Below are 49,339 nucleotides of genomic sequence, written 5' to 3'. Positions count from 1 at the left end.
CGCGGCGCTGGCCACGCGCGGCCGGGGCGGCCCGGCGCCCGGGCGCGGGGCGTTCCTCCAGGAGGTCGCCGCGCACCTCCCGGACAGCGAGGTGCGCTCGGGCGTCCGGATCGCGGCCCGGATGCCCGCCCACACCTCGGTCCGCCATGCCGCGGAGGTCCTGGGATCCGGCTACCGGATGTCCGGGCCCGACACCGTCCCGTTCGCGCTGTGGTGTGCGGCGGGCCACCTGGACGACCTGGAGGAGGGCCTGTGGTGCACGGTCGCGGGACGCGGTGACATCGACACCACCTGCGCCGTCGCGGGAGGCGTGATCGCCGCCCGTACCGGTGTCGCCGCCCTCCCCCCGGCCTGGCACGCGGCACGCGAACCGCTGCCGGAGTGGGCGGCGCTCAGCGCCTGACCGCGCGCAGCACCACGAACTTCGGGTCGCCGGCCACCGTCTCGCAGTTGCCGAACACGCGGCGCAGGGTGGCGTGGTGGCCCAGATGGCGGTTGGCGACCACCCAGAGCTCGCCGCCCGGGCGCAGGGCATGCCTGGCTCCGCGGAACATGCTGCGGGCGGTCGCGTCGGTGGTTGCCTGGTGGGAGTGGAACGGCGGGTTGTTGAGGACGAGGTCCGCGCTCCCGGGCTCGGCACCGGCCAGACCGTCCCCGACGACGAAGCGGGCCCGGGCGTCCGGCCCGGTGTTGGCACGGAAGGTCGCCTCGGCCGATGCCACGGCCTGGTGGGACTCGTCGATGAAGGTGAGGGTGGCGTCGGGGTTGGCGAGGGCGGCGGCGAGGCCGACGACGCCGTTGCCGCAGCCGAGGTCCACGACGCGGTCGGGGCCCGTGCGGTCCGGCAGGTGCTTGAGGAAGAAGCGGGTGCCGATGTCGAGCCGGTCGGCGCAGAAGATGCCGGCGTGGTTGGTGACGGTGCGCCCGGCGGCCGCCCCGGCGTCCGGGGGCAGCTCGTAGCGCAGCGGCCAGGGGCTGGGGGTGCGGGGCAGGGCGGGGTCCGGGGTGCAGTGGATGAGCCGGGCCTTGCGGACCGCGAGGGAGGTGCGGGTCGGGCCGATGACGCGTTCGAACAGGTTGAGCGTGGAGGTGTGGATCTCCTTGACCATGCCGGTGCCGACGACGACGGTGCCGGCGTGCACGGCGGGCGCGATGCGGTGGAGCTGGTCCTCCAGGAACGCGAGGCTCTTCGGGACGCGGACGAGGAGCACGTCCACGCGGTCCGGGGGGGTGTCGCGCGGGGAGAGCAGGCGCACCGCGTCGGCGGGCAGCCCGTTCCGTTCCAGGTTCGCCGCGGTCGCCCGCTGCCCGAGGTAGGAGTCGCTGATCTGTACGGGGCGGTGCGCGGCCAGGGCCGTGCTCAGGGCGCCCCAGCGGTCGCCGATGACGACGACGTTCCCCGGGACGTCGACCGCCTCCTCCAGGTGCTGGAGGAGGTAGGCGTCGGCCGCGTCCCAGGCACGGAACGGGTCGCGGGGGTCCTCGGGGAAGCGGGCGAGGTCGTAATCCGCCTCTGACGTCGTCAAACGGTTCATGGTGCGTTCAGGCTAACCGAGCGGCGCCCGGCGCCCGCACCTGCCGAGGGCGCGACGGCCGTGACCGCCGCGCCGTACCGCTGTCTACGGCAGTCGCTTGTCGATGGCCGCCCGGCCCTCCCTGGCCAGGGTGCGTTCCGCCCACTCCAAGTTCGCCGGGGTCAGGTCCCGCCCGGACGCGAGCACCAGGTCCTCGGCGGACGGATTGTCGGTGGCGCCGGTGTGCAAGAGGTCGTCCGGAGTGAGGCTCCGGGTGCTGGATACGGAATCGGGCTCGTCGCTCATGCCGCCTCCTTGTCCTTCCCGTCATTCTCGCCCGCCGCCGGTGCTCCCGCATCCGAGACCGGGACGGGATTCCGGAACGGGCTCCGGGCCCTCACTTGACCTGCACATGATAGATACGCGGGGTTCACACATCGTAACGGTCCGCATGGGACGCTCCCGCGTACACATAGCGGACACGACCACCGCGGAGCCGCCCCCCACCCCGTGACGGCGCCGCGGTGCGCGTATTCCCGGAGAGGACACCCCACATGTCCCGTCGTCACCTTCCCGCGCGCCGCGCACTGCCCGCCGCGCTCGCCGCCCTCGCGGTGTTCACCGGCACGGCAGCCGCCGCGCCCGCCCCGACGCCACCGCCCACCGCCGCCTCCCCGCTCGGCGCGCTGGACGACACCTACTACGAGGACGCGGCCGGCAAGACCGGCGCCGCACTGAAGAGCGCCCTGCACACGATCATCAGCGACCAGAGCAAGCTCACCTACAGCCAGGTCTGGGACGCCCTGAAGGACACCGACGAGGATCCCGCCAACCCCTCGAACGTCATCGAGCTGTACACCGGCCGCTCCGAGCCCAAGAGCGACAACGGCGGCAACCCCGGCCAGTGGAACCGCGAGCACGTCTGGGCCAAGTCCCACGGCGACTTCGGCACGGCCACCGGCCCCGGCACCGACATCCACCATCTGCGCCCGTCCGACGTCCAGGTCAACTCCACGCGCGGCAACAAGGACTTCGACAACGGCGGTACCGAACTGGGCGACGCCCCGGGCAACTACACCGACGCCGACTCCTTCGAACCGCGCGACGCCGTCAAGGGCGACGTGGCCCGGATGATCCTCTACATGGCCGTGCGCTACGAGGGCGACGACGCGTTCCCCGACCTGGAGCCCAACAACAGCGTGTCCAACGGTTCCTCACCGCACATCGGCCGGCTCTCCGTACTGAAGGCATGGAGCGAGCAGGACCCGCCGGACTCCTTCGAGAAGCGGCGCAACGACGTCATATACGAGGACTACCAGCACAACCGGAACCCGTTCGTGGACCACCCCGAGTGGGTGGAGGCCATCTGGTGACGGTCCCGCGCCCCTGACCCGGGCCGTCGGCCGTCAGCTCCGTTGCGCCTGGGCGATCCGGGGCACCGACTTGACGCCGGCGGCCTTGCGGCTGTCGGCGTGCCGGCTGACGGTCCGGTCCGTCGGCGCGTCCGGGAAGCCGAGCACCACGGAGTCCAGCACCTTGCCCGACGTGTCGACGAACTCGACGCGCACGGCGAAGAACGCCTCCTCGCCGCTCCGGTTGGTCACCCGCACCAGGGCACTGCGGAACTGCTCCCCGGGCGCCACCGGGGTGCCGCTGACGGAGACGTCGTCCATCGCGTTGCCCTTGCCGTCGACGCCCTTGAGGGTCGCCACCGCCTTCTGCCGGGTGCGCTCGGCGTCGGCGGACACGGAGGCGGCGAACTCGTCCTGGGTGCGCCCGCTACGGGTCGGGCCCGGGCTCGCCGTGGGTTCGGCGGAGATCGTGCGGGTGCTGCTGGCCGTACCCGCCGACGAGGTGTCGGAGTCGCCGCACGCGGCCGCTCCGGCGACGAGTGCCGCGACGAGTGCGGCAGGGGTCAGGCCGCGGATGACGCGGCCTGGGGAGGGGCGCCGCGCGGGGCCGGTCCGGTTCACAAACGCTCCGTCCACTGGGCGGGCACGGGGAAGAAGCTCTTTCCGCACCCGGGATGACCAACTCGCTCATATTAGGATCAAAAGGTATGAATTGACTCGTTGATTCACCCGCTCCGCACGCAGTGCGCGTAATTCCCCGGGAGGGAACTGATGGACACGGACGCCCTGACCGCCGGCCTGCTGCGGGAGCTCCGCCGGACCCGGCCCTATCCGGCCCTGTCCCTGACCATGCCGACCCACCGGCACGCCCCGGACAACGCCCAGGACGCCGTCCGGCTGCGCAACCTGCTGTCCGAGGCGCACAACCGGCTGGAAAGCGATCCGGAGGTCAGCCGGGAGGCGTGCGCCGCGATCAAGCAGCAGCTCGACCGGGCGGCCGGCGAACTCGACCAGCGCCGGGCCCTGGACGCGCTCGTGCTCCTCGCCACGGCCGACGAGTACCAGATCTGGCGGCTGCCGCGTACCGCGCCCGAACGGGTGGTGCTGAGCGACAGCTACCTCACCCGCAACCTGGTCGCCGCGAAGGCGCAGGCGCGCCCCTTCTGGGCGCTCACCGTGGCCGCCGACCACGCCGCCCTCTTCAGCGGCACCACCGAGTCCGCCCAGGAGTCCCACGCAGGCGGCTTCCCGCTGACGGCACCGCGCGAGGAGTTCAACCCGCAGCGCATGGAGCGGACCGGCGACACGCCGTCCAACTTCGCCAGCGAGGACACCCGCAACTTCCTGCGCACCGTGGACGAGAAGCTGCGTGCCGTCCTGGCCACCGACCCCCGCCCGCTGTACCTGGTCGGCATCGCGCCGGCGCTCGCCCTGTTCGACGAGGTCGGCGAGAGCGCGAAGGACGCGGTCGGCCGGGTCACCAAGGGCGCCCCGGCCGACAACGCGCCCCGCGACCTGCTCACCGAGCTGCGTCCGGCCCTGGACACCCGGCGCGCACACTTCGCGAAGGAGATCGACGGGCGGCTGGACGCGGCGCGCGGCCGCAAGGCGTTCGCCGGCGGGCTCGACGAGGTGTGGGCCGCGGTGCGCGAGGGCCGCGCCGGTCTGGTGGCGGTGGAGGAGCACTTCCAGCAGACGGTACGGGTCGACCAGGAGCACCTGAAGCCGGTGACCGACGACGTGGTGGATCCGTCCGACGCGAGCGTCCGCGAGGACATCGTGGACGAACTGGTGGAAGCCGCGCTGGACAGCGGCGCGGAGGTGTTCTTCGTCGCGGACGACTGGCTCAAGGGGCACGGCCGGATCGCGGCCGAACTGCGCTTCTGATCCCGCGGGGCGTACGGCGAGGGCCCGGACGGAGATTCCCGTCCGGGCCCTCGCCGTACGCCTTTCGGGGCGGTCAGCCCTCCCAGGACCAGTCGGCCACCTCGGGCAGGTCGGTGCCGTGTTCGCGGATCCAGGCGTGGTGGCGGGTGCGGGCGTCCGCCATCTCCTGACGCACCGCCACGGCGCGTACGCCCAGGCCGGGGACCCGGTCGATGACGTCCATGACCAGCCGGTAGCGGTCCAGGTCGTTGCGGACGACCATGTCGAAGGGCGTGGTGGTCGTGCCCTCCTCCTTGTAGCCCCGCACATGCAGGTCGCCGTGGCCGGCGCGGCGGTAGGCCAGCCGGTGGATCAGCCACGGGTAGCCGTGGTACGCGAAGATGACCGGCTTGCCCCGGGTGAACAGCGCGTCGTACTCGGAGTCCGTCATGCCGTGCGGGTGCTCCGCGTTGGGCATGAGGCGGGCCATGTCGACCACGTTGACCACCCGTACCGCCAGTTCCGGCAGATGGCGCCGGAGCAGCTGCGCGGCGGCCAGGGTCTCCAGCGTAGGCACGTCACCGGCGCAGGCGAGGACGACGTCGGGCTCGCGGCTGCCGTCCTCCGTGCCCGCCCACTCCCAGAGGCCCGCGCCGCGCGCGCAGTGCACGCGGGCCTGGTCGAGGGTGAGCCAGTCGAAGCCGGGCTGCTTGCCGGCCACGATGACGTTCACGTAGTCCCGGCTGCGCAGGGCGTGGTCGGCCACGGAGAGCAGGGTGTTGGCGTCGGGCGGCAGGTAGACGCGTACGACTTCGGGGCTCTTGTTGAGGATGTGGTCCACGAACCCGGGGTCCTGGTGCGAGAAGCCGTTGTGGTCCTGGCGCCAGACGTGCGAGGTGAGCAGGTAGTTCAGCGAGGCGATGGGGCGGCGCCAGGCGAGCCGGCGGGAGGTGCGCAGCCACTTGATGTGCTGGTTGACCATCGAGTCCACGATGTGCGCGAACGCCTCGTAGCAGGAGAACAGCCCGTGCCGGCCGGTCAGCAGATAGCCCTCCAGCCAGCCCTGGCACAGGTGCTCGGACAGGACCTCCATGACCCGGCCGTCCCGGGCGAGGTGCTCGTCGGTGGGGAGGGTGCGGGCCTGCCACGCCTTGCCGCTGGCCTCGTAGACGGCGTCGAGCCGGTTGGAGGCCGTCTCGTCGGGTCCCACGAGCCGGAAGTCCCTGCGGTCCGCCGTCGCCGCCATCACCGCTTCGAGGAGGCCGCCCAGTACGCGGGTGGGCTCGCGGAGCGTGGTGCCGGGCCGGTCCACGGGGACGGCGTATCCGTCGAGGTCCGGGACGGGCAGGTCGCGCAGGAGCAGGCCGCCGTTGGCGTACGGGGTGGCGCCGAGGCGGGCGGCGCCCTCGGGGACGCAGGCCAGTACCTGTCCGGTCGGGCGGCCCTCGGCGTCGAAGAGCTCGTCCGGCCGGTAGGACCGCATCCACGCCTCCAGCCGGCGCAGGTGGTCCGGGTTGTCGCGGACGCCGGACAGCGGGACCTGGTGGGCGCGCCAGGTGCCTTCGACGGGCAGCCCGTCGACCTCGGCGGGCCCGGTCCAGCCCTTCGGGGTGCGCAGCACGATCATCGGCCAGCATGGGCGGTCGGTGTCGCCGCCAGAGCGGGCAGCGTCCTGGATCTCCGCGATGCGGTCGGCGGCGCGGTCCATGGCGAGGGCCATCGCCCGGTGGACCGCGCGCGGCTCGTCGCCCTCCACGTAGAGGGGGTCGTGTCCGTAGCCGCGCAGCAGGGCGTCGAGCTCGGTCTGCGGGAGGCGGGCGAGGACCGTGGGGTTGGCGATCTTGTAGCCGTTGAGGTGGAGCACCGGCAGGACGGCCCCGTCGTGGACCGGGTCCAGGAACTTGTTGGCGTGCCAGGACCCGGCGAGCGGTCCGGTCTCCGCCTCGCCGTCACCGATGACGCAGGTGACGAGGAGCTCGGGGTGGTCGAGGGCGGCGCCGTAGGCGTGCGCGAGGGAGTAGCCGAGTTCGCCGCCCTCGTGGATGGAGCCGGGGGTCTCGGGGGCGACATGGCTGGGGACGCCGCCGGGGAACGAGAACTGCTTGAAGAGCCGCCTCATTCCCTCGGCGTCCCTGCCGACATCCGGGTACGCCTCCGAGTAGCTGCCTTCCAGCCAGGATCCGGCGAGGACGGCGGGCCCGCCGTGGCCGGGCCCCCAGACGCACAGCGCGGACGTGCCGCGCGCGCTGATGAGGCGGTTGAGGTGGGTGTACACGAGGTTGAGCCCGGGCGAGGTGCCCCAGTGGCCGAGCAGCCGGGGTTTGATGTGCTCCGGGGCGAGCGGCCGGGTCAGCAGGGGGTTGTCCATCAGGTAGATCTGCCCGACGGCCAGGTAGTTGGCGGCCCGCCAGTGCGCGTCCAGCGCGTCGAGTTCCCGGTCGGACGGGCCGGGCGGCGGTGGGGCGTCGCTCATGGTGACCTCTCAGCGGGGCTGGTTCGGGGCATCGCGCGTACGGTCACCGGGGCTCGGAGCCGTACCAGACGGTGGTGGCGTTGCAGAACTCGCGGAGGCCGTGGCCGGCGAGCTCACGCCCGTAGCCCGAGCGCTTCACCCCGCCGAAGGGCAGCGCGGGGTGGGAGGCGGTCATGCCGTTGAAGAAGACGCCGCCGGCCTGGAGGTCCCGGACGCAGCGGTCGGCCTCGGCGGCGTCGCGGGTCCACACGTTGGAACTGAGGCCGAAGGAGGTGTCGTTGGCGACCTCGACGGCCTCGTCCAGGCTGTCCACCCGGTAGAGGGTGGCGACCGGGCCGAAGGTCTCCTCGTGGTGGACGCGCATCTCGGGTGTGATGCCGGCGAGGACGGTGGGCGCGTAGAACCAGCCGTTCTCCAGCCCGCCGCCCAGTCCCTCGGGGCGTCCGCCGCCGCACAGCGCCTCGGCGCCCCGGTCCACCGCGTCGTCCACCAGCTCCTCCAGGTCCGCGCGGCCCTGCTCCATGGCGATCGGCCCGACGTCGGTGGACTCGTCGAGCGGGTCACCGACGGTCAGCTCGCGCATGCCGACGGTGAAGCGCTCGGCGAACTCCTCGTACACCTCGGTGTGCACGATGAACCGCTTGGCGGCGATGCACGACTGGCCGTTGTTCTGCGCGCGGGCGGTGACGGCGGTGCGGGCGGCCTTGGCGACGTCCGCCGAGGGCAGCACCAGGTAGGGGTCGCTGCCGCCGAGTTCCAGGACGGTGTGCTTGATCTCGTCACCGGCGATGGAGGCGACGGAGCGGCCCGCCGGTTCGCTGCCGGTGAGCGTCGCGGCGGCCACCCGGCGGTCGCGCAGGATGCCCTCGACGGCCTTGGACCCCACGAGGAGGGTCTGGAAGCAGCCGGCCGGGAAGCCGGCGCGGCGGAAGAGGTCGCCGAGGTACAGCGCGGTCTGCGGCACGTTCGACGCGTGCTTCAGCAGGCCCGTGTTGCCGGCCATCAGGGCGGGGGCGGCGAAGCGGACGACCTGCCACAGCGGGAAGTTCCACGGCATCACGGCGAGGACCGGGCCGAGCGGCCGGTAGCGGACGTACGCGCGCACCGCGCCGGAGTCCTCCACGTCGGCGGCGGCGGGGTGCTCGTCGGCGAGCAGTTCCTCGGCCCGTGCGGCGTACCAGCGCATCGCCTTGGCGCACTTGGCGGCCTCGGCACGGGCCGCCGTGACGGGCTTGCCCATCTCCAGGGTCATGGTGCGCGCGATGTCCTGCCGGTCCTCGTCCAGGAGGTCGGCGGCCCGGTCGAGCAGCCGGGCCCGTTCGGCGAACGTGGTGGTGCGGTAATCGCGGAAGGCGGCGTCGGCCGCGGCGATCCGCCTCTCGATCTCGTCGTCCGCCAGCGCGTCGAACGTCCTGAGCGTCTCGCCGTTCGCGGGGTTGACCGTCGCGATGGGCATGACTGTGGCCTCCTTGCCTCGGTACTTCGACCGTGCCGCGCGGCGGGCCCGCCCGCAACGCGGGCCGTGACGCGGCACCGCCCCCGCCACCGCATACCCGGCCGGCGCGGATCATGCATGCTCGGGACATGCGATCCGCGCCGGCCGGGGGCTGCGGCGGCGGGGGCCTACGCCTCAGACGAGCGCCGGGGCGGCGTCGGGGACGGTCTCGTCGATGCCGGCCGCGACGGGGACGGTCTCGTCGGCGGCGGCCGGAACCGGCTCGGGGATCTCCGCGACCGCGGCCGGCGGGCGGCGGGACTCGCGGACGCCGGGCAGCGGCGGCAGCGGCACCAGCTCGATGTGCTGCGGCTCCTGGGCGTACCGGGTGAACCAGACGACCTTGCCGTCGGCGGTCCGGCAGGTGCCCCAGCTGTCGCTGAGGGCCATGACCCGGCTCAGGCCGCCGCCCTCGTGGAGCAGCCGCGGCATCTCGGAGCCGTTGTCGGCGACGGAGACCGTGAGGTGCCGTCCGGACCAGCGGAGTTCGACGACGCAGCGGTTGTCGTCACCGACATGCCGTTGGACATTGGTCAGCAGCTCCTCCACGGCACGGCACACGGGCCGTACGTGGAGTTCGAGACTCCAGTGGCGCAGGTGGGCCGCGACTATGCGTCGCAGCTGGTCCACACGGTCTGCGGAAACCTGGAGTTCGACCAGATAGTGCCGGTCGAGTGGAACGGTCATCGTCGAGGCTCCTCACATCGAGGCCCACGACTTCGCCTCGTTGAACCAACGACCCCCGAATACGAAGAGTGAGCAGATGTCTCTTCTGGGTCACTCAACAGGGTGACCCGGCTGGGCCGGTCGCGCAACATATCGGGCCGCGCACCCCGGGTGACCGGCGCATTCGCCCGGTCGGGGGGGGTACGCGGCCGGGGGTCAGGCCAGACGGGTGAGCACCCGGTCGGGCGTGAGGGGCAGGGTACGCACGCGGGCTCCGGTCGCGTGCCGGAAGGCGTTCCCGACGGCCGCGGCGGCGCCGACGATGCCGATCTCGCCGATGCCCTTGCTGCCCATGGGGTTGAGGTGGGGGTCGTCCTCCTCGATCCAGTGCGCGTCCACGGCGGCCACGTCGGCGCAGACGGGGACGTGGTACGAGGCGAGGTCGCACTCGGTGAAGTCGCCGTACACCGGGTCCAGGGTGGAGCCCTCCGTCAGGGCCATCCCGATGCCCATGGTCATGCCGCCGACGAACTGGGAGCGCGCGGTACGGGCGTTGAGGATGCGGCCGGCCGCGAAGACGCCGAGCATGCGGCGCACCCGCACCTCTCCGGTGCGCGTGTCGACGGCGACCTCGGCGAAGTGCGCCCCGAAGGCGTGGCGGGCGTACGGGGACTTCTCGGCGGTCTCCTCGGTGGTGTCGGCGGTGACGGTCATCCCGTCGGCGGGCAGCGGCCCGGTGCGCGCGGCGAGCCGTTCCGCGAGCGTGGAGGCGGCCTTGTGCACGGCCCAGCCCCAGGAGGCGGTGCCGGACGAGCCGCCGGCCAGCGGGGCGTCGGGCAGGTCGCTGTCGCCGATGTCGATGGCCACGTCGTCCAGGGGCGCGCCCAGCGCCTCGGCGGCGATCTGCGCGAGGACGGTGCGGGCGCCGGTGCCGATGTCCGTGGCGTTGACGGCGACGCGGTAGGTGCCGTCGGGCGCGGCGTGCGCGGTGGCGTGGCTGGCGCTCGCGTACACGGGATACGTGGCCGAGGCGACGCCCGTGCCGAGCAGCAGGGCGCCCTCGCGGCGGACGCCGGGGGCCGGGTCGCGTCCGGCCCAGCCGAAGCGTTCGGCGCCCTCGCGCAGGCAGGCGGCCAGGCCGCGGCTGCTGAAGGGCTTGCCGGAGTCGGGTTCGTCGGCCGGGTCGTTGCGCAGCCGCAGCTCGACGGGGTCGACGCCGAGTTCCGCCGCGAGTTCATCCATGGCGGATTCGAGGGCGTACATGCCGGGGCACTCGCCCGGGGCGCGCATCCACGACGGGCTGGGCACGTTCAGGGCGGTGACCCGGTGCGTGGTGCGGCTGTGCGCGGAGCCGTACATGACGCGGGCGGGTACGGCGGCCTGCTCCACGAACTCCTTGACCTTCGAGGTGTGGGTGGTGATCTCCTGGGCGACCGAGGTGAGCCTGCCGTCGGCATCGGCGCCGAGCCTGACGCGCTGCACGGTGGGCGCCCGGTGCCCGACGAGCGCGGGCATCTGCCGCCTGGGCAGGGCGAGTTCGACGGGGTGGCCGGTGTGCAGGGCGGCCATCGCGGCGAGCACGGCCTGCGGGCGCGGGGTGCCCTTGGAACCGAAGCCGCCGCCGACGTGCTCGGAGACGGCGGTGACCCGGTCGGTCCCGATCCCGAAGGCGGCGGCGAGGCTGTCGCGCACCTTGGTGGCGCCCTGGCTGGAGTCGTGGACGGTGAGGTGCCCCGCGGGCGACCAGTGGGCGGTCGAGGCGTGCGGCTCCATGGGGTGGTTGTGCAGGGGCTCCAGGGTGTACGTGACGTCGACGCGTACGGGCGACGCCTCGAAGGCCCCGTCGAAGTCACCGCGCTCCCGGACTGCGGGGTAGCCGCCGTTGGCCTGTTCCGGGGTGTAGAGGCCGGGGTGGTCCTCGGTGAGCAGGACGTCGTGCGGGGTGGTCTCGTACGTGATGTGGAGGGCGTCGGCTCCGGCCCGGGCGCTCGCGAGGCTGTCGGCGACGACGAGCGCGACGGGCCAGCCCCGGTGGGGCACCCGGTCGTCCTGGAGGACGGCGAGGATGGGGTCGTCCGGCTCGGCCAGGCGCGGCGCGTTGTCGTGGGTGAGGACGGAGTGGACGCCGGGGTGGGCGAGGGCGTCGACGGTGCGGACGGCCGTGACCCGGCCGGACGGCACGGTGGCGGGCACCGGCCAGGCGTACAGGCAGCCGGGCAGGCCGCGTTCGGCGGCGTAGCGCGCGGCGCCGGTCACCTTGGCGCGGCCCTCGCGGCGGACGGCGGGCGCGCCGAGCGGCTGGCGGGCGTGGCTCATGGCGGGATCCTCGGCTCTTCAGGTGCGGGCGGTGAGTTCGGCGAGGGCGTCGACGGCCAGGTGCCGGGCGAGGCGGACCTTGAACGCGTTGTCGCGCAGCGGGCGGGCCTCGGCCAGTTCGGCGTCGGCGGCCCGGAGGAACGTGGCGTCGGTGGCGGGTGCGCCGCGCAGGATCTCCTCGGCGGCGCGGGCCCGCCAGGGGCGGTGGGCGAGTCCGCCGAACGCCAGGGCCGCGTGCTCGACGTGCCCGTCGCGTACGCGCAGCACGGCGGCGACGGAGGCGAGGGCGAAGGCGTAGGAGGCGCGGTCACGGGCCTTGCGGTAGAGGCAGACCGTGCCGTCGGCCAGGGGTGGCAGCAGCACTTCGGTGATGAGCTCGCCCGGCCGGACGACCGTGTCGGCGTCGGGGTTGTCGCCGGGCAGCCGGTGGAAGTCGGTCACCGCGACGGTCCGTTCGCCCTCCGGCCCGTGCAGCACCACGTCCGCGTCGAGCGCGGCGAGGGCCACGGCCATGTCGGAGGGGTGCGTGGCGACGCATTCCTCGGAGTGCCCGATGACGGCGAGGTCGCGGTGGTTGCCCTCGACGGCGGGGCAGCCGGTGCCGGGTTCGCGCTTGTTGCAGGGCTTGGACGTGTCCTGGAAGTACGGGCAGCGGGTGCGCTGGAGGAGGTTGCCGCCGGTGGTCGCGATGTTCCGGAGCTGCCCGGACGCGCCGGCCAGCAGCGCCTGCGAGAGAGCGGGGTAGCGGGTGCGCACGGCGGGGTGGGCGGCCAGGTCGCTGTTGCGGACGGTGGCGCCGATGCGCAGGCCCCCGTCGGCGGCGTCCGTGACCTGGTCGAGCGGCAGCCGGCTGACGTCGACCAGCATGCCGGGGGTCTCCACCCCGAGTTTCATCAGGTCGACCAGGTTGGTGCCGCCGCCGAGGAACTTGGCGCCCGGGTGGGCGGCGCAGGCGCGTACCGCGTCGGTGACGGTCTCGGCGCGCAGGTAGGCGAAGGGTTTCACGACGCCACGTCCTCGATGGCCTCGACGATCCGCGGGTAGGCGCCGCACCGGCAGAGGTTGCCGCTCATCCGCTCCCGGATCTCCTCCGGGCCGAGCCGGGCGGGGGCGGCGACCGGGGCGTCGTGCGGGGTGACGTGCGAGGGGTGGCCGTCGCCGGCCTCGGCGAGGACGCCGGCGGCGGAGCAGAGCTGGCCCGGTGTGCAGTAGCCGCACTGGAACGCGTCACGCTCCAGGAACGCCTCCTGGAGCGGGTGCAGCCGCTCGCCGTCCGCCAGGCCCTCGACCGTGGTGATGCGCGAGCCGTCGTGGGCGACGGCCAGCAGGAGGCAGCTGTTGGCGCGGCGGCCGTCCACGAGGACGGTGCAGGCGCCGCACTGGCCGTGGTCGCAGCCCTTCTTCGCCCCGGTGAGGTCCAGGTGGTGGCGCAGCGCGTCCAGGAGGGTGGTGCGGTGATCGAGGGTGAGGGTGCGCTCGGTGCCGTTGATGTGCAGGGTCAGGGTGGCGGAGGGGAGGTCGCCGGGCGCCGGCGATTCGGCGGCGCCGCCCTCCCACGAACTGGTCGGGTCCACGCGCGACACCTTTCGACGAAGTCACTTTTGTCCGATTTCTACCAGATGCGGGCGGCGCCTCGGCCCCCTCGCACCCCCGCACGGGGCGTTCGGCCTACTTGTTCTCCAGGCGCAGGCGCACCTCCTCCTCCTGGTCGCCCGACACCGTGCCCACCACCCGGACGGCGAAGGCGTCGGCCAGTCCGCCCCGGAGCCGGTCCACGGCGTGGTAGCCGCCCTGCACGTCGAGCGTGACGGGAGCGCCGAGCGCCACGGCCCCCGAGACCACCCGGGCCTCGGACACGTCGACGGTGGCCGCCCACGCGGTGGGGCGCCTGCCGGCGGACTCGTGGGGTACGTCGTCCGAGGAGCGGTCGGTGGTGAAGGCTGCCCTCAGCACGTCGAAGACGGTGCGCGCGTCGTCCTCGGGGCACTCGCTGAGGACGACCGACACCTCCTGGTCGTGGTGGTCCTCCGTGGTCTGTCGCTTGTCCGGTGCGCTGTTCACCGCGGCTCCTTCCGTAGGGGCGTTGCCGTACTGTCCAGGCTGACCCCGCACACGGTCGGCTGCGACAGGAACGGCCCGGACTGCCCCGCGTGCCCGGTGCGGCGGGGGCTCACACAGCTCGAAACATTTTCGGCGCTCATATCCACTTAAAACATGAATTCGATCGCCGTCCCGAGTGACGCCTGTGTCCTGGGGTATGCGGCAAGCATGGACGTTTCGGATGGAGCCCTGAATTCCCTGGCGGTCACCCTCGCGGACGGACGCGGCGCGACCGGCGTCGTGCTCGGCGTGATCGGCGTGCTTCTGGTGATCATGCTGCTCGGCGCCTTCCTGCTGGGCAAGCGACGGCACGACCAGGAGCTGCCCCCGCCCCGGCCGGACGAGCAGCCGGTCGGCCCCGGCCACCGCAGCCACGAGGAGAAGCCGGACGTCCACGGTGACGACCGCTTCCCGGCGGACGGCCGGGGCCTGTCCCCCTACGAGCTCGGCGAGCACGGCAACGAGCCGATCCGCCACGAGGACGACGACAAGCGCGACTGACCGGCCCGCTGCCGGGATCCGGGGGCGGGTGGCGGAGTCGCGTTTGCGGGAGCGGCCGCGCCCGGCGAGGCTGGGTGACGGTACCGAAGCCCGTCGGCACATCTGCCGCATCCCCCATGAAGGCAGTGGCACCATGACCCCAAGCACCTCCGGTACGGCGCCCGCGCGCGCGGCCCTGACCGGGTCCGCCGCTCCCTGCTGGGTCAATCTCATGACCCGCGATCTGAAGTCCGCCCAGGAGTTCTACGGCCCGGTGATGGGCTGGAGTTTCCGCCCGGGCAGGCTCGGCGACGAATTCTCGGTGGCCCGGCGCGGCGATGTGCCGGTCGCCGGCATCGGGGCCGTGGCCACCGCCTTCCGGGTCGCGGTGGCCTGGACGCCCTACTTCGCCGTCCGCGACGCCGATGTGGCGGCCTCCCGCATCCGGGAGCGCAGCGGCACGGTCGCGGTGGGTCCGCTGACACTCGGCAAGGGGCGCGGCGCGCTGGCCGCCGACCGGGACGGCGCCGGGTTCGGCATCTGGGAGCGGACCGCGCCGGCGACGTCGCCGCCCGCCCCGGACGACTACGCGCACGCCTGGCTGCGGCTGCGCACCCGGAGTGCCTTCGAGGCCGCGATCTTCTACGGCGAGGTGCTGGACTGGGCGAGCGGGCAGCCGGGGGCCTGTGAGGTGTCGTACGCGAAGGACGAGGTGATCGTCCAGTGCGGGGGCCGCCAGCTGGCCCGGATCAGCTCCGGCGCGGTCGAGGCCGCCCCCGATCCGCTGGTCCGCCCGCACTGGCAGGTCAACTTCCCGGTGGACGACGTGGCCCTCGCCGTGGAGCGGGCGCGCGGGCACGGGGGCTCCCTGGTGGAGGAGCTGACGGGCTCCGAGGGCCGGGAGGCCACGCTCCTGGATCCGGACGGCGGGCTCTTCACCGTCACGGACGTCCACGGCGCGTCGGACACCGACGCGGCCTGACGGGCCCGGCTCAGACGACCGGCAGCAGCAGCTCGGGCCGGTCCCACATCACGGCGGGCGGCGCGGCCCGTACGGTGCCGGTCCGCTCCGCGCCCACGGCCAGGTAGAAGCCCTCCGCCGGCGGATGCGAGACGACGCGGACGCCGGGCAGCCCCCGCGCCTCCGCCTCCGCCCGCAGGTGGCCGATCAGCAGCCGCCCGGTGCCGGCGCCCTGGGCGTCGTCCGCGACGAAGAGCAGGTCCAGCTCGGGCGGGTCCAGGACGAGCGCGTAGAAGCCGAGCACCCGGTCCGTCGCCTCCCGCACGGCCACGAAGACCTCATGGGCCTCGATGTAGTCCGGCCCCACCCGGTACCCGGCGACCATCGGCGCGTAGGGGCCCTCGTAGGCGCGCGAGGACCGGACCAGCCGGGTGAGGCGCTTGGCGTCCCGCGCGGTCGCCCGCCTGACACGGACCGGGCCGCCGGATGCCCGGCGGCCCGTCGGCGTCACGCTTGATCTCATGGGGCCGAGTATGACGCACTCCCCCCGGGGGGGCGGCCCGGGCCGCTTCAGGAGGCGGCGCGTGCGGTGCGCCACTGCGCCACCAGGGCGTCCACGTCGAACGGGCGCAGGTTCAGCAGGGGTCCCGGCGGGGGCCTGCGGACGGCCTCGCGGATCTTGTCGTTCACCTCGGTCAGCGCCCGGCGCACCTCGGCCTCCGTCCGGATCTCCGGCAGGCGGGCGACGACGTCCTCGGCCTCCTTGCGCAGCGCCAGCGCCGGCGGAAGCACCGACACCCCTTCGCGCTGCATCTTGGACTTGATCCACCAGGCTTCGTCGTACGGGGCGCTCAGCGCCTCGATCGGCTTGCCGAACCCGGGCAGTTTCGAGACGTCGCCCTTCCGTTCGGACTCCCGGATCTGCTGGTCCACCCATGATTCGAAGCTGACACCCGCGGGTTTGCGCTCGGTCACCGTGTTCCCCTCTCGGAGTACGCCTGCTGCGGCGTCTCCCACCCTATCGAGGGGCCTCCGGGGCCCGTCGGCCGCGGATGTCCGAGCCGGCTCGTCTCGAACGCGTTCGCCGGGGTACACGAGCGTCACGCCCGGCCGGAAGGCATGCCGGGCAACGAACCCGAAGGGGTGGTGGGAGTGGAACACAGCGACCCGCGGACCGACTACCGCCGGGGGTGGTGGCGATGACGACCCTCGTGATCATCCTCGCGGTCGTCGTGGTGGTGGCCGCCGGAGCGTTCCTCGTCTTCGGCCGGAAGAACGGCGGCCACGGCCTGCGGCGGCGTTTCGGACCGGAGTACGAGCGTGCCGTGGCCCGGCACAACGGCGACACCAAGGCCGCCGAGCACGAACTGAACGAACGGCTGAAGCGGCACGGCTCGCTGGACGAGCGTGCGCTGACGGCCGAGGAGCGGGAGCGCTACCTCGCGCGCTGGGCGCAGGTCCAGGACCGGTTCGTCGACGCGCCGCAGCAGGCGGTGGCCGAGGCGGACACGCTCCTCGCGGAGCTGGCCCGGGACATGGGCTTCCCCGACGGCAAGGACTTCGACGAGCAGAGCGACGCGCTCTCGGTCCACCACGCCAAGCACGTCCACGGCTACCGGCGCGTGCACGCCGCCCGGCGCGGCGAGGGCGACACCGAGCAGCTGCGGACCGCGCTGGTCGAGGCCCGCGGCCTCTTCGACGTCCTCGTATCGAACGGCACGGACCGCCCGGTCCACCGGGACGAGCACCATCACGCGGAAGGAAGTGGCACGGCATGACCAAGGACACCGACCCCACCCCGCGGCCCACGGCCGCGCCCACGAGCCGTCCGGACACCGGGGCCCGGGCCGCCGGAACAGCCGCCCCGCACTTCTCCGACGACATCTCGGCCCGCCCGCCCCGGACGGCGCCCTCCGCTCCCCCGGCCGCCGCGCCCGTCCCGCTGTCCCAGAAGGACCTGGGGCACAAGGACGCGGACGGTACGGGGCGGCCGGACACCCCGGCCCGTCCGACGGACGCGGACCGGGACACCGACACGCGGACCTTCCGTACGACGGCCCCGCACACCCCGGACCGTGACGGCCGGGCGCACGCCGCGCACGACGGGGGCGACCGCCTCCTCCCGGCCGGCGACCAGGACAGGCTGGCCCACCGGCTGCACCAGGCGGTGACCGACTTCGTGGAGAGCCCGCACCGGGCGGTGGAAGAGGCCGAGTCCACGTTCGACGCGGTGGTCGCCGGCCTCACCGACGCGCTCAAGGAGCGCCGCAGCGCCCTGCACGTCGGCGAACGGGACGGCGGCGACCCCGGTGCCCGCACCGAGGAGCTGCGGATCACGCTCCAGCACTACCGCGACCTGACGGAACGCCTCCTGAAGGTATGACACGAGCTCGGAGAGCGAAGGCTGCCCCGGCACCGGGAGTGCCGGGGCAGCGGGCTGTGCGGGGGGCGGCCGACTACTCGCCGGTGTAGACGACCAGTTCGCCGCGCAGGCGTCGCAACGTGGGCCCCGGGACGCGCAGGCAGTCCCGTACGTATCCGTCCAGGCCGCCCCAGCGCTCGTCCATGGCGGCCAGGGCCGTGTCGAGGTAGCGGGAGCGTACCTCGGTGATCGCCGAGGCGATCTCCGGGTCGCCGCCCGCGTCGAGGAAGCCCTGCACGTACGGACGTCCGACGATCCGCAGCACCGGGTTCACCGCGAGGAACTCCTGCCGCACCACATCGCGCGAGGCGCCCAGGATCAGGAGCAGCAGGGCCGCCCCCCAGCCGGCGCGGTCCTTGCCGGTGGCGCAGTGGAAGAGCACCGGCCGCGCGGCGGGGTCGGCGGCCGTGTCGATGAAGGCCCGGTACGCGGCCGCGGCCCCCGGGGAGAGCACGAGTCGCCGGTACGTCCGGGCGACCGCTTCCTCGGCCTTGCCGCTGCCCAGCAGCCGCTCGGCCTCGACGGGGTCGGCGAGCAGCGCGCGAAACCGCGCGGGCGTCACGCCCGGGTTGTCACCCAGCACGTCGGCGACGAAGAGCCGGGCCCCGGGCGGCAGGGCGTCGGGGGCGGAGCCCCGCTCGTCGGCGGTCCGCAGGTCGACGACCGTACGGATGCCGAGCGCGGCCACGGCCGCGGCGTCCACCGGGTCCAGTCCGCCGAGCCGGCCGGAGCGCAGCACCGTGCCCGGCCGGACCTGGCGGCCCGGACCCAGCGTGATGCCGCCGAGATCGCGCAAATTGAGGGCGGAGACGGTCGGGACGGCCCTGACGGTGTGCACGATGGATTTCCTCTTCTCCCGGCACGCATCCGAAATGATTTCGGCCTGGCCGGATCAACGTCGCATGATGTCGTCACATCGACAAAGTAAAACGCCGGAGATCATCGATCGGCCGCGCGGGCAGGCGGGAGCCACGCGAAGCGGTCTCCCCGCGGGCGCCCCGCGCCCCCTGTTCTCACCCGGCCAGCAGGCGCGCCTTCTGGGCCTCGAATTCGGCCTCCGTCAGAATGCCCTGCTGCTTCAGCGCGGCCAGCCGCTCCAGCTGCCCGATCGTGTCCTCACCGGGCGCGGCCGGCCGCGGAGCGGGCGGAGGCGGCTGCTGGGCGGCGTACTGCTCCGCCTCCTGCTGCGCGAACCTGGTCTGCTGGCGCTGCTGGACCCGCCCGGAGACGGCGGACGCGGTGCCGGCGACGACGGCCGTACGCGCGGCGGCCCCGATGAGGCCGGGTCCACGACGGTTCATTCCGGGGCCTCGGAAGATCGGCATGGCGTGTTCCCCTTCCGGTGCGGGCGTCAGCCGGCGTGGCCGGCGGCGGAGGCGGCGGCTTCCGCGACCGCGGCTGGAATCCGTTCGTGGGCGATGACCTGCCCGCCCGAGGCCCGGACCGCCTCGGTCAGCGGGACGGCCCACAGGTCCTCCCACACGATCAGGGCGGCGGAGCTCCCCGGCGGCACGCGCTCGCCGAGCAGCCGGATGTCCTCACTGCTCAGCATGCCGCTGACCTCGCCCTCGACCGGTTCGAAGGAGACCAGGTCCTCGGGGTCCAGATCATCCAGCTCGACGGCCTGGACGGTGCCGTCCTCGGCCCTCTGCACGAAGGTCAGATCGAGGATGCGCACCGCCTTCGAGGCGACCGCGTCGGCCAGCGCCGGCGCGATGGCGCCGGTGAACCGGCTGCCGGGAAAAGCGACGACGAGGTATTCCACTGGTCCCACGGCCACGGGCGCGTCCTCTCCGCATGAATGGTTCGTGAGCAGCATAACTTTGGGCAATCACTGACGCACCATGGCAAAACAGCACACAACGGCAGGAGCGGCTACGCGACAGTAAGTAAAGGATCAAGTGCGCTGAGGGAGGGCAAGGTCACAGGCCGACGCACTGCTCCTCGCCGGGGAGCTGTCCTAGCATCTGGGCCATGACGGTCCAGCCTGCTGACGGGCTTCCGCTGGCCGCCGGATTCCCCGACCCCGCCCATGAGCAGTGGCAGAGCCTTGTCGAAGGCGTGCTGCGCAAATCGGGCAAGGACGTGTCGGGACCGGCCGCCGAGGAAGCACTGTCCACCACGGTGGAGGACGGGCTCATCACCCGGCCCCTCTACACCCCGCGCGACGACGCGCCCGATGCCGGTCTCCCGGGCTTCGCCCCGTTCACCCGCGGCGGCAAGCCCGAAGGGGGTACGGCGGGCGGCTGGGGCGTACGGCAACGGCACGCGTTCGCCGATCCCGCCCGGCTCAACGAGGCCGTGCTCGCGGACCTGGAGAACGGCGTCACCTCGCTGTGGCTGGCCGTCGGCGGCACCGGCGGCGTGCCGGTCCCCGGTCTCGAGCGGGCACTCGACGGCGTCCTGCTCGACCTGGCGCCCATCGTCCTGGACGCGGGCGCGGAACTGGACGCCGCGGCGGCCGAATTGCTGCGGCTGTACGCGGAGCGCGGTGTCCCGGCCGGGCGGGTACGGGGCAGTCTCGGCGCCGATCCGCTGGGACGCGCCGCGCGCGAGGGCGCCGAGCCCGACCTGGCGGAGGCCGTCCGCTGGGCGCTGCGGTGCGCCGAGGAGTTCCCCGGGCTGCGCGCGGTCGTCGTGGACGCGATGCCGTACCACGAGGCGGGCGGTTCGGCGGCCCAGGAGCTGGGCGCCTCGCTGGCCACGGGCGTCGCCTATCTCCGGGCGCTGACCGGGGCCGGGCTCGGCGTCGAAGCGGCGTGCGCGCAGCTGGAGTTCCGGTACGCGGCGACCGCCGACCAGTTCCTGACCATCGCGAAGATGCGGGCGGCGCGCCGGCTGTGGGCGCGGGTCGCCGAGGTCTGCGGAGCCCCGGGCGCCGGGGCGCAGCGGCAGCACGCGGTGACGTCGCCGGTCATGATGACGCGGCGCGATCCGTGGGTGAACATGCTGCGGACCACCCTCGCCGGCCTCGGCGCGGGCGTCGGCGGGGCCGACGCGGTGACCGTGCTGCCGTTCGATCACGCGCTGGGCCTGCCCGACGCGTTCGCCCGGCGCATCGCCCGCAACACCTCCACGATCCTCCTCGAGGAGTCGCACCTCGCCCGGGTGATCGACCCGGCGGGCGGTTCCTGGTACGTGGAGCGGCTGACCGACGAACTCGCGGAAGCCGCTTGGGCGTTCTTCCAGGAGATCGAGCGGGCGGGCGGCCAGGCCGCGGCGCTGGACTCGGGGCTGGTCGCGGAACGCGTCGCGGCGACCTGGGAGGCGCGCAAGAGGGACCTGGCGCGGCGCAAGGAGCCGGTGACCGGGGTGAGTGAGTTCCCGCTGCTGTCCGAGCGCCCGGTGGAGCGCGAGCCGCTCCCGGCGGCCCCGGCACGGGGCGGCCTCCCGGTCGTCCGCCGCGACGAGGCGTTCGAGGCGCTGCGGGTCCGCTCGGACGCCCACCTCGCGGCGACCGGCGGCAGGCCGCGCGTGTTCATCGCCGCGCTCGGCCCGGCGGCGGTCCACACCGCGCGGGTCTCCTTCGCCGCGAACCTGTTCCAGGCGGGCGGCATCGAGCCGGTGCACGAGCCGGTGCGGGTGGACGCGTCCTCGGTGGCCGGGGCGTTCGCCGCCTCGGGGGCGGACACGGCGTGCCTGTGCTCCAGCGACGCGCTCTACGCCGAACAGGCCGCGGAGGTCGCCGCGGCGCTGGTCGCGGCGGGTGCGCGGCGTGTGTACCTGGCGGGGCGGCCCGGCGCGTACGACGGTGTCGACGAGTACGTCTTCGCCGGCTGCGACGCGGTGGCCGTGCTCTCCTCCCTTCTCGACCGGATGGGTGTGGCGTAATGCGTATCCCCGACTTCTCCGACATCGGGCTCGGACCGGGCGGTGCCCCCGAGGCCACCGAGGACCAGTGGCGTGCCGCGGTCAAGGAGTCCTCCGGCAGCTCGGCCGCCGATCTGCTGTGGGAGACCCCCGAAGGCATCACGGTCAAGCCGCTGTACACCGGGCACGACCTGGAGGGCCTCGACTTCCTCGGCACGTACCCCGGCATCGCGCCGTACCTGCGCGGTCCGTACCCGACGATGTACGTCAACCAGCCCTGGACGATCCGGCAGTACGCGGGCTTCTCCACCGCCGAGGAGTCCAACGCCTTCTACCGGCGCAACCTGGCGGCCGGGCAGAAGGGGCTGTCGGTCGCCTTCGACCTGCCGACGCACCGCGGTTACGACAGCGACCACCCCCGGGTGACGGGCGATGTCGGCATGGCGGGTGTGGCGATCGACTCGATCTACGACATGCGTCAGCTCTTCGACGGCATCCCGCTGGACCGGATGTCGGTGTCGATGACGATGAACGGCGCGGTGCTGCCGGTGCTCGCCCTGTACATCGTGGCCGCCGAGGAACAGGGCGTACCGCCGGAAAAGCTGGCCGGGACCATTCAGAACGACATTCTGAAGGAGTTCATGGTCCGCAACACCTACATCTATCCGCCGAAGCCGTCAATGCGGATCATCTCCGACATCTTCTCGTACACGTCACAGAAGATGCCGCGCTACAACTCGATCTCCATCTCCGGCTACCACATCCAGGAGGCCGGGGCGACGGCCGATCTGGAGCTGGCGTACACCCTGGCCGACGGGGTGGAGTACCTGCGCGCGGGGCGGAACGCGGGGCTCGACGTGGACGCGTTCGCGCCCCGGCTGTCATTCTTCTGGGCGATCGGCATGAACTTCTTCATGGAGATCGCGAAGCTGCGCGCAGCCCGGCTGCTCTGGGCCAAGCTCGTGCAGCAGTTCGAACCGAAGAACTCCAAGTCGCTGTCGCTGCGGACGCACTCGCAGACGTCCGGCTGGTCGCTGACCGCGCAGGACGTGTTCAACAACGTCACGCGCACCTGCGTGGAGGCGATGGCCGCCACCCAGGGCCACACCCAGTCGCTGCACACCAACGCGCTCGACGAGGCGCTGGCCCTGCCCACGGACTTCTCCGCGCGCATCGCCCGCAACACCCAGCTCCTGCTCCAGCAGGAGTCCGGCACCGGCCGGGTCATCGACCCCTGGGGCGGCAGCGCGTACGTAGAGAAGCTGACCTACGACCTGGCGCGGCGGGCCTGGCAGCACATCGAGGAGGTCGAGGCGGCCGGCGGCATGGCGAAGGCCATCGACGCCGGCATCCCGAAGCTCCGCATCGAGGAGGCCGCCGCCCGCACCCAGGCCCGCATCGACTCCGGCCGCCAGCCCGTGATCGGGGTCAACAAGTACCGGGTCGAGACCGACGAGAAGATCGACGTGCTCAAGGTCGACAACTCCTCGGTGCGCGCCCAGCAGATCGAGAAGCTGCGCCGGCTGCGCAAGGAGCGCGACGAGCGGGCCTGCCAGGACGCGCTGCGCGCGCTGACCGCGGCCGCCGGGCGCGACCCGGGCCCCGGCCTGGACGGCAATCTGCTGGCGCTGGCCATGGACGCGGCCCGTGCGATGGCAACGGTGGGCGAGATCTCGGACGCCCTGGAGAAGGTGTACGGCCGGCACGCGGGCCAGATCCGTACGATCTCCGGTGTGTACCGCAACGAGGCAGGGGAGTCGCCGTCCGTGGACCGCACCCGCGCACTGGTCGACGCGTTCGAGGAGGCGGAGGGGCGGCGTCCGCGCATCCTGGTCGCCAAGATGGGCCAGGACGGGCACGACCGGGGCCAGAAGGTGATCGCGACCGCCTTCGCCGACCTGGGCTTCGACGTGGACGTCGGCCCGCTGTTCCAGACGCCGGGCGAGGTCGCCCGGCAGGCGGTCGAGGCGGACGTGCACATCGTGGGCGTCTCGTCGCTGGCCGCTGGCCACCTCACGCTCGTCCCGGCGCTCCGCGAGGAGCTGGCCGCCGAGGGGCGCGAGGACATCATGATCGTGGTGGGCGGGGTGATCCCGCCGCAGGACGTGGACGCGCTCCTGGAGGCGGGCGCCGCGGCCGTGTTCCCGCCCGGGACGGTGATCCCGGAGGCGGCCCACGACCTGGTGACGCGGCTCGGGTCTTCGCTCGGCCACGAGCTGTGAGCCGCTGAGCGATGGCCCCGAGGATCGATCTCGACAGTTACGTGAAGGGCGTGCTCGACGGGAAGCGCGCGCACATCGCGCGCGCCATCACCCTCGTCGAGTCGACCCGGCCCGACCACCGGGCGCTGGCGCAGGAGCTGCTGCGCCGGCTGCTGCCGCACTCGGGCCACGCCCGGCGCGTCGGCATCAGCGGGGTGCCCGGGGTCGGCAAGTCGACGTTCATCGACGCGCTCGGCACCATGCTCACCGGGCTCGGGCACCGGGTCGCCGTCCTGGCGGTCGACCCGTCGTCCAGCCGGACGGGCGGTTCCATCCTGGGCGACAAGACCCGGATGGAACGGCTGGCGGTGGACCCGGACGCCTTCGTGCGCCCCTCCCCCACCGCCGGCACGCTCGGCGGGGTGGCGAAGGCGACCCGCGAATCCGTCGTGGTGATGGAGGCGGCGGGCTACGACGTGGTGCTGGTGGAGACCGTCGGTGTCGGCCAGTCGGAGACCGCGGTCGCCAACATGGTCGACACGTTCCTGCTGCTGACCCTGGCACGCACCGGTGACCAGTTGCAGGGCATCAAGAAGGGCGTGCTGGAACTCGCGGACGCCATCGCCGTCAACAAGGCGGACGGCCCGCACGAGCGCGACGCGAAGGCCGCGGCCCGTGAACTGGCGGGCGCGCTGCGGCTGATGCACCCGGCGGACGCGGCGTGGACGCCGCCCGTCCTGACGTGCAGCGCGCGCGAGTCCACCGGTCTCGACACGCTGTGGGAACGGCTGGAACAGCACCGGGCGCTGCTGGAGTCGACCGGCCGGCTCGCCGCCAAGCGCAGCGAGCAGCAGGTGGACTGGGCCTGGACGATGGTGCGCGACGAACTCCTGGAGAGCCTGCGCGGCCACGCCGGCGTGCGGGCGGTGGCGCCGGACCTGGAGCGGCGGGTGCGGGAGGGGACGCTCCCGGCGACGCTGGCCGCCGAGGAGATCCTTGCCGCGTTCCGGGGGCCCGGCCCGGCGGTCTGAGCGTCCGCCGCCCGCCGCGCCCGGTCACATCCGGGTGTGGAGGGCGGCGGTGTGCTTCCGGACCTGTTCCGGGGTGAGGTAGCTGTCGGTGTACTCGAAGTCCCGCAACGTCGCCGGCTTGCGCATCTGGAAGCCGGTACGGACGAAGTCGTCGCCGGCGGCGGCGTTGATCAGCCAGTTCGCCATGACGCGGGCCTTGGCGACGTTGGTGCGCAACGCCGACCAGTGGTAGCCGCGCGCCACGGCCTGGGCGGCGATGCCGTGCATCTCGATGCCGAGCGGCTTGGACACGGCGTCCTTGCCGCCGAGGTCCACGACGAGCCCGAGGTCCTTGTGGACGTAGGGCTGAAGCGGCTGGTTGCGCAGCTTGGCGAGCACGTTGTCGGCGAGTTTGCGGCCCTGGCGCAGCGCGTGCTGGGCGGTGGGCGGACAGATCGCACCGTCGCCCTTGGCCAGGTCGGGCACGGCGGCCACGTCGCCGAGCGCGAAGATGCCGTCGTGGCCGGGCAGCGTCATCTCGGGCGTGACGGCGAGCCGGCCCTTCACGGTCTCCGCTTCGAAGGTGCCGACCAGCGGGCTGGCGGCGACCCCGGCGGTCCAGATCAGCGTCCGGCAGGGCAGCACCCGGCCGTCGGTGAACGTCACGGTGTCCGGCCCCGCCTCGGCGACGGACACACCGAGCGACACCTCGATGCCCCGGTCGCGCAGCACCTTGAGGGCGCTGGCGCCCAGCTTGTCGCCCAGCTCGGGCATGAGCTTCGGGGCGATGTCGATCAGGTGCCACTTGACGAGCTTCGGGTCGAGGCGGGGGTAGTGCCGCAGCGCGTTCGTGGTGAGGCGCTGGAGGCAGGCGGCCGTCTCGGTGCCGGCGTACCCGCCGCCGACCACGACGAACTGGAGCCGGGAGGCCCGCTCCTCCTCGTCGTCGCTCGCGTCCGCGAGGTCGAGCTGCGCGATGACGTGGTCGCGTACGTAGGCGGCCTCGGCCAGCGTCTTCATGCCGCGGGCGTGGTCGAGGAGCCCGGGGATGTCGAAGGTCCGGGTGACGCTGCCGGGGCTGAGGACGAGGTGGTCGTACCGTTCGTTGACGATCTCGTCGGTGATCTTGCGGATCACGCACACCTTCGCCTCGGGGTCCACGCCGATGGCCCCGCCGGGGATGATCCGGGTGCGGTGGCGGCTGCTGCGGCGCAGCGACAGCGCGACGGACTGCGGGGTCAGTACTCCGGACGCCACCTGGGGCAGCAGGGGCAGGTAGAGCTGGTACGAGAACGGGGCGACGAGCGCGACGTCCGCTTCACCGGGCCGCAGCCCCCGCTCCAGACGGCGTACGCACTCGACCCCGGCGAAACCGGCTCCGACTACGAGAATCCTGGGTCGTGCCACAGTGATCGTCCCTTCTGGGGGTCTGCACGGTCGTCCGTTCGCCTGCCCCGTCACACGCGCCCGTCACCTCTCATCTTCACGACCGGGAGGCGAGTGCGCCTGCTGGGACGGCAGAACGGACGACCGGGGCGGGTCACCTGGACAGGTAGGCGACCACGCCGCAGGCACCGCCCGCCGCGCCCGCGCAGACCACGGCGGCGGCGACGCAACGGACGCGCAGCCGGTGGTACCGCTCGGTGTACTCGCCGCGCAGTTGCAGGGCGCGCGCGGAGATCCGCGCCAGCACGACCCGGGATTCGGCGGTCCGCTCGGCGGTGTAGACCCGCTCCACGTCCTCGCGCTGGGCGGTGGTGAGCCAGGGCAGCTGGTCGGTGAAGCGGCGGGCGAGCCCGCGGGCCCGCTCGGCCTCGGCGTTCCACAGCAGGTAGCCCTCCAGCTGGGCCAGTCCCCGCGCGCTCTCGGTGTCCGGGCCGGCCGGCGCCCGCCTCTCCTCGCCGCTCACGCCTGCTTGTCCCCCGGCGCCACCGTCGCGGAGGTGTGCGGCCGGGTGGCCGCCTCCTCCAGCTCGCGCACGGCGGGGTGGTGCAGGTCGAATGCCGGGGATTCGGAGCGGATACGGGGCAGGGTGACGAAGTTGTGCCGGGGCGGCGGGCAGGAGGTCGCCCACTCCAGCGAACGGCCGTAGCCCCACGGGTCGTCGACCGCGATCTGCTTGCCGTACTTGGCGGTCTTCCAGACGTTGTACAGGAAGGGCAGCATCGACAGGCCGAGCAGGAACGAGGAGATGGTCGAGATGGTGTTCAGCGCGGTGAAGCCGTCCGCGGCGAGGTAGTCCGCGTACCTGCGGGGCATCCCCTCGGCGCCGAGCCAGTGCTGCACCAGGAACGTGCCGTGGAAGCCCACGAACAGCGTCCAGAAGGTGATCTTGCCGAGCCGCTCGTCCAGCATCTTGCCGGTGAACTTCGGCCACCAGAAGTGGAAGCCGGCGAACATCGCGAACACCACGGTGCCGAAGACGACGTAGTGGAAGTGCGCGACCACGAAGTACGAGTCGGAGACGTGGAAGTCGAGCGGCGGGGACGCCAGGATCACCCCGGTCAGGCCGCCGAAGAGGAACGTGACCAGGAAGCCGACCGACCAGAGCATCGGTGTCTCGAAGGAGAGCGAGCCCTTCCACATCGTGCCGATCCAGTTGAAGAACTTCACCCCGGTGGGCACCGCGATGAGGAACGTCATGAACGAGAAGAAGGGCAGCAGCACCCCGCCGGTGACGTACATGTGGTGCGCCCACACCGTGATCGAGAGGCCGGCGATGGCGATGGTGGCACCGATCAGACCGATGTAGCCGAAGATCGGCTTGCGGCTGAAGACCGGGATGATCTCCGAGACGATGCCGAAGAACGGCAGGGCGATGATGTAGACCTCGGGATGGCCGAAGAACCAGAAGAGGTGCTGCCAGAGCAGCGCCCCGCCGTTGGCCGCGTCGAAGACGTGCGCACCGAACTTGCGGTCCGCCTCCAGTGCCAGCAGGGCGGCGGCGAGCACTGGGAAGGCGAGCAGGACCAGCACACCGGTCAGCAGCACGTTCCAGGTGAAGATCGGCATGCGGAACATCGTCATGCCGGGCGCGCGCATGCAGATGATCGTGGTGATGAAGTTGACCGAACCGAGGATCGTGCCGAACCCGGAGAAGGCCAGACCCATGATCCACAGGTCGCCGCCGACCCCGGGCGAGCGGACGACGTCGGTCAGCGGCGAGTAGGCGAACCAGCCGAAGTCGGCGGCGCCGTTCGGGGTGAGGAAGCCGGCCACCGCGATGAGCGAGCCGAAGAGGTAGAGCCAGTAGGCGAACATGTTCAGCCGCGGAAACGCCACGTCCGGCGCGCCGATCTGGAGCGGCATGATCCAGTTCGCGAAGCCGGAGAACAGCGGCGTCGCGAACATCAGCAGCATGATCGTGCCGTGCATCGTGAACGCCTGGTTGAACTGCTCGTTCGACATGATCTGCATGCCCGGCCTGGCCAGCTCGGCGCGCATGAACAGGGCCAGCAGACCGCCGCCCAGGAAGAACGCGAACGAGGTGACCAGGTAGAGCGTGCCGATCGTCTTGTGGTCGGTGGTGGTCGCCCACTTGATGACGACGTTGCCGGGCTGCCTGCCGCGTACCGGCAGCTCGTTGGAGTACGACTCCTCGTCCTCGGCCGTACCTGGTGTGCCCGTCGTCGTCACGGGGCCGCTCCTTCGCTTGTGCATCCCTGTTACCGGATGCAGCAAAGCAGCGAAGCGGGCCCGTCGCGCGGCCCGGCACCCGCCGGGGCGCGACATTCACTCGTCAGGGGGGTTGAGGGCCGTCCTCCGGAGACGCCGACGCCCCGGCGCGGCGGGAGCCGGCCGGGGCGTCGGTGACCGTCGGGTCAGACGAGGCTCGCGATCGCCTGGTTGAACGTCGCGGAGGGACGCATGACGGCCGCGGCCTTGGCCGGGTCGGGCTGGTAGTAGCCGCCGATGTCGGCCGGCTTGCCCTGGACCGCGATCAGCTCGTCCACGATCGTCCGCTCCTGCTCGGACAGCGTCTTGGCGAGCGGGGCGAACGCGGTGGCGAGCTCGGCGTCGGCGGTCTGCTGCGCCAGCTCCTGGGCCCAGTACAGGGACAGGTAGAAGTGGCTGCCGCGGTTGTCGATGCCACCGAGGCGGCGGGACGGCGACTTGTCCTCGTTGAGGAACGTGGCCGTGGCCCGGTCCAGCGTGTCGGCGAGGACCTGGGCGCGGGCGTTGCCCGTGGTCTGCGCGAGGTGCTCGAAGCTGACGGCGAGGGCCAGGAACTCGCCCAGGCTGTCCCAGCGCAGGTAGTCCTCCTTGACGAGCTGCTGCACGTGCTTGGGCGCGGAGCCGCCGGCGCCCGTCTCGAAGAGGCCGCCGCCGTTCATCAGCGGGACGACGGAGAGCATCTTCGCGCTGGTGCCGAGCTCCAGGATCGGGAAGAGGTCCGTCAGGTAGTCGCGGAGCACGTTGCCGGTGACGGAGATGGTGTCCTCGCCGCGGCGGATGCGCTCCAGGGAGAAGGCGGTGGCCTCCTGCGGGGTCATGATCTCGATCTGCAGACCCTCGGTGTCGTGCTCGGCGAGGTAGGTCTTCACCTTCTCGATGAGCTGCGCGTCGTGGGCGCGGTCCGCGTCGAGCCAGAAGACGGCCGGGTTGCCGGTCGCGCGGGCGCGGGTGACGGCCAGCTTGACCCAGTCCTGGACCGGCAGGTCCTTGGTCTGGCACATGCGGAAGATGTCGCCGGCGCCGACGGCCTGCTCCAGCACGGCGTTGCCGGCGGCGTCCACGACGCGGACGGTGCCGGTGGCGGGGATCTCGAAGGTCTTGTCGTGGCTGCCGTACTCCTCGGCCTTCTGCGCCATGAGGCCGACGTTGGGCACGGAGCCCATCGTGGCCGGGTCGAAGGCGCCGTTGGCGCGGCAGTCGTCGATGACGACCTGGTAGACACCGGCGTAGCTGCTGTCCGGCAGGACGGCGATGGTGTCGGCCTCGTTGCCGTCCGGGCCCCACATGTGGCCGGAGGTGCGGATCATGGCCGGCATGGAGGCGTCCACGATGACGTCGCTGGGGACGTGCAGGTTGGTGATGCCCTTGTCGGAGTCGACCATGGCGAGGGCGGGGCCCTCGGCGAGCTCCGCCTCGAAGGACTCCTTGATCTTCGCACCCTCGGGCAGGGCCTCCAGGCCCTTGAGGATGCCGCCCAGACCGTCGTTCGGGGTCAGGCCGGCCGCGGCGAGCGCGTCACCGTACGCGGCGAAGGTCTTCGGGAAGAACGCGCGTACGACGTGGCCGAAGATGATCGGGTCGGAGACCTTCATCATCGTGGCCTTGAGGTGCACGGAGAAGAGGACGCCCTCGGCCTTGGCGCGGGCGATCTGGGCGGTGATGAACTCGCGCAGGGCGGCGACGCGCATGACGGAGGCGTCGACGACCTCGCCCGCGAGGACCGGGACGGACTCGCGCAGGACGGTGGTGGTGCCGTCGTCGCCGGCGAGTTCGATGCGCAGGGTGCCGGGCTCGGCGATGACCGCGGACTTCTCGGTGGACCGGAAGTCGTCGACGCCCATGGTGGCGACGTTGGTCTTCGAGTCGGCGGTCCAGGCGCCCATGCGGTGCGGGTGGGTCTTGGCGTAGTTCTTGACCGACGCGGGGGCGCGGCGGTCGGAGTTGCCCTCGCGCAGGACCGGGTTGACGGCGCTGCCCTTGACCTTGTCGTAACGGGCGCGGACGTCCTTGTCCTCGTCGGTCTTCGGGTCGTCCGGGTAGTCCGGGAGCGCGTAGCCCTGGGCCTGGAGCTCGGCGATCGCGGCCTTCAGCTGCGGGATCGAGGCCGAGATGTTCGGCAGCTTGATGATGTTGGCGCCCGGCGTGGTGGCCAGCTCGCCGAGCTCGGCGAGAGCGTCGTCGATGCGCTGGTCCTCCCGGAGGCGCTCGGGGAAGCCGGCGATGATCCGGCCCGCCAGGGAGATGTCCCGGCTCTCGACGGTGACCCCGGCCTTGGAGGCGTACGCCTCGATCACGGGCAGGAACGAATACGTCGCCAGGGCCGGGGCCTCGTCGGTGTGTGTATAGATGATGGTCGAGTCAGTCACCCTGTGCTCCGCTCCACGTCTGCAACATTGCTTGACATCAAGATATCTCGTGAGCGGCGCGGGCTCGACAGGGCCCTGCCCCACACCGGCCGGAAGACGTCCTACGGCCGGCCGCCGGGCGGAACGCCCTCGCCCCTGGGCACCGGTCCGGGCGGGGTGCCGTCGCCGAAGGGGCGTCCGCCGAGCTGTTCGCGGTGGTGCGGGGTCAGCCAGCCGGAGAGGTCGGGGCCCGCGGGCACGATGCCGGTGGGGTTGATGCCGGTGTGCACCCGGTAGTAGTGCTGCTTGATGTGGTGGAAGTCGACCGTGTCCCCGAACCCGGGGGTCTGGTAGAGGTCTTTGGCGTACGCCCACAGCACCGGGTCCTCGGAGAGTTTCCGGCGGTTGCACTTGAAGTGGCCGTGGTAGACGGCGTCGAAGCGGACCAGGGTGGTGAAGAACCGGATGTCCGCCTCGGTGATCGTGTCGCCGACGAGGTAGCGCCGGTCCGCGAGCCGCTCGGACGTCTCCGCGAGGCGGCGGAACAGTGCCTCGTACGCCTCCTCGTAGGTGTCCTGGGTGTCCGCGAAGCCGGCCCGGTACACCCCGTTGTTGACGTCCCGGTAGATGCCCTCCATGACCGCGTCGATCTCCGCGCGCAGCGGCTCGGGGTAGAGGTCGGGCGCACCGGACCGGTGCAGGGCGGTCCACTCGGTGGCGAGGTCCAGGGTGATCTGCTGGTAGTCGTTGGTGACCAGCTTGCCGCTGGGTACGTCGACGATCGCCGGGACGCTGACGCCGCCCGGGTAGTCGCGCTCGCGGGCGTCGTACGCCTCGCTGAGGTAGCGGATGCCGAGCACCGGGTCGCGGCCGCCCGGGTCGAGCGTGAAGCGCCAGCTGCGGTCGTCCTGGAGCGGGTCGACGACGGCGAGCGAGAGGGCGTCCTCCAGGCCGAGCAGCCTGCGGGAGACCAGGGCGCGGCTGGCCCAGGGGCAGGCCCGGCTGGCGACCAGCCGGTAGCGGCCCGCCTCGACGGGCCAGCCGTCGCGGCCGTCGGCGGTGACGCGGTCCGCGAAGTGGCTGCGGGAGCGCTTGAAGGGCTTGTGTCCGTACGAGCTGTTGCCGTCGGTGCCGGCGGAGTCGTTCATCGCGTTCTCCTCAGGAGGCGGCTGCGGGAGGTGGGGAGTGCTGTGTACGGCGTCTGCCCCGTCGGCCGCCGCCCACGTCGGCGAGCGCGACGAGAAGGGCGCCGACGACGAACGCGACGGAGACGATGAGCCCGTGGTCGTACGCGTCGGACCAGCCGTCGCCGCCGACCTGGGCGAAGAACACCGCTCCGACGGCGGCGATTCCGATGGCGGAGCCGACGCGCTGTCCGGTCTGGAGGGTGCCGCCGGCGCTGCCCGCGGTGGCCACGGGCACCTCGGAGAGGGTCAGGGTCTGGTTGGGTGCGATGACCAGGCCGCTGCCGAGCCCCGCGAAGAGCAGCGGGGCGGCCATCGCCCAGCCGGCGCCGCGGCCGGGCACCAGGTGGACGGCGAGCGCGGTGGCCCCGAGGCCCACGGCCACGGCGGCCAGTCCGATGACCACGAGGGGCCGGCCGAAGCGCCCGACGAGCCTGCCGCCGGGACTGGCGGCGACGGCGGAGCCCAGCGCGAAGGGGGTGATCGCCAGACCGGCCTGGAGGGCGGTGTAGTGCAGCCCGCTCTGGAGGTAGAGCGTGGTGATGAAGAAGATCGAGGTGAATCCGGCGAAGTACAGCAGGATGAGCAGGCAGCCCAGCCAGTACGAGCGCACCTTGAAGAGCCGGAGGTCCACGACCGGCTGGGTGCCGCGCCGGCCGCACCGGGCCTCCCAGCCGACGAAGGCGACGAGCAGCGCCACGGCCAGGACGAGCAGCAGCCACTTCTCGTCGCCGGGCCACTGGCGGGACTGGACGAAGGGCAGCAGCAGGGCCAGGACCCCGGAGCCGAGCAGCAGCACACCGAGCGGGTCGAGGTCCCGCAGCCGGACCTGACCGGCGGACGGGGTGTCGGGCAGCAGGCGGCGGGCCAGCAGGAGGCAGACGAGGCCCAGCGGCAGATTGACGTAGAACACCCAGCGCCAGCCCTCGTCCGCTCCGGCCGCCTGGATGAGCAGGCCGCCGAGCAGCGGCCCGACGGCGGTGGAGATGCCGACCACCGTGCCGAACATGCCGAAGGCGCGACCGCGCTCCCGGCCCTGGAACATCTGCTGGATGAGGGCGGAGATCTGGGGCGAGACCATCCCGCCGGCCAGCCCCTGGACCAGGCGGGCGATCACCAGCCAGAGACTGGACTGGGCGGCGCCGCAGGCCGCCGAGGACAGCGTGAAGAGAGCGAGCCCCGCCATGAAGACCGCGCGCCGGCCGCGGGCGTCGCCGAGCCGCCCGGCCGGGATCAGGAACAGGCCGAAGGCCAGGGCGTAACCGGACAGGACCCATTGCAGGTCGGACTCCGGGGTGTGCAGCCCCGCCTTGATGGACGGGAGCGCGACGTTGACGATCGAGACGTCCAGGAGGGTCATGAACCCGGCGACCAGGCAGACGGCGAGCGCCCGCCACCGTCGCGGATCGGGCGTGTCGTGCCGGTCGGAATCCCGGTCCCCCGCGCTCTCTGCCATGGTTCGCACCCTAGGGGGCGCGCCCGGATTCCTCACCCCGGCTGGTCCACCCGGCCGTGCGGGGGCCGCGCGGCCGCGGGCCGGTTAGGGTACGGCGCATGCAGTCGTACACGATCGGGCAGGCGGCCCGGCTCCTGGGCGTCAGCCCCGATACCGCCCGGCGCTGGGCCGACGCGGGGCGCGTCGCGACCCACCGCGACGAGGGCGGCCGCCGCCTCATCGACGGCCGCGACCTGGCGGCGTTCTCCGTCGAGGTCGCACAGAACGGCGCGGGCGACGAGGACGTCTCGTACACCTCCGCGCGCAACGCGTTCGCGGGCATCGTCACCGCCGTCAAGCTGGGCGATGTGGCCGCGCAGGTCGAGATCCAGGCCGGGCCGCACCGGTTGGTGTCCCTGCTGACCAGGGAGGCCGTCGAGGAACTGGGCCTGGAGGTCGGTGTGCAGGCCACCGCCCGGGTGAAGTCGACCAGCGTGCACATCGACCGCGCCTGAGCGGTCAGCCCGTGCCCTTGCGGGCGGCGGCCAGGATCTTCACCACGGTGTGGAAGAAGCGGGTGGTCGCGTCGCGGCCCAGGACGCCTTCCTGGAAGCCCTTGGCGGCCGGGGCCTTGCCGTTGATCAGGTGCCAGACGACGAAGGCGTCGTGATCGGTGTGGCCGATGATCTCCATGTCCTTCTTGGGGGAAAGCATCGGCAGCGCCAGATCCGGGGCGATGCGCGCGGTCGTGAACACGACGCAGCAGCGGATGTCGTCGGTGACCGTCACGTCCTTGAACGGGTCGAGCGCGATCAGCGCCTCCAGCTCGGGAACCGTGCGCAGGCACACCGCGACGTCGTAGCCGAGGGCCCCGGCGAGATGACCGCCGATCCGGGCGGCGAGCGCGTCCCGGTCGGTCTCGTCGGACTCGAAGAACACGTTGCCGCTCTGGATGTAGCTGCGCACGGAGGCGAGACCCAGCTCCGTGAAGAGTCCGCGCAGGCGCTCCATCTTCACGGATCGGCCCGGCACGTTCAAACCCCGGAGAAGTGCGATGTACAGCAAGTCCGATCACCTGTTCATGCGGGAGGAACGCGGGGTGCGGCCGACGCCGACAGCGTAGCCCCGCCGCCTGCGCGGCGGCGCGCTCACCGCCGCGCACACTTGACGGCATGACGGCCAAGAAGACCACCCGCCGCAGCGCGGGGCTCCTGCTGTTCCGCACCGGTGCCGGGCGCGGCCTCGAAGTGCTCATCGGTCACATGGGCGGCCCGTTCTGGACGGGGCGCGAGGAGGCCGCGTGGTCGGTGCCCAAGGGTGAGTACGCCCCCGACGAGGAGCCGCGGGCGGCGGCGCGGCGGGAGTTCGAGGAGGAGTTCGGGCATCCGGCGCCGGACGGTCCGTGGGTGGCGCTGGGCGAGGCCCGCCAGCCCAGCGGGAAGACGGTCACCGTGTGGGCGCTGGAGGGCGATGCCGACCCGGCGACGGCGGTGCCCGGCACGTTCGCGATGGAGTGGCCGCGGAAGTCGGGGACGGTGCGCGAGTTCCCGGAGATGGACCGGTTCGCCTGGTGCACGCCCGGGGAGGCGGCGGAGCGGCTGGTGAAGGGGCAGCGGGTCTTCGTGGACCGGCTCCGCGAGCACCTGGCGGGCGGTGGCGCGACCAGCGCGGGTGGAGGCGGGTGACGGTGCGGCGGGACGCCGTCGTCCTCGTGTACGAGGAAGCCCGTGGGGCCCGTCCCGCCGTACGGGCGCGGCCGTTGTGCCGGCCGCGCCCGTACGGCGGGGTCCGCCCGGTCAGCTCTGCGGGAGGATGACCGCCCGGCCGTTGATCTTGCCGGCGTGCAGGCGTTCGTAGGCCAGCGGTGCCTCGTCCAGCGGGTACGTCTCGACGTGGACGTCCACCGCTCCCGCGTGGGCCAGGTCCAGCACCTCGGCCAGTTCGGACCGCGATCCCCAGTAGGGGGCGGTGACCGTCGTGTTGAACGGCAGGACGCCGAAGCCGACGGGCAGCGTTCCGCCGCCGATGCCGACGATGGTGACGTCCGAGTCGATGGCGGCCGCCGCGCCCGCCGTGGCGACGGTCGGCGGGGCGCCGACGAAGTCCAGGACGACCTGGGCGCCGATGCCGCCCGTCAGTTCACGGATGCGGGCGGCCGCGTGCTCGTCGGACAGGACGGTCTCGTGCGCCCCGACGGTGCGGGCGAGGGCGAGCTTGTCCTCGGTGACGTCGAGGGCGATCACCCGGGCCGACGTCAGGGCGCGCAGCAGCTGGATCGCCACGTGGCCGAGGCCGCCGGTGCCGATGACGACGGCGGTGGCCCCGGGCACCAGCTTCGGCAGGGAGCGCTTGATGGCGTGGTACGGGGTGAGGCCGGCGTCGGTGAGCGGCACGGTGCGTACGGGGTCGAGGTCGCCGATGGGCACGAGGTGGCGCGGGTCGTCCACGATCATGTACTCGGCCATGGCACCGGGCGAGCCCAGGCCGGGCGGGTTGATGCCGAGCTCGGCGGCGCGCAGGCAGTAGTTCTCCTTGCCCTCCGCGCACTTCACGCAGGTGCCGCAGCCCCAGGGGCCGTAGACGGCGACGGACTGGCCCGTCTCCAGGCCGGTGACGCCGTCGCCGAGCGCGGCGATCGTGCCGACGCCCTCGTGGCCGAGGGTGAGCGGCAGCGGGTACGGGAACTGGTCCGCGGTCCAGCTCATCACGGCGATGTCGGAATGGCAGACGCCGGCCGCCGTGACCTTCAGCAGCACCTGGCCCGGACCCGGCTCCGGGTCGGGCACGGTGACGACCTCGGGTGCGGCGCCGATCTCGCGGTACTGAACTGCCTTCATGGGGTCCTCCTCGACCTCTGTGGCTGTGACTCGTGTGCTGGCCCCCGAAACCCCCGAAGCCCCCTGTTTTCCTCGCTCCTCCGCGCCCCCGGGATCCCCCGCCGCGGTCAGGAGGCGGAGTAGCCGCCGTCCACCAGGTGGTAGCTGCCGTGGATGAACGAGGCCCGGTCCGAGAGCAGGAACGCGGCGAGCTCCGCGACCTCCTCGGACGTGCCCAGGCGGCCCGCCGGGTGCAGCGAGATCAGGTGGTCCCGGGCCGGGCCCTCCGTGTCCCGCAGCAGCGGGGTGTCGATGAAGCCCGGGCCCACGGCGTTGATCCGGACGTTCTGGGCGGCGTACTCCAGGGCGGCGGACTTGGTGAGGCCGACGACGCCGTGCTTGGCGGCCACGTACGCGGGCGAGCCGGCGAAGCCGTTGGTGCCCAGGATCGAGGACATGTTGACGATCGCGCCGCCGCCCGCGGCGACGATGGCGGGCAGCTCGTGGCGCATCGAGTAGAAGACGCCGCTGAGGTTGGTCGCGACGACCCGGTCCCAGTCCTCGACGGCGTACTCGCCGGTGGGGTTGCTGGGACCGCCGATGCCCGCGTTGTTGACGGCGAGGTGCAGGGCGCCGAAGGTGTCGACGGCGAACCGCACACCCGCCTCGACGGACGCGGGGTCGGTGACGTCCATGGCCACGGCGGCGGCCCGGCCGCCGGCGCTCTCCAGGGCGGCGGCAGCCTCGCGGGCGCTCGCCTCGTTGTAGTCGGCGACGACGACGGAGGCGCCCGCGCCGGCGAGCCGGTGGGCGAGGGCCAGGCCGATGCCGGAGGCCCCGCCGGTGACGAGGGCGGTGCGGCCGGCGAACTCCTGGTCGGTGGGGGTGGTGGTGCTCATGGGGTGCCGTTTCCTTCCGTGGCGGTGCGGGTGGTGCTGTGCGGTGTGCCGATGCCGGGCGGCGCGGGGCCGGTGAAGAGTTCGCCGGCCAGGGCGTCGAAGGCCCGGTCGACGAGCCGGGGCAGCTCGTCGGGGCGGTCCCCGCGCACCCAGGCGGCCTGGGCGGCGAGGAGGGCGCCGGCTCCGGCGGCGACCGTGACGGCGGGCCGCAGGTCGCTGAGGGGGTCGGTGCCGAGCCGGTCCGCGACGATGGCGACCGAGTCCGCCTGCGCGTCCACCCGGATGTGGTGGAAGGCCGCGTAGAGGGTCGGTTCGCGCTCGGCGAGGACCAGCAGCTCGTAGATGCGCGGGCGGCGGTGCCAGGCCGGGACCACGGGGTCCTGGAGCCAGTCCTGGACGGCCCGGCGGTACGCGGTGAGCGGGGGCTCGCCCGCCGGGCGGGCGCGCAGGGCGTCGTTGATCCGGTCGCCGTCGCCCCGGACCGAGTCCAGGACGGCGTCCTCCTTGCCGGCGAAGTACCGGCTGAAGGTGCGGCGGTCCAGGTCGGCGCGTTCGGCGATCTCCTCGACCGTGACCTCCCTGAGCCCCCGGTCGAGCACGAGCTCGAAGGCGGCCCCGGCCAGCGCGTCCCGGGTCCGGCGGGCCTTGCGGCCCCGCCTGTCCGGAATCTTCCGTTCCGCTTGCATGTGTGCCACCGTACACCCGAAAATGTCCCGGCGCGACAGAAGTCGCACCGGGACAGAAGGGTGGGGGTACGCCCGTCAGCGTCCACTGAACACCTCGGCGGCCCCTACCGCCTCGTGCCCCGCCGGAACGGGCCGGGCCGCCTCGGCGGAGGTGGCGCGGCGCAGGGCCAGCACGGCGACGTCGTCGCGCCGCACCCCGCCGGAGAACTCCTCCAGGTCGTGTTCGAGCGCGTCGAGCACTCCCTGGGGGCTCCGGCGCGCCCAGCGGCTCAGCCGGTGGTCGAGCGGGTAGAAGCGCCCGTCGGCGTCGCGGGCCTCGGTGACGCCGTCGGTGAACATCAGGAGCGTCGCGCCGGGCGGGAAGTCGAGCCGTTCCGCGGTGCGGCCCTCGTTGCTGAGCTCCGCCATGCCCAGCGGCACGGAGGTGTGGCGCAGGGGCACGGGGACGGCGACCCCGTCGTGCAGCAGCCGGGGCAGCAGATGGCCGCAGTTCACCGCGCGGACCCGGCCGTCGCCGTCGAAGCCGAGGACGAGCGCGGTCACGAAGCGTTCGGTGTCACCGGTCTGGGCGGCGAAGGCGTTCTGCCGGGTGACGGCGTCCTCCAGCCGGTCCACGACAGCGGTGAGGGAGGGTTCGCGGATGGCCGCCTCGCGGAACGCGCCGAGGACGGCGAAGCCCACACCGATGGCGGGGAGCCCCTTGCCCTGGACGTCGCCGATGATCACCCGGGTGCCGTACGGCGACTGGACGACCTCGTAGATGTCCCCACCGACCAGGCGGTCCTCCTCGATCGGCGTGTAGGTGCCGTGGGCGGTGATCTGGTCGGTCGGGATGGGCAGGGGGCGCAGGATCTGCCGCTGGAGGGCGACGGCGGCGGAACGCAGCCGGGCGATCTCGGTGGCGTGCCTGACGCGCAGGGCGCAGGCGGCGACGCTGAGCAGGCAGGCGAAGAGGGTGAAGACGATGCTGCTGATCACGTCCCACGTGGTCCCGCCGGTCGCCGCACGCGTGACGACGGCCGCCCCGGTGACCCAGGCGCCGGCGACGGCGGTCTGACCGACCGTCCCGAAGACCGAGACGAGGGCCGGCGCGACCACGAGGAGCGGCACCAGCCGCAGGTCGTTGCCGGCGAGGACGTCGAGGCTGACGATCACGGCGGTCAGCAGGGCCAGGCCACCGGACAGCGCCCCGTTCCCGATGCGTGGAGCGCGCGCTGCCGCCTCTCCCGCCTCGGTGCCGGGGAGCGCCGCACGGGGCGCCGGCCGGCTCAGGAGTCCGAAGGTCACGGCCCTCTCCTTCCGGGATCGGCCGGCACCCCGCGTGCCGGCGTTCCCTTCCATTCGACCCCGCGGAGGGAAGGGGCACACGAGGCTTACGGCCCGACGGGCCCGGCCGAAGGTCCCTGAACGCGTCCGAGGCCGGTGCCGCCCGGCCCCGGAGGCACCCGTCGGATCAGCGCGCGGCCGTCACGCCGGCGGGGTGGCCGGGCGCCGGCACCTCCGGCCCGGGCGGGACGACGGCGGCCAGGAACTCGACCCGCCGGCGGAGCTCGAAGCCGAGCGCCTCGTAGAGCCGGACGGCGCCGGTGTTGGCGGCGGCCGCGTGCAGGAACGGGGTCTCGCCGCGCCGGCGGATCTCGTGGGCGACGGCGCGCACGAGTCCGCCGCCGAGTCCCTGGCCGCGGACCGACGCGTCGGTGCAGACGGCGCTGATCTCGCTCCAGCCCGGCGGGCGCATGCGTTCGCCGGCCATGGCGACCAGCACCCCGTCCCGGCGCACCCCCAGGTAGGTGCCGAGCTCCACGGTCCGGGACTCGAAGGGGCCGGGCCGGGTGCGGGCGACGAGGTCGAGCATCTCCGGTACGTCGGCGGGGCCCAGCCGGACCGCTTCGGGGAGGGGCGCCGCGGCCACGCCCGCGTCGACCAGCTGGACGCCGTCGGCGTGGAAGGTGATCTCCCAGTCGGCGGGCGGGGGCTCCCGGAACGCGGTGATGGTGACGCCTCCGCCCGGTCCGGTGAGCGCCGCCACGTCGGCCCAGTCGGCGGGCCCGGGGTCCGGCGGGAGCGCGACCCAGGGGGCGACCTCGGAGGCGTAGCGCAGCACGCGGCCCCGGCGTTGGGCGAAGCGGGCGTGGGTGCCGCGCAGGGCGGCACCCACCGGGTCGTCCAGGGGGTGGCCCGGGTCCGGGTGCGGACTCACGCGGTCACCTCGATCACGGTCTTGCCCAGGGCGTGGCCGTCCTCCACCGCGCGCAGCGCCTCGGCGGCGCGATCGAGGGGCAGGATCCGGGTCACGTGGGTGCGCAGGGCCCCCTCGACGGTCAGCCGCGCCACTTCGTCGAGGACGGCGGCGGTACGGGCCCGGCGGACGGGTTCTCCGCCGAGCTCGGCCACCAGGGGCCTGCCGCCGGCGCTGATGAGCGCGGCCGGGTCGACCAGGCCGGCCGCCTCCCGCAGGGTGTCGCCGCCGACCAGGTCGAAGACGGCGTCCACGCCCTCGGGGGCGGCTTCGCGCACCCGGTCGGCGAGACCGGCGCCCGACGGGACGTGCTCGGCGCCCAGGGACTCCACGAATTCCTTCTTGGCCTCGCCCGCGACGCCGAGGACCCGGAGGCCCGCGTGGCGCGCGAGCTGGACGGCGGCGCTGCCCACGCCGCCGCCGGCCCCGGTGACCAGGAGCGTGGCACCGGGTGCGAGGTCCAGCTGGCGCAGCCCGTCGTACGCGGTGGCGGCGGCGACGGGCAGGACCGCCGCGTCGGTGAAGGACAGGGCGGCCGGCTTGCGGGCGGTGACCGCGACGGGCATGAGCGTGTACTCGGCGTACCCGCCGGTCAGGGGGGAGCCGAACACCTCGTCGCCGGGTGCGAAACCCTCCACCCCGGGGCCGGTCTCCACGACGGTGCCGGCGGCCTCGCTGCCGAAGACGGCCGGGAACGGCGGCGGCTCGCTGCCCGGCCTCGTCCAGCCGGTGCGCAGCTTCCAGTCGACCGGGTTGACGCCTGCCGCGCGGACGGCGACGAGCAGTTCACCGGGACCGGGTTTCGGCCGTTCCAGTTCGGTGAGGACCTCCACCTCCGGTCCGCCGTTGCGGGTGAACACGTACGCCTTCGGCATGAGCTCCTACTCCCCTGTTCCGTGCGACGGCGCCCCGCTGACGGACGCCACAGGTGCGGCAAGGACGAGTGGCGCGCGGGTATTCCCGTACCGTCGATTTCGACTCAATCAGCGCCGGGTACCAGCCGGTGGGCCCCTGCGGCGTGCCGTCCTGTGGCACGCTGATGGCGGCCGTCCCACCGGGCTCCCCCGTACCGGTGGGGCGGTCCTCGCCCGTCGCGCGGCCGTGGCCCCGCCCGGTCAGTCGCGGCCCCTCTCGGGGGCCCGGCCCGCGTAGTAGGTGGCGATCATGTCCTCTTCGCCGTGTCCGGCGGCCTCGGCGCGCTCGAAGCGGGCGGCCGACGCGGCGGCCAGGTCCAGCCGGACACCGGCCTGTGCGGCCGCGTCGAGGATGAGGCGGGTGTCCTTGAGGGCGGTGGACAGGGCGAAGCTCGGGGTCAGGTCCCCGTCCAGGACGGCGGCGGACTTGGCGTGGAGGTAGCCCGAGTCGAGCGGTCCGCCCTCGACCAGGCCGAGGAACGCACGCGGGTCGACGCCGAGCCCCTCGGCGAGGTTCAGGCACTCCGCGACGCCGCCCACCATGTTGACCACCCAGGCGTTGACCACGAGCTTCAGCCGGGAGGCCGCCCCCGGTTCCTCCCCGGCCCACACCGTGCGCTGCCCGATCGCGTCCAGCACCGGTCCGACCACCGCACGGGCGGCCTCGGGGCCGGAGACGAGGACGGTCAGCGCACCCTGCTCGGCGGGCTGCCGGGTCCCGACGACCGGGGCGTCGAGGTGGATCAGGCCGAGGTCGGCGGCGCGCTGGGCCAGTTCGACGGCGCCGTCCGGGCCGACCGTGGAGGTCTGGAGCAGCACCTGGCCCCGGTGCAGGCCCTCGGAGGCGGCGGCGAGGGCGGCGGCGACGGCGGTCGTGTCGGTGAGCGCGGTGAGCACGACGTGGGCGCCGCGCACGGCCTCCTCCGCCGTGCCGGTGACGGTGGCGCCGTCGGCGGCGAGCGGGGCGGCCTTGGCCTGCGTGCGGTTCCAGGCCCGGACGTCCAGACCGGCGCGGAGCAGGCTGCGGGCCATGGCCGCGCCCATGATCCCGGTGCCGAGTACGGCGACGACGGGCCGCTGCGGTGCGGCGGGGACTGCTGAGGTCATGGGGTTCCCTTCGTCGGCCGCTCCCCGGGGGGCGCGGCGGCTTCGGCTTCTCAGGGCTGCCGCAGCGCGCCTTCCAGCACGGCGGCGTGTACGGCTCTGGCGAGTCGCGCGCCCCAGCGGGAGCGCGGCCCGGCGAACGGTTCGGCGGCGCCGGCCCCGGGACCCGGTTCGGGGGCGGCGAGGCAGACGGCGTCCGTGGGGGTGCCGGAGCAGTCGAGCCCGGCGTCCAGGAGCGCCTGCACCTTGGCCTCCGTGGCGGTGGCCACGGCGTTGACCAGGGCGGCGTCGGACAGCGGCACCGGGAACGTCACCACGATGTTCACGGTGCCGGGGCGCGGCGGTCCGCCGGTGCCCTCGTCCGGCACGGCGGCCCAGCCGCGCACGCCCAGACCGCAGGTGGCGGTGGCGTGCACGTCCTCGTCGTCGGCCGTGGTGTACGCGGTGACGTCCGCGGCGGTCATGAGGCCGGCGCCCGGGCCGGTGAGGCGTGCGGCGGCGGCGATCTCGGCGAGGTGGCGGTCCGGGTCCATGCGGGGGTAGCCGCCGGGCACCTGCGCGTTGAGGATCCACTCGCGCGGGCCGATGCCGCCGCCCAGGACCGCGCTGCTGCACACCCGCCAGCCGGGGCCCAGCCGCCACGCGAGGTGGTGCAGCTCAGCGCCGTCCTCGCGTCGGGCGAGCAGTTCGCCGCGTTGCGCGGGGAGCCGGATGCGTACGGAACGGATGGGCACCCCCGGGTGGCGCGGCGGGACGTCGGTCGTCGGTCGGCGTGGACCCGTTGATCATATGTGCCGGGGCGGGGGCGTCCGGGAGGTGCCCCGCTCCCCGGCAGCGGTGCGCATCACCGGGCCGTTCACCCGGATGGCGTAATGGGCACGAGAGCCGCGCACCCGCGTGACACGGGCGCTGCGCCGGTCCGCGGCGGATGCCGCTCGCCGCTCCCGGTGGCCGGGCGGTTGCAGCGTCCATCCGGGTGAGGCGCGATGGAATCCGGACGCGCCTTCTCTGCTGGACCCACCCACAGGACGCGCCCGGGCGAGGAGGATTCGGATATGGGAGCCGCTGACGGTTTCACGGATTCCGGAGAGCTCGACGGCCTGACGGTGTACGACACCGAGGGCGAGAAGATCGGCAACGTGGGCCGCGTGTATGTCGACGACAGCACCGGCCGCCCGGACTGGATCACGGTGAAGACCGGCCTGTTCGGCATGAAGGAGAGTTTCGTGCCTCTCGCCGGAGCCCGTCGAGTGGGCTCCGACCTGCACATCTCCCACGACAAGAACCAGGTCAAGGAAGCCCCTCGGGTGGACGCGGACGCGCATCTGTCCGTGTCCGAGGAGGAGGAGCTGTACCGCCACTACGGCCTCACCCGGAACACCCGGGGCAAACTGGGCGACGGTTCCGGGACCGGCTCACCGACCACCGCGGGAACCGGCACCATGGGCGCGGCCGGCACCGGTGCCGCGGCCGGAGCGGGCGCCGGGGCCATGGGCGCGGCAGGCGCCGCCGGCAAGGACCGGAGCCAGGCAGCGGGCACCGGCAGGCACCGGGACACCGACACGGGTACCGCGGCGGGCCGTCCGCTGGCCGGAGCCGGCGCGGGTGCCCAGCGGTCCGGGGCCGACCTGGGCGGCAAGGAGGAGATGATCCGCTCCGAGGAGCAGCTGCACATCGGCACCGAGGAGTACGAGAGCGGCAGGGCCCGCCTCCACAAGTACGTCGTCACCGAGAACGTCACGCGCAGCGTGCCGGTCTCGCACGAGGAGGTACGGGTGGTCCGTGAGCCGCTGCAGCCGGGCGACAGGACGGCCGCGCGCAAGGGCGATCTGACGGAGCAGGACGTGGAGGTCACCCTGCACGCGGAACGCGCCACGACGCGCAAGGAGACCGTCCCGGTCGAGCGTGTCCGGTTGGAAACCGAGAGGGTGACGAATCAGGAGGAGGTCTCCGCCGAACTGCGCAAGGAGCAGATCGACTACGCGGACGGCACCACCAAGGGCGGCAAGGACATGGGCGGCAGGGACACCGGAGGCGACCTCGGCCGGGGACGCCACCGCTGACCCCTCGCCGGCATGCCGGCCGTAGCGCACGACAGGCGAAGGGCGGGCCCGCCCGACGGGCCCGCCCTCTCGTGTGCCCGGGACCGTCAGGGCAGGAAGCGCACCGAGGGCCGCCCCCGCGGGCCGTCCGGCGTCACGACCGACCTCACCCGGTAGACGTCCTCGATCAGCTCCTCGGTGACGACCTGGGCAGGGGTCCCCGCCGCGACCGCCCGTCCGCCGCTGAGCACCACGATCCGGTCGCAGAACATGGCGGCCAGATTGAGGTCGTGGAGGGCGACGACGGCGGTCAGCGGCAGCGAGGCGACCAGGGAGAGCAGTTCCAGCTGGTGCTGGATGTCCAGGTGGTTGGTCGGTTCGTCCAGCAGGAGTTCGCGCGGTCGCTGGGCGAGCGCGCGGGCGATCTGGACGCGCTGGCGCTCCCCGCCTGAGAGCGTGTGCCAGGACTGGTCGCGCCGGCCGGTGAGCCCGGTGCGTTCGAGCGCCTCGTCCACCGCCGCCGCGTCCGCGTCCGTCGGCCCCGACCAGGCACGCCGGTGCGGGATGCGGCCCAGGCGTACGACGTCCAGGACGCTCAGCTCGTCCTGGGTGACGGCGTGCTGGTCGACGACCGCGACGCGCCGGGCCACGGCGCGGCGGCCGACGGCCGTGAGGGGGGTGCCGTCCAGCGTGACGACGCCCGCGTGCGGGGCGAGGACTCCGGCGAGGATGCGCAGCAGCGTGGACTTGCCGGAGCCGTTCGGACCGATCAGGCCCACCGTCGTGCCCGGTTCCGGGGCCAGCGTCACGCCGTCCAGCAGGAGGCGGCCGCCGGCCTCGCGGCTGACTCCGCCGGCCCGCAGGCCCTCCGCCGTCCCGGTCACGCGGGCCGCCTGGTGCGGTAGAGGACGGTGACGAAGGCGGGCACGCCGATGAGGGCGGTGACGACGCCCACCGGGACCTCCTGCGGGTCGAGGACGGTCCGGGCGAGCGTGTCGACCCAGACCAGGAAGACGGCGCCGGCGAGCGCGGTGACGGGCAGCAGTCTGCGGTGGCCCGAGCCGGTGAGGGCGCGGGCGGCGTGCGGCAGGACCAGCCCGACGAAGCCGATGGCCCCGGCCGAGCTGACGAGCGCGGCGGTCAGCAGCGCGGTCGTGCAGAGCAGGACGGTGCGGACGCGTGCGACGTTCACGCCGAGGGCGGCGGCCGCGTCCTGCCCGAAGGCGAAGGCGTCGAGCGTACGGGCGTGACCGAGGCAGACCAGCAGGCTGACGGCGAGGACGGCGGAGCAGATCCACACATCGGTCCAGCCGACCCCGCCGAGCGAGCCGAGCAGCCAGAACAGCACGCCCCGGGTCTGCTCGGCGTCGGCGGCCGTCATGACGACGAACGAGGTCAGCGCCGAGAACAGCTGCATCGCGGCGACCCCGGACAGCACGACCCGGTCGGTGGAGCCGCCCAGGGTGTGGCTGAGCAGCAACACCAGCGCGAACGAGCAGAGCGCCCCGATGAACGCCCCGGCCGGCAGCGACACCGCGCCCCCGCCGACACCGAGCACGACGACCAGGACCGCTCCGGTGGACGCGCCGGAGGAGACGCCGAGGACGAACGGATCGGCGAGCGGGTTGCGCAGCAGGGACTGCATGACGGTCCCGCAGACCGCGAGGCCCGCCCCGCAGACGGCGGCGAGCAGGGTGCGCGGCATGCGCAGGTTCCAGATGATGCCGTCGCGGATCGGGCTGAGCCGGGCCTCGCCGACGCCGAGGTGGGCGGCGACGGCCGACCACACGTCCACGACGGAGATCCGGGCCGGTCCGATGGTGACGGCGACCGCGACGGACAGGACGAGCAGCAGGAGGCCGCCGGTCCACAGGAGGCCGCCGCGCAGGCGGCGCGGGCGGGGGCGGTCGGGCACGGTGGTCTCCGGCGCCGTGTCGCGCGGGGCGGTGAGCCGGTCGGTGGCCGTCACCCCGCGAGCCCGGACGCGCGCAGCCCGGCGGCCACCAGCTCCACACCCTCGACCGTGCGGATGGTCGGGTTCATGGCCTGGCCGCTGAGCAGGACGTAGCGCTTGTGGCGTACGGCGTCCATCGTTTTCGTGACGGGGTTGGACTCCAGGAAGGCGATCTTCCCGGCGGCGCTCTCGGCGGTCTGCGACTTGCGGGTGAGGTCGCCGATGACCAGCAGGTCCGGGTTGCGGTCGGCCACGGTCTCCCAGTTGATCTGGGGCCATTCCTCGTGCGTGTCGTCGAAGACGTTCTTCAGGCCGAGTTCCCGGGTGATGATGCCCGGCGCCCCGCAGCAGCCCGCCAGGTAGGGGGACTCGGAGTTGGCGAACCAGTACAGGACGGAGGTGCCGGATCCGTCGACCCCGTCGGCGGCCTCGCGGATCCGGGCGCGGAGCCCCGCGACCAGCTTCTCGCCGCGCTCGGGAACGCCGAACACCCGGGACAGGTCGCGTACTTCGTCGTAGACGCTGTCCATGGTGAGGGCGCCGGTGCGGACGCCGTCGCCGTCCTTGGTGTTGTCCTTGGCCGTGCAGTCGGCGGGCGAGACGTAGGTGGGGACGCCCAGTTCCTCGAACTGCTCGCGCGGGGCGACGCCGCCCTTGGCGAGGGTCGACTCGAAGTCGGCGGCGACGAAGTCGGGCTCCTGGTCGAGGACCTTCTCGGAGGAGGGCCGGTTGTCGGCGATCCGCTTCACGCCCTCGTTGGCCTTCTCCAGGCCCTTCATCACCGGGTCGGTCCAGGTGGCGGTGGCGGCCATCCGGTCCTGGAGGCCGAGCGAGAGCAGGATCTCCGTCGTGCCCTGGTCGACCGAGACAGCGCGCCGGGGCGCGGCGTCCACGGTGACGGTGCGCCCGCAGTTCCTGAGCACGACCGGATAGCCGTCCGCCGCGCCGGACGCCTCGGCCTTCCCGGAGGGGGACCCCCCGCAGGCCGTCAGCGGCAGGAGCATGGCGGTGAGCAGGGCGGCGGAGCGGGCGGGGCCGGATATCGGCGGCACGGGGTACCTCGGCGTCTCTGGGCCCATGCGCGGGGCCCGCTGTACGGGACCCGCCGCCCGGTCCCGGACGGCGGTCGCCAGCAGGTCTTCGGACTCGGGTTCGCTCGGACGGGACGCCTTCCCGGGAGACGGTGTCTCCCAGTGGCCGTGGCCCCGCCCGTCCCCCTCACCGCTGCGCGTCAGCTCCGGATTCGCACCGGATTCCCTGACTCCCACATGGAGTTCGACTGGCTCCGGGGACGCTACCACGGGCGTCCCGCGCGGTTCGGCGCCGCCCCCGGGGCTCAGGGGCGCCGCAGGGCCACCACCGCGTTGTGCCCGCCGAAGCCGAAGGAGTGGCTGACGGCCCGGTGGACGGGCCGCACCAGCGGCACCTTGGTGACGCAGTCGATGTCGAACCCGGGCGCGGGGGCGTCCAGGTTCGCGACCGGCGGCACGATCCCGCGCTGGAGGGTGAGGATCGTCAGCCCCGCCTCGATCGCCCCGGCCGCGCCCATGCAGTGCCCGAGCACGCCCTTGGGGGCGGTGACGGGCGGCCGGTGCGGGTACACCCGGCTGATCAGCGCGGCCTCGGCGGCGTCGTTGCGTACGGTCGCGGTGCCGTGGGCGTTGACGTGCTCCACCTCGTCGGCCCGCCAGCCCGCGTCCCGCAGCGCGGCCTCGACGGCGGCCCGGGCGACCCGCCCGTCGGGGTGCGGGCTGGTGGGGTGGTGGGCGTCCGTGGTGGCGCCGGTGCCGGCGAGCAGGGCCCGGGGTTCGGCGCCCCTGGCCTCCGCGTCGGCGGCGCGCTCCAGCACCATGACGGCGGCACCCTCGCCCATGACGAGTCCGGCGCGGTCGGCGGCGAAGGGCCGGCTGAGCCGGGACAGGTCGCCGTCCGCGCGGGCGGCGGCCCCGGACCGGGCGAAGCCGGTCATGGCGATCGGGAAGACGGTCGACTCGGTCGCCCCCGCGACGGCCACGTCGCACTGCCCGGTCACCAGCAGGTCGCGGGCGACGGACAGCGCGGTGACGCCCGACGAACAGGCGGTGCAGGGGGCCATGCTGGGGCCGGTGGCCCGCATGTCGATGGCGATCTCGGCGGCGGGCATGTTGGGGATGGTCAGCAGGACCCCGGCCGGCGAGGTCGCCTCCGGCCCCCTCCGCTCGAGGACCAGCGCCTGGTCGGTGAGGTGCGCGGAGCCTCCGCTGCTGGTGCCGACGACGACCGCGACCCGGCTGCCGTCCCAGCCGGCCGGGTCGAGCCCGGCGTCGGCGACGGCCTCCCGGGCGGCCAGGACCGCGAACTTGACGTACCGGCCCATCCGGAAGGCCGTGCGGCGGCCGATCTCGGCGTCCAGGTCGATGCCGTCGACCACGCAGGCGAAGTCGATCGCGCACCCGGCGAGCGCGGGGACGGTGCGGGCCGGGCTCACCGCGGCGCACACCCCGTCCCAGGTGGATTCGGTGTCGTTGCCGACCGGGGTGATCATGCCGAGACCGGTGACGGCGATGGCCGGTGTCCTCATCGGGCGACGCCCGCCGCCGTGTGAAGGTGCTCCGTGAGCTCGGCGAGGGTGGTCCCCCGGGTCAGGACGCCGGTGTCCAGCTCGACCCCGGTGGTCTCCCGGAGGACGACGGCGAACTCGGCGGCCGCGAGGGAGTCCATGTCCAGGCTGTCCATCGTGGATTCCGGAAGGATCTCGGCCACGGGCACCCTGAAGGTACGGCTGAGTACGTCGGTGATGCGGGGGTGGATCGTGCTCATGGTCTTCCTTTCCTCGTGCTCACCCGCGTGGGGTGTCCTGCGCCGGCGCGCACGGCCCCGACGCCGGAACAACTGAACAGCGCCGCTCCGGTTACGCCTTGCGGCGAACCGATTCGCCAACGCCCGCCCCGGACGCCCCGGACCACCGCGCGAACAGGGCGACGGTCGTCCAGTAGGCGAGGAGGACGGCCCCCGCCCCGAGCCCCGGCAGGGCTCGCGCCGCACGGCGTGCCCGCGTGCCCCTCATCGCCCCGCCTCCGCGTGCCAGTGGGCCTCCGGATCGTCGTACGCGTCCGCGTACCCGGCACCCGTGATCGGCCAGTCAGCGAGCATCTCGGCGGGGAAGGCGAAGGAGTCGGCGAGTTCCGGGAGGTGGGGGGCCACCGCCTCGATGAGCCGTTCGGTGTGGTCCGGCAGCGCCTCCGCCTGAGCGGTGCTCAGATACCCGGCCGCGAGGAGGTCCCCGCTGTCGCGCGCGACCCGGCCCAGGGCGAAGAGCCGGGCCAGCTCGCCGAGCCGGTCCCGGTCCGCCCCGGGGGGCAGCGCCTCGACCGCCTCCGCGTACGCCTCGGCCGCCTGCC

49 protein-coding genes and 1 riboswitch are annotated in these 49,339 nt (G+C 73.4%); of the genes, 13 read left to right on the top strand and 36 right to left on the bottom strand.

Annotated elements, in window-relative coordinates; translation table 11 throughout:
• On the top strand, positions 1 to 403 hold a 403-nt coding region (locus G3I41_RS35135), incomplete at its 5' end, for an ADP-ribosylglycohydrolase family protein (protein ID WP_164404568.1).
• On the opposite strand, the gene G3I41_RS35130 is transcribed toward G3I41_RS35135, so the two are convergent.
• Positions 393 to 1,535 (bottom strand): methyltransferase, encoded by a 1,143-nt coding sequence (locus G3I41_RS35130; RefSeq protein ID WP_164404567.1) that lies wholly within the window; start codon positions 1,533 to 1,535, stop codon positions 393 to 395. The genes G3I41_RS35135 and G3I41_RS35130 overlap by 11 nt on opposite strands.
• An 84-nt stretch (positions 1,536 to 1,619) precedes the next feature.
• Entirely contained in the window at positions 1,620 to 1,820 is a 201-nt protein-coding gene (locus tag G3I41_RS35125; protein WP_164404566.1) for a hypothetical protein, read from the bottom strand.
• A gap of 248 nt (positions 1,821 to 2,068) precedes the next feature.
• Here G3I41_RS35125 and G3I41_RS35120 point away from each other — a divergent pair, with 248 nt between their 5' ends.
• Positions 2,069 to 2,887: an endonuclease gene (locus G3I41_RS35120; RefSeq protein WP_164404565.1), complete on the top strand. Its 819-nt coding sequence runs from the start codon at positions 2,069 to 2,071 to the stop codon at positions 2,885 to 2,887.
• Between the two features lie 33 nt (positions 2,888 to 2,920).
• Here the strand turns inward: G3I41_RS35120 and G3I41_RS35115 are convergent, their stop codons facing one another.
• Positions 2,921 to 3,487 carry a hypothetical protein gene (locus tag G3I41_RS35115; protein ID WP_164404564.1) on the bottom strand — a complete coding sequence of 189 codons (567 nt, stop codon included), beginning with the start codon at positions 3,485 to 3,487 and terminating at the stop codon, positions 2,921 to 2,923.
• A gap of 150 nt (positions 3,488 to 3,637) precedes the next feature.
• Between G3I41_RS35115 and G3I41_RS35110 the strand changes: the two genes are divergently transcribed.
• Positions 3,638 to 4,753 carry a chemotaxis protein gene (locus G3I41_RS35110; protein ID WP_164404563.1) on the top strand — a complete coding sequence of 372 codons (1,116 nt, stop codon included), beginning with the start codon at positions 3,638 to 3,640 and terminating at the stop codon, positions 4,751 to 4,753.
• Positions 4,754 to 4,826: 73 nt separating this feature from the next.
• Here the strand turns inward: G3I41_RS35110 and G3I41_RS35105 are convergent, their stop codons facing one another.
• The 7 genes from G3I41_RS35105 to G3I41_RS35075 form a co-directional block, all read right to left on the bottom strand.
• Positions 4,827 to 7,205 (bottom strand): phosphoketolase family protein, encoded by a 2,379-nt coding sequence (locus G3I41_RS35105; RefSeq protein WP_164404562.1) that lies wholly within the window; start codon positions 7,203 to 7,205, stop codon positions 4,827 to 4,829.
• Between the two features lie 43 nt (positions 7,206 to 7,248).
• Positions 7,249 to 8,661 carry an NADP-dependent succinic semialdehyde dehydrogenase gene (locus G3I41_RS35100; RefSeq protein WP_164404561.1) on the bottom strand — a complete coding sequence of 471 codons (1,413 nt, stop codon included), beginning with the start codon at positions 8,659 to 8,661 and terminating at the stop codon, positions 7,249 to 7,251.
• Positions 8,662 to 8,835: 174 nt separating this feature from the next.
• Positions 8,836 to 9,387 carry an ATP-binding protein gene (locus G3I41_RS35095; RefSeq protein ID WP_164404560.1) on the bottom strand — a complete coding sequence of 184 codons (552 nt, stop codon included), beginning with the start codon at positions 9,385 to 9,387 and terminating at the stop codon, positions 8,836 to 8,838.
• A 195-nt stretch (positions 9,388 to 9,582) separates the two neighbouring features.
• Entirely contained in the window at positions 9,583 to 11,682 is a 2,100-nt protein-coding gene (locus G3I41_RS35090; protein WP_164404559.1) for a xanthine dehydrogenase family protein molybdopterin-binding subunit, read from the bottom strand.
• 18 nt (positions 11,683 to 11,700) lie between these two features.
• The gene (locus G3I41_RS35085) at positions 11,701 to 12,687 is read right to left on the bottom strand and encodes a xanthine dehydrogenase family protein subunit M (protein ID WP_164404558.1); all 987 of its coding nucleotides are present in this window, start codon (positions 12,685 to 12,687) and stop codon (positions 11,701 to 11,703) included.
• Entirely contained in the window at positions 12,684 to 13,256 is a 573-nt protein-coding gene (locus G3I41_RS35080; RefSeq protein ID WP_164404557.1) for a 2Fe-2S iron-sulfur cluster-binding protein, read from the bottom strand. Before G3I41_RS35080 ends, G3I41_RS35085 begins: the two co-directional genes overlap by 4 nt.
• Before the next feature lie 94 nt (positions 13,257 to 13,350).
• Positions 13,351 to 13,743 (bottom strand): hypothetical protein, encoded by a 393-nt coding sequence (locus tag G3I41_RS35075; protein WP_164404556.1) that lies wholly within the window; start codon positions 13,741 to 13,743, stop codon positions 13,351 to 13,353.
• Between the two features lie 207 nt (positions 13,744 to 13,950).
• Here G3I41_RS35075 and G3I41_RS35070 point away from each other — a divergent pair, with 207 nt between their 5' ends.
• Both G3I41_RS35070 and G3I41_RS35065 read left to right on the top strand, forming a co-directional pair.
• Complete coding sequence (locus G3I41_RS35070; protein ID WP_164404555.1) at positions 13,951 to 14,283, top strand: DUF6479 family protein; 333 nt, start codon at positions 13,951 to 13,953, stop codon at positions 14,281 to 14,283.
• A 133-nt stretch (positions 14,284 to 14,416) separates the two neighbouring features.
• Complete coding sequence (locus G3I41_RS35065; RefSeq protein ID WP_164404554.1) at positions 14,417 to 15,244, top strand: VOC family protein; 828 nt, start codon at positions 14,417 to 14,419, stop codon at positions 15,242 to 15,244.
• Between the two features lie 10 nt (positions 15,245 to 15,254).
• Here G3I41_RS35065 and G3I41_RS35060 read toward each other — a convergent pair whose 3' ends face one another.
• Positions 15,255 to 15,746, bottom strand: coding sequence for a GNAT family N-acetyltransferase (locus G3I41_RS35060; RefSeq protein WP_203602096.1), 492 nt, complete (start codon positions 15,744 to 15,746; stop codon positions 15,255 to 15,257).
• 47 nt (positions 15,747 to 15,793) lie between these two features.
• Positions 15,794 to 16,198, bottom strand: coding sequence for a DUF1992 domain-containing protein (locus G3I41_RS35055; RefSeq protein ID WP_164404553.1), 405 nt, complete (start codon positions 16,196 to 16,198; stop codon positions 15,794 to 15,796).
• Between the two features lie 215 nt (positions 16,199 to 16,413).
• Between G3I41_RS35055 and G3I41_RS35050 the strand changes: the two genes are divergently transcribed.
• On the top strand, positions 16,414 to 17,001 hold the full coding sequence (locus G3I41_RS35050; protein ID WP_164404552.1) for a hypothetical protein: 588 nt from the start codon (positions 16,414 to 16,416) through the stop codon (positions 16,999 to 17,001).
• Positions 16,998 to 17,606: a hypothetical protein gene (locus G3I41_RS35045; RefSeq protein WP_164404551.1), complete on the top strand. Its 609-nt coding sequence runs from the start codon at positions 16,998 to 17,000 to the stop codon at positions 17,604 to 17,606. The genes G3I41_RS35050 and G3I41_RS35045 overlap by 4 nt, the downstream gene beginning before the upstream one ends.
• 73 nt (positions 17,607 to 17,679) lie before the next feature.
• Here the strand turns inward: G3I41_RS35045 and G3I41_RS35040 are convergent, their stop codons facing one another.
• From G3I41_RS35040 to G3I41_RS35030, 3 genes are all read right to left on the bottom strand, one after another.
• Positions 17,680 to 18,483: a tyrosine-protein phosphatase gene (locus G3I41_RS35040; RefSeq protein ID WP_164404550.1), complete on the bottom strand. Its 804-nt coding sequence runs from the start codon at positions 18,481 to 18,483 to the stop codon at positions 17,680 to 17,682.
• Positions 18,484 to 18,658: 175 nt separating this feature from the next.
• A complete protein-coding gene (locus tag G3I41_RS35035; RefSeq protein WP_164404571.1) occupies positions 18,659 to 18,946 on the bottom strand; it encodes an SHOCT domain-containing protein in 288 nt (95 codons plus the stop codon).
• A 50-nt stretch (positions 18,947 to 18,996) separates the two neighbouring features.
• Positions 18,997 to 19,425, bottom strand: a complete 429-nt coding sequence (locus tag G3I41_RS35030; RefSeq protein ID WP_343242285.1) for a DUF6325 family protein — start codon at positions 19,423 to 19,425, stop codon at positions 18,997 to 18,999.
• 194 nt (positions 19,426 to 19,619) lie between these two features.
• On the opposite strand from G3I41_RS35030, the gene mutA reads away from it, so the two are divergent.
• From mutA to meaB, 3 genes are read left to right on the top strand one after another with little or no spacing between them, the layout of a single operon-like run.
• Positions 19,620 to 21,476, top strand: a complete 1,857-nt coding sequence (gene mutA / locus G3I41_RS35025) for a methylmalonyl-CoA mutase small subunit (protein ID WP_164404549.1) — start codon at positions 19,620 to 19,622, stop codon at positions 21,474 to 21,476.
• The gene (scpA, locus tag G3I41_RS35020; RefSeq protein ID WP_164404548.1) at positions 21,476 to 23,677 is read left to right on the top strand and encodes a methylmalonyl-CoA mutase; all 2,202 of its coding nucleotides are present in this window, start codon (positions 21,476 to 21,478) and stop codon (positions 23,675 to 23,677) included. Before mutA ends, scpA begins: the two co-directional genes overlap by 1 nt.
• Positions 23,678 to 23,688: 11 nt before the next feature.
• Positions 23,689 to 24,687 (top strand): methylmalonyl Co-A mutase-associated GTPase MeaB, encoded by a 999-nt coding sequence (meaB, locus tag G3I41_RS35015; RefSeq protein WP_164404547.1) that lies wholly within the window; start codon positions 23,689 to 23,691, stop codon positions 24,685 to 24,687.
• A 24-nt stretch (positions 24,688 to 24,711) separates the two neighbouring features.
• Here the strand turns inward: meaB and G3I41_RS35010 are convergent, their stop codons facing one another.
• The 6 genes from G3I41_RS35010 to G3I41_RS34985 form a co-directional block, all read right to left on the bottom strand.
• Positions 24,712 to 26,073, bottom strand: a complete 1,362-nt coding sequence (locus tag G3I41_RS35010) for an NAD(P)/FAD-dependent oxidoreductase (protein ID WP_164404546.1) — start codon at positions 26,071 to 26,073, stop codon at positions 24,712 to 24,714.
• Between the two features lie 133 nt (positions 26,074 to 26,206).
• Positions 26,207 to 26,575 carry a hypothetical protein gene (locus G3I41_RS35005; RefSeq protein WP_164404545.1) on the bottom strand — a complete coding sequence of 123 codons (369 nt, stop codon included), beginning with the start codon at positions 26,573 to 26,575 and terminating at the stop codon, positions 26,207 to 26,209.
• Positions 26,572 to 28,302, bottom strand: coding sequence for a cytochrome c oxidase subunit I (gene ctaD / locus G3I41_RS35000; protein ID WP_164404544.1), 1,731 nt, complete (start codon positions 28,300 to 28,302; stop codon positions 26,572 to 26,574). The genes G3I41_RS35005 and ctaD overlap by 4 nt, the downstream gene beginning before the upstream one ends.
• A gap of 185 nt (positions 28,303 to 28,487) precedes the next feature.
• Complete coding sequence (locus G3I41_RS34995; protein WP_164404543.1) at positions 28,488 to 30,707, bottom strand: NADP-dependent isocitrate dehydrogenase; 2,220 nt, start codon at positions 30,705 to 30,707, stop codon at positions 28,488 to 28,490.
• Between the two features lie 101 nt (positions 30,708 to 30,808).
• A complete protein-coding gene (locus tag G3I41_RS34990; RefSeq protein WP_164404542.1) occupies positions 30,809 to 31,834 on the bottom strand; it encodes a glutathione S-transferase C-terminal domain-containing protein in 1,026 nt (341 codons plus the stop codon).
• 10 nt (positions 31,835 to 31,844) lie between these two features.
• Positions 31,845 to 33,326 (bottom strand): MFS transporter, encoded by a 1,482-nt coding sequence (locus G3I41_RS34985; protein WP_164404541.1) that lies wholly within the window; start codon positions 33,324 to 33,326, stop codon positions 31,845 to 31,847.
• Positions 33,327 to 33,424: 98 nt separating this feature from the next.
• Here G3I41_RS34985 and G3I41_RS34980 point away from each other — a divergent pair, with 98 nt between their 5' ends.
• A complete protein-coding gene (locus tag G3I41_RS34980; RefSeq protein WP_164404540.1) occupies positions 33,425 to 33,820 on the top strand; it encodes a helix-turn-helix transcriptional regulator in 396 nt (131 codons plus the stop codon).
• Between the two features lie 4 nt (positions 33,821 to 33,824).
• Here G3I41_RS34980 and G3I41_RS34975 read toward each other — a convergent pair whose 3' ends face one another.
• Complete coding sequence (locus G3I41_RS34975) at positions 33,825 to 34,370, bottom strand: DUF1697 domain-containing protein (protein ID WP_164404539.1); 546 nt, start codon at positions 34,368 to 34,370, stop codon at positions 33,825 to 33,827.
• A 107-nt stretch (positions 34,371 to 34,477) separates the two neighbouring features.
• On the opposite strand from G3I41_RS34975, the gene G3I41_RS34970 reads away from it, so the two are divergent.
• Positions 34,478 to 34,990 (top strand): NUDIX domain-containing protein, encoded by a 513-nt coding sequence (locus G3I41_RS34970; RefSeq protein ID WP_164404538.1) that lies wholly within the window; start codon positions 34,478 to 34,480, stop codon positions 34,988 to 34,990.
• A gap of 111 nt (positions 34,991 to 35,101) precedes the next feature.
• Here the strand turns inward: G3I41_RS34970 and G3I41_RS34965 are convergent, their stop codons facing one another.
• The 8 genes from G3I41_RS34965 to G3I41_RS34930 form a co-directional block, all read right to left on the bottom strand.
• Positions 35,102 to 36,142, bottom strand: coding sequence for an NAD(P)-dependent alcohol dehydrogenase (locus G3I41_RS34965; RefSeq protein ID WP_164404537.1), 1,041 nt, complete (start codon positions 36,140 to 36,142; stop codon positions 35,102 to 35,104).
• 107 nt (positions 36,143 to 36,249) lie between these two features.
• Complete coding sequence (locus tag G3I41_RS34960; RefSeq protein WP_164404536.1) at positions 36,250 to 37,020, bottom strand: SDR family NAD(P)-dependent oxidoreductase; 771 nt, start codon at positions 37,018 to 37,020, stop codon at positions 36,250 to 36,252.
• Entirely contained in the window at positions 37,017 to 37,706 is a 690-nt protein-coding gene (locus G3I41_RS34955) for a TetR family transcriptional regulator (protein WP_164404535.1), read from the bottom strand. Before G3I41_RS34955 ends, G3I41_RS34960 begins: the two co-directional genes overlap by 4 nt.
• Before the next feature lie 75 nt (positions 37,707 to 37,781).
• Positions 37,782 to 38,993: a PP2C family protein-serine/threonine phosphatase gene (locus G3I41_RS34950; protein WP_164404534.1), complete on the bottom strand. Its 1,212-nt coding sequence runs from the start codon at positions 38,991 to 38,993 to the stop codon at positions 37,782 to 37,784.
• Positions 38,994 to 39,159: 166 nt separating this feature from the next.
• Positions 39,160 to 39,906: a GNAT family N-acetyltransferase gene (locus G3I41_RS34945; RefSeq protein WP_164404533.1), complete on the bottom strand. Its 747-nt coding sequence runs from the start codon at positions 39,904 to 39,906 to the stop codon at positions 39,160 to 39,162.
• Positions 39,903 to 40,820 carry an NADP-dependent oxidoreductase gene (locus G3I41_RS34940; protein WP_164404532.1) on the bottom strand — a complete coding sequence of 306 codons (918 nt, stop codon included), beginning with the start codon at positions 40,818 to 40,820 and terminating at the stop codon, positions 39,903 to 39,905. The genes G3I41_RS34945 and G3I41_RS34940 overlap by 4 nt, the downstream gene beginning before the upstream one ends.
• A 240-nt stretch (positions 40,821 to 41,060) precedes the next feature.
• Positions 41,061 to 41,966, bottom strand: coding sequence for an NAD(P)-dependent oxidoreductase (locus G3I41_RS34935; protein WP_164404531.1), 906 nt, complete (start codon positions 41,964 to 41,966; stop codon positions 41,061 to 41,063).
• A 50-nt stretch (positions 41,967 to 42,016) separates the two neighbouring features.
• Positions 42,017 to 42,697 carry an adenosylcobinamide amidohydrolase gene (locus G3I41_RS34930; protein WP_343242284.1) on the bottom strand — a complete coding sequence of 227 codons (681 nt, stop codon included), beginning with the start codon at positions 42,695 to 42,697 and terminating at the stop codon, positions 42,017 to 42,019.
• Between the two features lie 321 nt (positions 42,698 to 43,018).
• On the opposite strand from G3I41_RS34930, the gene G3I41_RS34925 reads away from it, so the two are divergent.
• Positions 43,019 to 44,026, top strand: coding sequence for a PRC and DUF2382 domain-containing protein (locus tag G3I41_RS34925; protein ID WP_164404530.1), 1,008 nt, complete (start codon positions 43,019 to 43,021; stop codon positions 44,024 to 44,026).
• An 86-nt stretch (positions 44,027 to 44,112) separates the two neighbouring features.
• Here G3I41_RS34925 and G3I41_RS34920 read toward each other — a convergent pair whose 3' ends face one another.
• From G3I41_RS34920 to G3I41_RS34895, 6 genes are all read right to left on the bottom strand, one after another.
• The gene (locus tag G3I41_RS34920) at positions 44,113 to 44,889 is read right to left on the bottom strand and encodes an ABC transporter ATP-binding protein (protein ID WP_164404529.1); all 777 of its coding nucleotides are present in this window, start codon (positions 44,887 to 44,889) and stop codon (positions 44,113 to 44,115) included.
• Positions 44,886 to 45,920, bottom strand: coding sequence for an iron chelate uptake ABC transporter family permease subunit (locus G3I41_RS34915; protein WP_343242286.1), 1,035 nt, complete (start codon positions 45,918 to 45,920; stop codon positions 44,886 to 44,888). Before G3I41_RS34915 ends, G3I41_RS34920 begins: the two co-directional genes overlap by 4 nt.
• 50 nt (positions 45,921 to 45,970) lie before the next feature.
• Positions 45,971 to 47,011, bottom strand: coding sequence for an ABC transporter substrate-binding protein (locus G3I41_RS34910; RefSeq protein ID WP_164404527.1), 1,041 nt, complete (start codon positions 47,009 to 47,011; stop codon positions 45,971 to 45,973).
• A gap of 61 nt (positions 47,012 to 47,072) precedes the next feature.
• Positions 47,073 to 47,258: riboswitch (cobalamin riboswitch) on the bottom strand.
• Positions 47,259 to 47,295: 37 nt separating this feature from the next.
• Positions 47,296 to 48,519: a beta-ketoacyl-[acyl-carrier-protein] synthase family protein gene (locus G3I41_RS34905; protein WP_164404526.1), complete on the bottom strand. Its 1,224-nt coding sequence runs from the start codon at positions 48,517 to 48,519 to the stop codon at positions 47,296 to 47,298.
• Positions 48,516 to 48,758, bottom strand: coding sequence for an acyl carrier protein (locus G3I41_RS34900; RefSeq protein WP_164404525.1), 243 nt, complete (start codon positions 48,756 to 48,758; stop codon positions 48,516 to 48,518). The genes G3I41_RS34905 and G3I41_RS34900 overlap by 4 nt, the downstream gene beginning before the upstream one ends.
• Positions 48,759 to 49,001: 243 nt before the next feature.
• Positions 49,002 to 49,339, bottom strand: a 338-nt coding sequence (locus G3I41_RS34895; protein WP_275408476.1) for an acyl-CoA dehydrogenase, incomplete at its 5' end; no start/stop codon positions are given.

This window comes from Streptomyces sp. SID9727, from assembly GCF_010550605.1.
In the GTDB taxonomy this organism is placed as follows: domain Bacteria; phylum Actinomycetota; class Actinomycetes; order Streptomycetales; family Streptomycetaceae; genus Streptomyces.
This window is presented reverse-complemented; position numbering and strand designations above follow the sequence as displayed.

Coding starts and splice junctions, on each gene's coding strand:
- G3I41_RS34940 (WP_164404532.1), bottom strand. CDS start 40,820: ATGCCGAAGGCGTACGTGTTCACCCGCAACGGCGGACCGGAGGTGGAG.
- G3I41_RS35100 (WP_164404561.1), bottom strand. CDS start 8,661: ATGCCCATCGCGACGGTCAACCCCGCGAACGGCGAGACGCTCAGGACG.
- G3I41_RS35110 (WP_164404563.1), top strand. CDS start 3,638: ATGGACACGGACGCCCTGACCGCCGGCCTGCTGCGGGAGCTCCGCCGG.
- G3I41_RS35035 (WP_164404571.1), bottom strand. CDS start 18,946: ATGAACCGTCGTGGACCCGGCCTCATCGGGGCCGCCGCGCGTACGGCC.
- G3I41_RS35125 (WP_164404566.1), bottom strand. CDS start 1,820: ATGAGCGACGAGCCCGATTCCGTATCCAGCACCCGGAGCCTCACTCCG.
- meaB (WP_164404547.1), top strand. CDS start 23,689: ATGGCCCCGAGGATCGATCTCGACAGTTACGTGAAGGGCGTGCTCGAC.
- G3I41_RS35045 (WP_164404551.1), top strand. CDS start 16,998: ATGACCAAGGACACCGACCCCACCCCGCGGCCCACGGCCGCGCCCACG.
- G3I41_RS35130 (WP_164404567.1), bottom strand. CDS start 1,535: ATGAACCGTTTGACGACGTCAGAGGCGGATTACGACCTCGCCCGCTTC.
- G3I41_RS35090 (WP_164404559.1), bottom strand. CDS start 11,682: ATGAGCCACGCCCGCCAGCCGCTCGGCGCGCCCGCCGTCCGCCGCGAG.
- G3I41_RS34980 (WP_164404540.1), top strand. CDS start 33,425: ATGCAGTCGTACACGATCGGGCAGGCGGCCCGGCTCCTGGGCGTCAGC.
- G3I41_RS34985 (WP_164404541.1), bottom strand. CDS start 33,326: ATGGCAGAGAGCGCGGGGGACCGGGATTCCGACCGGCACGACACGCCC.
- G3I41_RS35070 (WP_164404555.1), top strand. CDS start 13,951: ATGGACGTTTCGGATGGAGCCCTGAATTCCCTGGCGGTCACCCTCGCG.
- scpA (WP_164404548.1), top strand. CDS start 21,476: ATGCGTATCCCCGACTTCTCCGACATCGGGCTCGGACCGGGCGGTGCC.
- G3I41_RS35060 (WP_203602096.1), bottom strand. CDS start 15,746: ATGAGATCAAGCGTGACGCCGACGGGCCGCCGGGCATCCGGCGGCCCG.
- mutA (WP_164404549.1), top strand. CDS start 19,620: ATGACGGTCCAGCCTGCTGACGGGCTTCCGCTGGCCGCCGGATTCCCC.
- G3I41_RS35065 (WP_164404554.1), top strand. CDS start 14,417: ATGACCCCAAGCACCTCCGGTACGGCGCCCGCGCGCGCGGCCCTGACC.
- G3I41_RS35120 (WP_164404565.1), top strand. CDS start 2,069: ATGTCCCGTCGTCACCTTCCCGCGCGCCGCGCACTGCCCGCCGCGCTC.
- G3I41_RS34970 (WP_164404538.1), top strand. CDS start 34,478: ATGACGGCCAAGAAGACCACCCGCCGCAGCGCGGGGCTCCTGCTGTTC.
- G3I41_RS34905 (WP_164404526.1), bottom strand. CDS start 48,519: ATGAGGACACCGGCCATCGCCGTCACCGGTCTCGGCATGATCACCCCG.
- G3I41_RS34965 (WP_164404537.1), bottom strand. CDS start 36,142: ATGAAGGCAGTTCAGTACCGCGAGATCGGCGCCGCACCCGAGGTCGTC.
- G3I41_RS34960 (WP_164404536.1), bottom strand. CDS start 37,020: ATGAGCACCACCACCCCCACCGACCAGGAGTTCGCCGGCCGCACCGCC.
- G3I41_RS34925 (WP_164404530.1), top strand. CDS start 43,019: ATGGGAGCCGCTGACGGTTTCACGGATTCCGGAGAGCTCGACGGCCTG.
- G3I41_RS34955 (WP_164404535.1), bottom strand. CDS start 37,706: ATGCAAGCGGAACGGAAGATTCCGGACAGGCGGGGCCGCAAGGCCCGC.
- G3I41_RS34935 (WP_164404531.1), bottom strand. CDS start 41,966: ATGACCTCAGCAGTCCCCGCCGCACCGCAGCGGCCCGTCGTCGCCGTA.
- G3I41_RS35105 (WP_164404562.1), bottom strand. CDS start 7,205: ATGAGCGACGCCCCACCGCCGCCCGGCCCGTCCGACCGGGAACTCGAC.
- G3I41_RS34900 (WP_164404525.1), bottom strand. CDS start 48,758: ATGAGCACGATCCACCCCCGCATCACCGACGTACTCAGCCGTACCTTC.
- G3I41_RS34990 (WP_164404542.1), bottom strand. CDS start 31,834: ATGAACGACTCCGCCGGCACCGACGGCAACAGCTCGTACGGACACAAG.
- G3I41_RS35095 (WP_164404560.1), bottom strand. CDS start 9,387: ATGACCGTTCCACTCGACCGGCACTATCTGGTCGAACTCCAGGTTTCC.